Raw genomic sequence first — 56,463 nt, 5'->3', positions numbered from 1 at the left:
GGCCAGTATGCGATCGGCATCGAGCCGTCCACGAACCACGTCTTCGGCAAGCCCTTCGCCAGGGAACGCGGCGAACTGATCTGGCTCGAGCACGGCGACGAGCGGCGCTACGAGACGCGGTTCGCGGTGATCGACGGCGCCGCCGAGATCGCCGCCGCGCAGGCCCGCATCGCCGCGATCGCCGCACAGCCCGCCGACGACTATCCCGCCCCGACGGACGAGTGGAAGGCGATCGCGCGATGAACGTCACGGCGACCGCCGGCGCGGGCGAGGCCAGGGAGGCGCGCATGGACTTTACCGGAAAGACCGTTCTGCTGACCGGCGGTGCCGGCGGGCTCGGCATCGATACCGCGCTCGGATTTGCGGGCGCCGGTGCGAAGGTGATCGTCCTGGACATCCGCGACGACCGCGGCAGCGATCTCCTGTCGCGCGCAGCGGCACTGGGCAACGGCAGCGTGGTCTACGAGCATCTCGACCTGTCAGACCAGGCGGAACTGAAGCGCGGGCTCGACCGCATCGTCGCCGAGCACGGCGCCGTCGACATCCTGATCAACAACGCCGCGATCTACCCCGCCAAGCCGTTCGAGGACTTCACGCTCGAGGAACACCGCGCGGTGCAGGCGGTCAATGTCGACGCCCACGTCCAGTGCGCCATGTCGCTCCTGCCGGGGATGAGGCAGCGCGGCTGGGGCCGCATCATCAACGTGGCCAGCATCACCTTCTACGGCGGCTGGGACAAGCTGTTCCCCTACGTATCGTCGAAGGGCGCGCTGGTCGGCCTGACGCGGGCCTGGGCCCGCGAATTCGGCCAGTACGGCGTCACCGTCAACGCCGTCGCGCCGGGCGCCTTCCCCACCGATGCCGAGAAGATCCACCCGGACCCCGACGGCTACACGCGCTTCGTCCTCGACCACCAGGCGCTGAAGCGGCGCGGCAGTCCGCAAGACATCGCCAGCACGATGATGTTCCTCGCCTCCGACCACGCCTCGTTCATCACCGGCCAGACCATCAATGTCGACGGCGGATGGGTGATGAAGTGAACGGGCGCGGCAACCGGGGCCTGCATGGTTCGAGACGCGGGCGGGTGCCCGCTCCTCGCCATGAGGAACCCACTCTGAGTATGCGCCTCATCCTGAGGAGGCCGCGCCAGCGGCCGTCTCGAAGGATCGAGGCCAGTGTCGGCCCGCCGCGCGGGCGCTGAACTATCAACCGGGACAAGACAAATGGGAGTGCTTTCAGGCTACCGCGTACTGGACTGCTCGATCGCCATGGCCGGGCCGTTCGCGGCGCAGCGGCTCGGCGATCTTGGGGCCGACGTGATCAAGGTGGAGCCGGTGACCGGCGAGTGGCAGCGCCATACCGCCGCCGGCGGTGCGCGCGGCAACCGGATCAACGTGTCGTTTTTGTCGCTCAACCGCAACAAGCGAAGCCTCGCCGTCGACCTGAAGAGCGACGAGGGCAAGGAGATCCTGCGCGACCTCGTCTCGTCGGCAGACGTGTTCCTGCAGAACTACCGGCCGGGCGTCGCCGAACGGCTCGGCGTCGACTACGACACGCTGTCGCGGATCAACCCGAAGCTCGTCTACGTCTCCATGTCCGGCTACGGCGAGGACGGCCCCTACCGGGACCGGCCGGGGCAGGATCTCGTGCTGCAGGGCATGAGCGGAGCGATGCTGTCGGCGGGCCGCGAGGGCGAGCCGCCGAACGCGGCGGGCCAGTACCTGGTCGACGCGGTAACCGCCTATACCGCGTTCGAGGGCGTGCTGGCGGCGCTCCTGCACCGCGAGCGCACCGGCGAGGGCCAGCGCGTCGACGTAAACATGCTCGATGCGATCACGACGCTGCAGATGCAGGAACTGTCGGTGTTCACCGTCGCCGGCAAGCCGCAGACGCGCTCGGCCGAGCCGCATGCCCACGTCTACATCCGGTCCCCGTACGGGGCGTTCGCAACCAGCGACGGCTTCATCATCCTGGCGTTCCCGCCGCTGAAGCGGCTCGGCGAGGTGATCGGCGAGCCGTCGTTCCTGGAGATGAACGAGGAGGTCGACGGCTGGTCGCGGCGCGACGAGATCTTCGCGAAGACGCGCGAGAAGCTGAAGGACCGCACCAGCGCCGAATGGCTCGCCGCGTTCTCCGAGGCCGACATCTGGGCCGGCCCGGTCTACGGCTATGCCGATCTCGTCGACGATCCGCAGATCCGCCACAACGGCACTTTCGTCGAATACGAGCACCCGACCGAAGGCCGCGTGAAGACGCCGGGATTCCCGTTCCGGATGTCGAAGACGCCGGCGGAGGTCTACAAGGGCGCGCCCGTCACCGGCGAGGATACCAGGCAGATCCTCGCCGACATCGGCTACGGGGCCGACCGGATCGAGGACCTTCTCGAGCGCAAGGTGATCGCCGAGGAGCAGCCCTGATGGCGGTCCGCTACAAGGGGCTCACCTGGGACCATCCGCGCGGCTTCAACGCGCTGGCCGCCGCGGCGTCCCGGCTGGATCCGGCGCGCGAGGGGATCTCCATCGACTGGTCGAGCCACCCGCTGGAGGGCTTCGAGTCCCATCCGATCGCCGATCTCGCCGAGCGCTACGACCTGGTGGTGATCGACCATCCGCATCTCGGCGAGGCGCTGAACGGCGACTGCTTCCTGGCGCTCGAGGAGATGTTTTCCGCCGAGGAGATCGCGGCCTGGGGCGCGGCGACGATCGGGCAGTGCCTGTCGAGCTACTGCTACGCCGGCCGCCACTGGGCGCTGCCGCTCGATGCCGCCGCTCAGGTGACGGCCTATGTGCCCGATCTGCTGGACGGGCCGGTGCCGGCCGACTGGGCCGCGGTTGCGGACCTTGCCGGGCGCGCGCCCGTCGCCCTGTCGCTGGCCGGGCCGCACGCGCTGCTCAGCTTCATGAGCATCTGCGTGGCGCTTGGCGAGCCGCCGGCCTCGCGCGACCCCGGCGTGCTGGTGTCCTCCGGGACGGGACGAGCCGCGCTGGAGATATTGTCGCCCCTTGCGGCGTCCTCGCCGGACTGGACCAGGAACCTCAATCCGAAGGACCTGCTCGAAGCGATGGCCGGCGGCGAGCCGCTCGCGCTGGTGCCGCTCGTCTTCGGCTACGTGAATTATACAGTGCCCTCGCAGCCCGGTCGGTGCGCATTGCGGTTTGCCGACGCGCCGACGGCGGCGGGCGGGACTGCCCCCGGCTCGACGCTCGGCGGCACCGGGCTCGCGGTCAGCCGACGCGCCGTGGTGACACCTGGCCTGCTCGACCATCTGAGATGGCTGATGGCGCCGCAGACGCAGCGCGGCTTCATCCCGGACCACGAGGGCCAGCCGAGCAGCCGGGCGGCGTGGTCGGACGCAACCGTCAACGCCGCTTCCGGGAACTTCTATCGGGACACCGCTGCGACGCTCGAAGCCGCTTGGGTGCGGCCGCGCCACGACGGTTACATCGCCTTCCAGTCTGAGGCATCCGCGACCCTGCGCGACGCCATGACGAATGGAGTGCCGGCCGAGACGATCCTGTCGCGGCTGCAGGACCGTTATGCGCGGAGCCGGACGGGCCAACGTGCCGTCACGGCGCCAAAGGAAATTTACCGGAAGTCAGCCGAGCAGGTGGTGGGAGGTTAGTCGGATGAGCAACGTCACACTCGAAGTCGACGGTCATGTCGCGCTGATAACGCTCGACCGGGCCGACAAGCTGAACGCGATGACACCGGAGATGACCGACCAGCTCAGGACCCATGTCGCCGCCGTCAACGGCGACGACGCCGTCCGCGCCGTCGTGCTGACCGGCGCCGGCCGGAAGTCGTTTTGCGCCGGCAGCGACATTCGCGAACTCGACACCTATCCGACCGCCTGGTCGTTCCGCGGCCGTCCCGACTACTGCGACGCGGTGCGCGGCCTGACCAAGCCGTCGATCGCGGCGATCAACGGCTACGCGTTCGGCGGCGGCCTGGAGATGGCGATGTCCTGCGACATCCGCATCGCCTCGCCGAACGCCCGCTTCGCGGCGCCGGAAATCAAGCTCGGCTGGATCGGCGGCGGCGGCATGACGGCGCTGCTCGCCCATTCGATCGGCCCGAGCAACGCCGCACTGATGGTGATGACCGGCGACCCGGTCTCCGCCGAGCAGGGGCTCGCCTGGGGGCTGGTCAGCGAGATCGCCGAGGCCGACGCACTGGTGGCGCGCGCCCGCGAGATCGCCGCCACGATCGCGTCGCGGGCGCCGATCGCCGCGGAGACCGCCAAGCTGAACCTGAAGGCCGCCTTCGCCATGCCGCTGGAGAACGCCATCCAGTACGAGCGCGACCTGCAGACGGTGTGCTTTGCGACCGAGGACGCCGACGAGGGCCGGCGCGCCTTCAAGGAAAAGCGCGCGCCGTCGTTCCGGCGCCGCTAGCCGGCGCCGCCTGCATTCAATCACCGAGGGGAAGACACGCCGATGAGACACAGCACCGATCGTATCCTGACCACCCATGTGGGAAGCCTGCCGCGTCCGCATGACCTTCTGGATGTGCTGAAGGCACGTCTCGACGGGAAGGGCGTGGACGAGGCGGCGTTTCAGGAAAAGCTGAAGCAGTCGGTCGACGACATGGTGGGCCGGCAGGCAGAGGCCGGCATCGACATCGTCGCCGACGGCGAGATGTCGAAGCCTGGCCATGCCGTCTACATCAACGACCGGCTAGAGGGGTTCGAGCGTCGGCCGCACGTCAAGTCGGAAGTGTACCTGGAAGAGCGGGAAGCCTTCCCCGAGTACTACAAGGACTATTTCGAGCGCGCCATGCTGGGCGGCGCGATCGCGCCCGCGGCGCCGATGTTCTGCGTCGGGCCGATCCGCTACGTCGGCCAGGACGCGCTGCGGATCGATCTCGCCAATCTCCGCTCTGCGGTCGAGGCGCATGGCTGCGCGGAGGCGTTCATGCCGTCCGCCGCGGTGACCGGGGTCGGCTTCAACGACTACTACGCGACCGAGGAGGAATATGCCTTCGCCGTCGCCGATGCCCTGCACGAGGAGTACGCGGCGATTATCGAGGCCGGCTTCCTGCTGCAGGTCGACGATCCGTTCCTGCCGAACGTCTACATGGACAAGTCGCTGGACGAGACGGCGCGGATCGCCAAGGCGGCGATGTATGTCGACGCGATCAATCACAGCCTCAGGGGCATCCCCGAGGATCAGGTGCGCTTCCATACCTGCTACGGCATCAACCAGGGGCCGCGCATCCACGAGCCCGACCTGCCCGACATGATCGACCAGGTGCTGCGGGTGAACGCCGGCGCCTATTCCTTCGAGGCCGGGAACCCGCGCCACGAGCACGAATACCATCTGTGGGAGAACGTGAAGCTGCCGGACGGCAAGCTGATCATCCCGGGCGTGATCACGCACGCCACCAGCGTCGTCGAGCATCCGCAGCTTGTGGCGGAACGGATCGTGCGGTTCGCCGAGCGGGTCGGCCGGGAGAACGTGATCGCCAGCGCGGACTGCGGGTTCTCCTCGCAGGCCATGTACAGGACCGAGGTCGAGCCGCGCATCGTCTGGGCGAAGTTCCGCGCGCTGTGCGAGGGAGCCGGACTGGCCAGCAAGGCGCTTTGGAACTGACCGGGGCGAACTGATCGCCCTGACGCCCCTTCGTTCGATGCAGGCGAGTCCGTCGGGAGAGCCGCTGGCTCTTCCAGCACATACGCGGCGTCCGCCCCTGCGTCCTTGCCGGCGGAGGAATGCCCTGCCCTGTCAATAATACCATCGGCTGGTCGATCCGTACCGATCGACTAGTGCCCGATACGGGCTCGTTATCCACCCTGGCATCGATGTTCGCCTAGCAATGGGAAACCGGGCGGCGACGCTGGCGACGCGTGCAGGGCAAGGCGAAACAGGTTTCCGCCGAGGCCCGAGGGGTCACTGGATCCGCACACGGCGAGCGAGCCGACATCCGGCGAAGTGAGCCCGCAGCGCGTCGACGGCCACAGTTCTGCGCATCGTCCGCGCCTTCGAATGTCGGAGACCGCCATGGCAATTTCGCTCAACATCAACGGCAGTCGCAGGTCGGTCGAGGCAGGCGACGACGTCCCTCTGCTCTGGGTTCTGCGCGACGTGCTGGGCATGACCGGAACCAAGTTCGGCTGCGGCATCGCCCAGTGCGGCGCCTGCACCGTGCACATCGACGGCTCGCCGGTCCGGTCCTGCCTGCTGCCGGTCGGGGCGATCGGCGACAAGGCCGTCACCACGATCGAAGGCATCTCGGAAACACCCGAAGGCGCCCGGGTCCAGAAGGCGTGGCTCGACCTCGAGGTCGTCCAGTGCGGCTACTGTCAGTCCGGACAGATCATGTCGGCAGCGGCCCTGCTCGCCGTCACGCCCGACCCCGACGATGACGATATCGACGCGGCAATGTCGGGAAACATCTGCCGCTGCGGCACATACGTGCGGATCCGCGCCGCCATCAAGCAGGCGGCCTCGGACGGCAGGGCATAGGAGCCGGTACCATGCGCACGGATGTGAAGGGCATTTCCCGGCGCGGCCTCCTCACGGCGGGCATGGCCGGAGGCGTCCTGCTGGCGTTCCGGCTGCCGCTCGGCGCGCAAACGGCCGAACGTGCCCCGGACGAGAGCCCGGACCAGTTCGCGCCGAATGCCTTCATCCGCATCGACGGGGAAGGCCGGACCACGCTGGTGATGCCGCAGGTCGAGATGGGCCAGGGCGTCTACACCTCGATCGCGATGATCCTGGCCGAGGAACTCGACGCCGATTTCCGGCGGGTCGCGGTCGAGCACGCGCCTCCCGACGAAAGGCTCTACGCCAATCCGCTCCTCGGCGTGCAGGCGACCGGAAACTCCAACTCGATCCGCGCCTTCTGGACCCCGCTCCGCAAGGCGGGAGCGACCGCGCGCGCCATGCTCGTCCAGGCGGCTGCCGAGCGGTGGCAGGTCGATCCTGCCGGCTGCACCACGTTCGAGGGGGTGGTGACCCATGCCGCGTCAGGCCGGACCGCGACCTACGCGGAGCTGGCCGGTGCGGCGCGCGACCAGCCGGCGCCGGCGGACGCTCCGTTGAAGGATCCGCGGGACTTCACCCTCATCGGCACGTCGGCGAAGCGCCTCGATACGCCTGACAAGGTGGACGGCAGGGTCGTCTACGGCATCGACGTGCGACTGGACGGCATGAAGGTCGCCACGCTGGCGCAATGTCCGGTCTTCGGCGGCAGGGTCGCGGCCGTCGATGACAGCGCGGCAATGCAGGTTCCGGGCGTGCGGCAGGTGGTCGTCCTCGACGACCTGGTCGCCGTTGTCGGCGACCACATGTGGGCCGCCAAGCAGGGCCTCGAGGCACTCGACGTCACCTGGGACGAAGGCCCGCACGCCGACCTGAGTTCCGCCGACATCTGGACCGACCTGCGCGCGGCAAGCGAGACCGACGGCGTCGTCGCCAGATCGACCGGCGACATCGCCACGGGCCTCGGCACTGGCGAGCTGGTCGAGGCGGCCTACGAAATGCCGTTCCTCGCCCACGCGGCGATGGAGCCGCTCAACTGCACCGTCCGCCTGACCCCGGACTCCTGCGAGATATGGATCGGCACGCAGGTCGCTTCCCGCGTGCAGGCGTCCGTGGCCGAGACGCTCGGGATCCCCGACGGGAAGGTCACCGTCATCAACCACTACATCGGCGGCGGCTTCGGGCGACGCCTCGAGCCGGACATGGCTGTCGCCGCCGTCCGCATCGCGCAGAAGGTCGCCGCTCCGCTGAAGGTGATCTGGACGCGCGAGGAAGACACCAGGCACGACGTCTATCGGCCGGTATATCGGGACAAGATCGCCGCGACGCTGTCCGGCGGCTCGATCGCCGCCTGGAAATACCGGGTCGCCGGTGCGGCCGTGCTCGCGCGCTGGCTGCCGCCGGCCTTCCAGAACGGCATCGATATCGACGCGGTCGATAGTGCTGTCGACATGCCCTACGACATCCCGAACGTCCATGTGGAGTACGTTCGCGCCGAGCCGCCGGCGGTACCGACGGGATTCTGGCGCGGTGTTGGGCCGAACAACAACGTCTTCGCGATCGAGTGCTTCATCGACGAGCTGGCCCGCAAGGCGGGCACGGATCCCGTCGCGTTCCGCCGACGGATGCTCGAGAAGTCGCCGCGGATGCTCGGTGTCCTCGACCTCGCCGCCGGGAAGGCCGGCTGGGGCGACGCCCTGCCGCCGCGGGTCGGACGCGGCATCGCCCTGCAGCCGACCTTCGACACCTCGATCGCGACGGTTGTCGAGGCGGAGGTCGACGGCGACGGCGAGATCCAGTTGCGGCGCGTCACCGCCGCGGTCGACACCGGCATCGCGGTGAACCCCGATACGATCGTCGCCCAGATCGAAGGCGGGCTGATCTTCGGGCTGACTGCCGCGCTGTTCGGCGAGATCACCATCGAAAGGGGTCGGGTGCAGCAGTCGAACTTCAACGACTACCGGATGCTGCGCATCAACGAGACGCCGAGGATCGACGTACACCTCGTCAGGAGCGGCGAGTTTCCCGGCGGCATCGGCGAATGCGGGGTGATCGGGGGGCCGCCCGCCCTCCGCAATGCCATATACGCCGCCACCGGCGTCGCGCTGCGTCGCCTGCCGATCGACAGGAGCCTGATTGCCGGAGGGACACGGTCATGAAACGGTCGATGCGTCGCGCGGCAATCGCAGCGGTGGTGGTCGTGGCCGGCCTTGCCGCCGGCGGCCTGTGGTACCTGCGTGGACCGGGGCCGATGGCCTTCGCCTCCGGACAGAAGGTCGCACTGGCCGACTACGACGGCGCCGATCCCACCGGCGTGCCTGCGTCGCTTGCCGATGCGAGCCTGGTCGAGCGCGGCGCCTATCTGGCCCGCGCCGCCGACTGCATGGTCTGCCACACGGCGCCGGGCGGCCGCGACTACGCCGGCGGCCTGGCCTTCCGGCTGCCCTTCGGGACCCTCCGTTCGACGAACATAACGCCGGACGTCGACACCGGCATCGGCGCCTACAGCGACGCGCAGTTTCTCGATGCCGTGCAGCGCGGCGTCAGGCGGGACGGCGCGCGGCTGTATCCGGCCATGCCCTACACCTCCTACCGCTACATGAGCGATGCCGACGCCCTGGCGATCAAGGCCTATCTGTTCAGCCTGCCGCCGGTGCAGGCGACGGCGCCGCCGAACACGCTGGCCTTCCCGTTCGACCAGCGCTGGGGAATGATGTTCTGGTCGGCGCTGTTCAGCCCGGACACCGGCTTCGAACCCGACAGTGCCCGGACGCCGGAATGGAACCGCGGCGCCTATATCGCCGAGGCGCTGGCCCATTGCGGCGACTGCCACACCCCGCGCAACGTCGCCTTCGCGCTCGACAACCGCAGGAAGTACGGCGGCGCCCGCACGGCGGGATGGCAGGCCTACAACATCACCTCCGACCGGCAGACCGGTCTCGGCGGATGGAGCGACGGCGACATCGCCTCCTACCTTGCGACCGGCTATGCCGAGGGGCGCGGCACGGCGTCGGGTCCGATGGGCGAGGCCGTCGACCACAGCCTGAGCAAGCTGGCGCAGGAGGACATCGCCGCCCTCGTCACCTATCTGCGCTCGGTGCCGGCGATCCGCTCCACCGATCTGCCCGCATCGCTCGCTCCGCCGGCCCCCGCCTCGCACAGGGACGGCGTCGATCACGCCAATGCGCTTGGCCGGAAGGTCTTCGAAGGCGCCTGCGTCAGCTGCCACGGCTGGACCGGCGAGAGCTCGCTCTCGCCGTTCGCGACGCTGGTCGGCACCCGCGCCGTCAACGACCCGAGCGGCACCAACGTCGCCCAGGTGGTGATCTCCGGCACGGTCCGGCACACCCCGCCCGGCGTCATTTCGATGCCGGCCTTCGGCGATGCCTATTCGAACGACGAGATCGCCGCCGTCGCCAACTACGTCACGCAGCGCTTCGGCGGCGCCGCGGCGGGGCTGACCGAACAGGACGTCGCGGCTCTGCGAAACGAGACTGCGGACTGATCGAACGCGCGCCACCAGGCGGCCAGCAGGAAAGGGACAGGAACATGAAACGATCCGTAGCGGGCCTCGCCGCGGCCACGGCCCACTCGCTCGTCCTGAGCGTGATCCCGGCGGGCGCCGCACCGCTGAAGAACATCGTGCTGGTGCACGGCGCATGGGTCGACGCGTCGGGATGGAAGCCGGTCTACGACATCCTTGTGCGCGAAGGCTTCGACGTCACCCTGGTGCAGGAGCCGGAGACGTCCCATGCCGACGACGTCGCGGCGGCCAGGCGCAGCCTCGACATCCAGGACGGCCCGACGCTCCTGGTCGGGCACAGCTACGGCGGCTCGGTCATCACCGAGGCCGGTGCACACCCCAACGTCGCAGGCCTCGTCTACGTCGCCGCCCACGCGCCCGACGTCGGCGAGGACGAGGCGGGCCTCGGCGCGAAGTACCCGAGCACCCTCGCCCGGACCGCGGGCGCCATCAAGGTGACGCCGGACGGCTTCACCTATCTCTATCCGCCGGCGTTCCTGAAGCTGTTCGCCGTCGGCCTTCCCGACGAGCAGGCGACGTTCCAGGCGCGTTCGCAGGTGATGGCGAACAAGGAGATCTTCCGCTCTCCGATGACGGTTGCCGCGTGGCGCGACAAGCCGACCTGGGGAATCGTCGCCGGCGACGACCGGATAATCAGTCCGGATCTCGAGCGCTTCTACTACGAGCGCGCGCAGGCCGACTGGAGCGTCGTGCCCGGCGCCAGCCACTCCGTCTACCAGACCCACTGGGTCGAGGTGGCGGGAGTGATCGCCGCGGCGGCGCGGTGGTTCGGCGAGGATCCGCAGGCGAAGACCAAGGCCGACCAGATCCGGCAGCAGCAGGCCCGCAACGAATAGGCCGCCGGGCCGCAGCGCCGGCGCCGGGTTCCGCGGGACGGGTGCGACGCGCCGGCGTGCCGGCATCATACCAGGGTATGAAACGCCCATACCCGAACGTGCACCCCGGCACCCTGCGTAGAATGGCCCTTGCGGCTCCCTCGAACCTACTGTCTCCGGCAGGGGATCACGAGCCAGGCACAGTCGAAGACGCCCGCGGTTCCGCTGCCGGGAGTGTGCGCCGCTGGCCTGCTCCGGCGAACGCGGCTCGTGACACCGGTACCGAGATCGTGGAGGCGATGCCATGTCTGAAGCTGGAGCGAGATTGCACCCTGACCTGGGCTTCGGCCCGCGACCGGACGGGACGCCCGTTGCTGGCCCCGTTGCTGGCCCCGTTGCTGGCGTCGTGGCTGCCCCCGTGGCTGCGAATGTCCTGCCGGTGCGCCGGCCGGCCGAGCTGTTCGATCCGGAGAAGCCGGCGATCGTGCCGACGGCGCCCGGTCCGGAGACGGAGGCGACCGTTCCGGGAGATCCCGGCGGACGGGCGAAGAAGCACCGGCGCCCGTCTCTGCGTACCACTCTGATGATCGCCGGCATCCTGGCCGTCGCCGTCGGCTCCGGCGCGTTCTGGCTGCGCGGCGGCCGATACGCCGCCACCGACGATGCCTACGTTCAGGCCGCGAACGCAGTCGTCACGACCGACGTCTCCGGCCTCGTCCAGTCGGTCAACGTGCGCGAGGGCCAGCCGGTCAGAAAGGGCGACGTGCTGTTCCAGCTCGAGCTGCAGCAGTTCCAGTTCGCCCTCGACAATGCCACCGGCGCAATGAACGAAGTGGCGCTCGACGTCCAGTCGCTCAAGGAAGACTACAAGGTCCTCCTGGCCAACGTCGCGGCGCAGGAGGCGCAGGTGGCCCTGGACCAGGTCACGTTCGAACGCGCCGAAACGCTCGTCAAGGACGATTTCGTCTCGCGGGCCAACTACGACCAGACGCGATACACGCTGGAACTCGACAAGGAGAAGCTCGAGTCCCTCAGGAACCAGGCGCAGTCGCAGCTCGCTCGGCTCGACGGCGATCCCGAGATCGCGGTTGCGGACCATCCGCTCTACCGCCAGGCGAAGTCCGCGGTCGACGAGGCCCGGCGCGAGCTCGACCACGCATCGGTGCGCGCGCCGTTCGACGGCATCGTCACCCAGGTCGATTCGCTGCAGCCCGGCGACTACCTCGTCGCCCAGACCGCGGCGCTCACCGGCGCCGGCGCCATGGCCCTGGTCGCAACCGACCATGTCTGGGTCGACGCACAGATGAAGGAGACCGATCTCACCTATGTCAGTCCCGGCAATCCGGTGACGGTGACGATCGACACGTATCCGGGCCACCAATGGCACGGTGTCGTCGAGAGCATCAGCCCGGCAACCGGATCGGAGTTCTCCGTGCTGCCGGCCGAGAACACCAGCGGCAACTGGGTCAAGGTCGTCCAGCGGATCCCGGTGCGCATCACCATCGACACGCCGCAGGGAACACCGGTGCTGCGGGCGGGCATGAGCGCAAACGTCTCCATCGACACGGGTCATCGGCGCACGTTGCGCGACCTGTACTGACCGGCAGGTGACGCCATGCCCGCAACAACCGCATCGGCACCATCGGCCGCGACGGCCCGCGCCGTCATCATGGCCTGCGTCATGGTCGCGACCCTGATGCAGACCCTCGACACCACCATCGTCAACGTGGCGCTGCCCTACATCCAGGGATCGCTGGCGGCGTCGCCCGACCAGATCACGTGGACGCTGACGTCCTACATCGTGGCGGCGGCGATCATGACCCCGCCGATCGGCTGGCTGACGAACCGCTTCGGCCGCAAGAACGTCTTTCTCGTCTCGCTCGCCGGCTTCACCATCTGCTCCATGCTGTGCGGGGCCTCGCAGGGCCTCACCGAGATCGTCGTCTTCCGGGCGCTACAGGGCGTCTTCGGAGCCTCGCTGGTGCCGCTGTCGCAGTCGACCGTACTCGATATCTACCCGCCGGAGCAGCGCGGCGAAGCGATTTCCTACTGGGTGATGGGCGTCGTCGTCGGGCCGATCCTCGGCCCGACCCTCGGGGGTTACATCACCGAGCTGTATAGCTGGCGCTTCGTCTTCTACATCAACCTGCCGCTCGGCATCCTCGCCTTCATCGGCCTCTGGTTCTTCCTGCAGGACGGCGAACACCGCCGCGGCCTGCGGTTCGACTGGATCGGCTTCGGCGTGCTCGGGCTTGCGCTTGCCTCGCTGCAGCTGTTCCTCGATCGGGGCCAGCTCAAGGACTGGTTCGGATCGACGGAGATCATCGTCTATGCCGTGTTGTGCGGCCTCGGCTTCTACCTGTTCGTCGTTCACCTCTTCACGGCGCGGTCGCCGCTCATTCCGCCCCGGCTGTTTCGCGACGTGAACTTCGCCTCCGGGCTCGCCATGATCTTCGCGGTCGGGATGCTCATTCTCGCCACGGCGGCGCTGCTTGCTCCCTACCTGCAGATCCTGGCCGGACGATCGGTGATCGACACCGGCCTGCTGCTGGCACCGCGCGGCGCCGGCACGATGGCGGGCGTCCTGCTGGCCGGCCGGCTGTCGAATCGCGTCGATCCGCGGATGATGATGCTCGTCGGCATCCTGCTGATCGCCGCGACGCTCTGGCAGATGACCACCTGGACGCCGGACATCGATGCCCGCCAGTTCGCCTTGAATTCCATCATCCAGGGATTTGGCCTCGGAATTGTGTTCACGCCGCTGCAGGTGGTCGCCTTCGCGACGCTTCCGGCCGAACTCCGGACGGACGGCACGGCGCTGTTCAGCCTGCTGCGCAACATCGGCCTGGCGATCGGCGTGTCGGTCACCTCCGTCGTGCTGATCCAGGAGACGCAGATCGAGCACGCCCAGATCGGCGAACACGTCAATGCCTTCAACAGGAGCCTGCAGAGCGGCGGTGCCTATCTGTTCCTGAACCCGACCTCGGCGCCGGGCATCGCCGCGCTGAACGCCGAAGTCACCCGCCAGGCGGCGATCATCGCCTATGTCGACGACTTCAAGCTGCTTTTCATCGTCAGCCTCCTGATGCTGCCGTTGCTGGCGCTGATGCGGGTCTCGAAGAACGCCGCCGCCGGCCCCCCTGCGGTCGACTAGTCGCGGATGGAAGGGCGGTACCGGCCGATCGCGCCGGTGCCGCCGAGGGGCCGCGTTCCCACGCTTGCGGTCAGCGCCGGCTGCGGCCGGCGCGGCCGGATCAGAATGCGCTTTGCACCACCCCGCCGTCGACGCGCAACGCCGCCCCGGTCGTGGCGGAAGCAAGCGGGCTTGCCACGTAGGCGACGAGCGAGGCGACTTCCGCCGGGGCGGCAAACCGCCTGATCAGCGACGTCGGACGTGCGCTTTCGAAGAAGTCCTTCTCCGCCTCCTCGCGCGACTTGCCGTCGCTGATCTGCGCGAGCATCGTCTCCACCCCGCGCGACAGGGTCGGGCCGGGCAGGACGCTGTTCACGGTGATGCCGGTTCCCGCGCAGTCTTCCGCCAGGCCGCGGGCCACGGCGATCTGGGCGCTCTTCGTCATTCCGTAGTGGATCATCTCGACGGGGATCTGCAGGCCGCTCTCGCTGGATATGAAGATGATCCTGCCCCAATCGGCCCGCTGCATCGCCGGCAGCTAGAGACGGGCGAGCCGGACGCCGCTCAGGACATTGACCTCGAAGAAGCGCCGCCAGTCGGCATCGCTGATATCGAGGAAGGGCATCACTTCGAAGATGCCGAGATTGTTGACCAGTATCTCCACGTCCGGGTGTGCCCGCGCGAGTTCGCGTGCGACCTCCTCGTCGGCCAGGTCGCCGGCGAACCCGAGCACCTGCCCGCCGGTGTCCGACCGGATCTGTCCGGCGGCCTCCTCGACCGCCGCGGCGCTGCGGCCGTTGACGACGACGCGGGCGCCTTCCTGCGCCAGCCTTTCGGCGATGGCGCGACCAATGCCCGCCGTACTTCCGGTGACGAGGGCAAGCCTGCCCTGCAGTTGAAGATCCATGGTGCTTCCTTTGCGCTTGGAGAAAGTCGGGAACAGGATACCTACGGCAGTCTGCGCGGACGGAAAGTGCCCTTCAGCCTGGCGAGGAGCCTCGCGACGACAGGCCAGGCGGCCGCCGGGCCGCTGCCGCCGCAAGAGACCGCACGCCGCGGCTCCCGGCCGGCGCGACGAAGCCTGTCGATCTCGGCGACCACCGGCACCCGCACGTCCGCATTCTCGTTTGCGGCGGCACGCCAGGCCGCTTCGGCGAGCAGCCGGACCCGGCGGCGATCCGCAAGCGTGTCGCTCCCGGCCCCGCGGCCGGGCAGCGTGATGACGGCCCGGCCGATCTGTCTCCTGGTCATGAGGCGGCCTCAGTCGAAGTCCGTCGACAGGGAAACCGTCCTCCAGGCGTCGAATTCGGCCTTCAGGACTTCGAGGTTCTGCTGCGCCAGGGCGAACGCGTCGGAACCGAGCAGCAGGTGGGCCGGCGGCGATGCGGATTCGACCAGCGTCAGGATCGCCCGCGCAGCCTTCGCCGGATCGCCCGGCTGATGCCCGTTGTACGCCAGCCTCGCCTTGCGTTGCGCCTCGAAGACCTCGTCGTAGTCCGAGACGGTGCGCGCGGCCCGGGCCATCGAGCGGCCGGCCCAGTCCGTCCGGAACCCTCCGGGCTCGACGGCCGTGACCTTGATGCCGAGGCCCGCCACTTCCCCTCGCAAGGTTCCGGAATACCCCTCCAGCGCGAACTTGCTGGCATGGTAGGCGCCAAGCCCCGCCCTGGTGATCATGCCGCCGATCGAGGTGATGTTGATGATGTGTCCGGACCGGCGCTTGCGCATATGCGGGAGCACCGACTGGATCATCGCAATCGCCCCGAACACGTTCACGTCGAACTGATGGCGCTGGTCGGCCAGGGGCGTTTCCTCGATGGTCCCCTCCAGGCCGTAGCCTGCATTGTTCACGAGGACGTCGATCGGCCCGATCTCGCGCTCGATCCTGTCCACGAGCGGGCGCACCGCGTCGGTCTCCGTCACGTCCAGCAGGACGCCGAACGAACGCCCCGGGCTGAGTGCGTCGAACTCGGCTCGGCCGTCCTCGCTGCGGAGCGTTCCGGCCACGGTGTGGCCCCGCTCGAGGCATGCCGATGCGAGGGCCCGGCCAAGACCGGTGCTGACGCCGGTGACGAGAAATAGCCTCTTCATGCCTGGTGTTCCTTTCGCGCAAATTCCGGGAAATACGGCCGCGGCTTCCGCGCGAGCCGGCTAGGCGAGCCGCCGCTGGTAGGCGCTCGGGGTCGTACCGGCGGCCTTGCGAAAGGCCGCCGTGAAGGAGCTCGTCTCGCTGTAGCCGACCATCAGCCCGATATCGGTGACCGAATGGGTGCGCTGCTTCAGCAGGGCCTTGGCGTGGTCGATTCGCCGCTGCATGTGATAGCGGTGCGGCGGCAGTCCGAAGGACCGCTTGAAGGCGCGGCAGAAATGGTACTGGCTGAGCCGCGCGATCCCGGCCAGCGTCGACAACGGGATCTGTTCGTCCAGATGGGCGTCGACGTATTCGCGCACCGCGCGTTCCTGCCAGGCCGCGAGGCCGCCGCGGGCCGGCTGCCTGGCCAGCCTGAGGCCGCGGAAATGCGCCACCAGCTCGTGCACGAGGACCGTGGCCAACGCCTCCGAGTAGAGCTCCTGGATCCGGTCCTGCTCGTCGACGAGCGCCTTCAGCTTGAGGGCCGTGTCGAGCAGCGTCGGACGTTCGAAGAAGAGCTGCGGCGCCAGCGTCGTGGTGTCCATCCGGTGTCCGTGCCTGCGGCCCAGTCGGACGAGGTCGAAGTGGAAGAACAACAGGCGCGCCGGAGCGCGCAGATCGAGCGTTTCGCGGTAGCACGAGCCGGCCGGGACGAATGTCAGCTTCTGCGTGCAGGTGCGCAGGTCCGAGACGGGGCCGGATCCGATGCTCGAGGTCCCGGCCGCACGCTCGGTGCGTTCGTGGACGACCAGAAGATGATGGTCGCCCGAATATGCAAACTGCAGGAAGGCGCCGGTCTCGGCTTCGATCGATTCGGCGGCCATGCCGATCCACTTCCGGCGGTGGCGCAGGACATCGCCGGTGGAGTCGATCTCGACGCATGGCCCGTCGCTCGCCGGCACGACGGCCGCACCTGCCGTACGGTTACCGTATGGCCTGCCCGCAGGCGGGCTACCGGCCGCCGGCCATTCCGGCCGGGCCGCGAATCTGTCGAGGATGGCAGCGGGATTGGCTTGCGAGGCAGGGGCGTTGGTCAACATGCTTTTGCACCGTCCGGTTCGGGAGCCAGCGGGCGGAGGCCGGATGCGTGCGCGCTCTCGGCCGTCCGTGCGATGCAGCAAGCTTAGGAAGCCGGTGCCGCCGGGCTCCATCGAACGCAGGTAGGACGGGCTAGTGTGTTGGTCTCTTCCGCCCATACCTTCGTTTGGGCCGGGCGATCGAAGCGGCGGGTCGCGCCGCCGTCAGGACTCGGGGGAGTCCGCGGTCGGCGACAGCGCCGTTCTCAGGCAGTCGACAAGCGCATCGGCGTCGAACGGTTTGGTGAGCACGCAGATGGCGCCGAGCTGTTCGGCCCTGGCTTCGAGGTTCCTGTCGGGAAACGCCGTGACGAAGACGACCGGAATCCGGCGCCCGAGCTCCTGCAGCCGGCATTGCAGTTCGACGCCGCTCATTCCCGGCATCCTGACGTCGGTGACGAGGCAATCCGAATCGAGCGCCCGCGGCGACTCGAGCAGTTCCTCTGCGGAAGAGAACGCATGCGCTGAAAAGTCATGCAGTCTAAGCAGCTTCGTCGTGGCGATGCGCACGGCGTCGTCGTCATCGACGACCGAGACAATCGGTAGGTCACTCAGGGTACTGTTCCTTGGCGAATGCAGGCGGCCCGATCGGGGTCGGCGCCGGCCCTGTCCGGCCCGATGGCCGCAGCCCAACCTGAACCGCGATCCCTGCAGAATGTATTATACATAGGTTTGCACCTACCGCCCCCCCGAAACTCCGAGCGCTTCGGCCATCTTCACCAGCTCGGCGAGAGATCGCGCCTTCATCTTCTTCATCGCGTTGCCGCGATGGATCTTCACGGTGATCTCGCTGAGGCCCATCTCCCCGGCGACCTGCTTGTTCATCAGGCCGGTGGTCACGTAGGTCATGACCTCCCGCTCGCGCGGGCTGAGGGCATCGTAGCGGGCGCGCAGCTGCGCGTCGGCGAGGTCCCGTTGGCGCCGGGTCCGGTCGCTTTCGATGGCGGCCATGACCGCATCGAGCATGTCCTGGTCGCGAAACGGCTTGGACAGGAAATCGACCGCGCCGGCCTTCATCGCGCGAACCGTCATCGGGATGTCCCCGTGCCCGGTCATGAAGACGACCGGGATATGCCTCCCCGCCTCGGCCAGGTCGCGCTGGATGTCGAGGCCGCTCGAGCCGGGCAGCCTGACGTCCAGCACGAGGCAGGCCGGCACGTCGGGAAGCGTGCTTTCCAGCAGTTCCCTGGCCGAGCCGAACGCAAGCGCCGCCATTCCGACGGATCGGAACAGGCGCAGAAGCGCCTCGCGAAAATCGACGTCGTCCTCGACGACTATGACGACGCTGTCCTCCGACGTCATCCCACCTCTCCTGCCCGCCCGCGATACGGTATCGATGAGGGATTAGAGCACGGCACGCCGAGCGTGCGGAAGCGCCTACGGGGCGGGGCCCGTCCGTTTGCAGCGACCTCCTGCCTGCTTGCAGCAATTTCGGCCGGTTTGGCGCAAGCGAGGGCGAGAACGCACAGCCGCAACCAGGTAGCGTGCAGATCGATCGACGTGTCCAAACCACGGCACCGCGCCGCGGAGACCCCGTCGAGACGTCGAAGGTGCGATTTCCTTCCGGTCGCCTCACCGCGCCTCCCCCAGCGCCCCGCGACCGATGACGGCCGACCCCGGTTCCCCCCGCCGGGGTCGGCCGACACTGATGGGCCGGTGAACCGCGTGCCGCCGGCCCGCTTTTCCGTCGGCCCCTCACCGCTTCCGCTCCGTCCGCCGAACGCCGGGCTGCGTCGTCCCCGATCATACGGACGTAGGTATCGGCCAGCCCAACGTCCGATTGGATGGCGGCGGAGCGATCGCGATGATCGGCCTGCCAGTCCGGACGGGGCCTGCCCCGGGCGGCCGGCGACCTTTGACCGGGAACCGCAAGGGCTCCCGGCATCAGGAACGCAGCAAACGGGAGGTCGGGACATGCCGACGATCGAAGTCAACGACGGAACCATGATCTACTACAAGGACTGGGGATCCGGTCAGCCGGTGGTGTTCAGCCATGGCTGGCCGCTGAGCGCCGACGCATTCGAGGACCAGATGATGTTCCTGGCCTCGGCGGGCTATCGCTGCATCGCCCACGACCGGCGTGGCCACGGCCGCTCCGGGCAGCCGTGGAGCGGATACGACTACGACACGTTCGCCGACGATCTGGCGGCACTCATCGAAAGGCTCGACCTGAACGACGTCGTCCTGGTTTCCCATTCGATGGGCGGCGGCGAGATTGCCCGCTACATCGGCCGGCACGGCACCGCCCGCGTCGCAAAGGCGGTGCTGATCGCCGCGGTCCCGCCGCTCATGCTGCAGACCCCCTCCAATCCGCACGGAACGCCGATGAAGGCATTCGACGATATCCGCAACGCCCTGCTCGCCGACCGTTCGCAGTTCTGGAAGGATTGCGCCGTGCCGTTCTTCGGCGCCAACAGGCCGGGCGCGAAGGTATCCCAAGGCGTCCTCGAGTCCTTCTGGCTGCAGGGTTCCCTCGCCGGCATCAAGGGCACGTACGACTGCGTGCGGGCGTTCTCGGAAACCGATTTCACCGAGGACCTGAAGGCGTTCGACGTGCCCACCCTCATCCTGCACGGAGACGACGACCAGATCGTGCCGATCGCCGCGGCGGCCTACCGGTCCGCCGGGCTCGTCCCCGACGCCCAGCTCGTCGTCTACGAGGGCGGTCCGCACGGCATGTGCACGACGATGAAGGAGAAGGTCAACGAAGACCTGCTGTCGTTCATCCGGACCGGCAAGGCGAAGTCGGCCACGACCACGGCGCGGGCCGCCTGACCGACATCTGCGAAGCTCCAGCCGAGGCAAGCGGTCGCCGGCATGCCGCCCGCCGGTCGACGGCGACCGCACTCACGCAATTCGCGACATTCTGAAACATCCGGGAGAACTACGATGGACAAGGCGGTTGGCAAGACGCGGCAGAAGGCGCCGCTGCGCACCCCGAACCGGCTCGGCGACAACGCGACGCGGGACGTATCCGCAGCGCTAGCGACGCTGCTGGCCGACGTCTTCGCGCTGTACCTGAAGACGAAGAACTTCCACTGGCACATGTCGGGGCCGCATTTCCGGGACTACCACCTCTTGCTGGACGAACAGGGCGAGCAGCTCTTCGCCGCCACCGACGACATCGCCGAGAGGGCGCGCAAGCTCGGCGGCACCACCTTGCGCTCGATCGGCCATATCCATCGGCTCCAGCGCATCGCCGACAACGACGCCGAATACGTCACCGCCTCCGACATGCTTGCCGAACTGCGCGACGACAACATGCGGCTCGCATCCTACCTGCGCGAAACCCACGGGCTCTGCGACGAGCATGGCGACGTCGCCACCGCCAGCCTGATCGAGAACTGGATCGACGAGGCCGAGCGGAGGGTCTGGTTTCTGTACGAGGCGGGACGCCGGGATCTGAGCTGACCCGATCCGCAAGCGACTGGGGCGCCCCATGTCGACACCCGCGGACGGCGGGCGGAGAATACCGTCGCATGTCGCGGCGCCTGTCGTGTTCTTTGTCTCGGTGCTGCTCGGCTACGCCGTCGTCTCCACGGGCATTCACGTCATTGGCGGGAGCGACATGACGGCCGATCCGGTGGGTGGGCCGGCGGCGGGGTCGGCTCTGGCGTCGGCCAAACGATGAATCCGGATTTGCCGGTCGCGATACCGGATGAGTCTCCGTTGTCGCCGTTGCCGATTTGTCTATTTAAACTCGGGCCATCAGGCGGGATCTACGAACGCGGGAAGCCGGCAGTCCGCGTTCACAGCGGGGGCGTCATCGATTGCAGGACTCGATCTCCGGCCATCCGCGTGTTGCCATGAGCGTGGCGCTGGCGCTGACGATCGCGATCTTCGCCGTGGACACCTTCACCGGGCTCGGCATTGCGGTCGCGGTCTTCTATGCCCTCGTCGTCATGATCGCCGGCCGGATCATGGTCCGGCGGCAGGTCATTTTCGTCGCCGCGACATGCGTCTCGCTGACGATCTTCAGCTTTCTCGTCCAGCACGGCGACGTCGTCGGCCAGCCGCTGTTCAGGGCCTTCGCCAGTATTTCGGCGATCGCGGTGGCCACTGTGCTTGCGCTCGAGAACCAGAGTTCGGAACTGGAGCTGCGCAAGCGCGCGGAACTGCTCGACGTCAGCCATGACGCGATCTTCACGCGCGATCTCGAAGGCACCATCACCTACTGGAACGAGGGCGCCGCCGGACTCTACGGATGGGCGAGCGACGAGGCGGTCGGCCAGTCCTCGCACCGGCTGTTGCGCACGGCGTTTCCGCTCCCCCGGGAGGAGATCACCGGACTGGTCCTGGCAACCGGTCGCTGGGAGGGCGAACTCGTCCAGACGAAGCGTGACGGCAGCCGTGTCCACGTGGCGAGCCGCTGGAGCCTTCAGCGCGACGAGCGCGGCGCTCCCGCCGCGATCCTGGAAACCAACAACGACGTCACCGAGCGACGGGCGGCGGAAGAGAGGCTCCTGCGCGCGGAAAACGAGCTGCGCACCACGATAGACACGATACCCGCCCTCGTGGTCAGTTCGTGGCCGGACGGCAAGGTCGACTTCGTCAACGGCCGGTGGGCCGAGCAGGGCTTCTCCGAAGAGCACCTGTTCGGGGGGTCGGCGGAAGTGGTTCACCCAGACGACCTTCGGGGGATACTGGACCTGCAGCGGGCCTCCTTTGCCACCGGCGACCCCTACGAAGCCGAAGTGCGCCTGCGCAAGGCCGACGGGACCTTTCGCTGGCACCTGGTCCGCGCGGTGACGTTCCGCGACGAGACCGGAAAGGTCCTCAAGCGCTACGCGACCGCAACCGACATCGAGGACAGGCTGCGGGCGGAAGCAGCCCTGCGGCAGAGCGAAGCCTACCTGGCCGAGGCGCAGAGACTGAGCCGCACCGGCAGCTTCGGCCTCAAGCCGGGGGGCGGCCACATTCGCTGGTCGGACGAGATGTATCGCATCTTCGAGCTGGAGCCCGGCGTCGAGCCGACCAGGGACTGGATCGTGTCGCGGACCCATCCCGACGATCGCGCGCTGGTGACGCGCCTGATCGAGGAGATATCGGACGACACCAACTGGGATATCGAGCACCGGCTGGCCATGCCGGACGGGACAGTCAAGTACGTCAAGGTCGTCGCCCACGCCGTCGAGGACGAACGGGGCGACAAGGAGTTCGTCGGCGCTGTCATGGACGTCACGAGCACGCGGCACGCGGAGGAGCGGCTGCAGCGGCTGCAGGCCGAGCTCGCGCATGTGACGCGGGTCAGCACGCTCGGCGAACTGACCGCCTCGATCGCCCACGAGGTGAACCAGCCGCTCGCCGCGATCCTCACCAACGGCCAGGTCGGCCTGCGATGGCTGGATCGCGAGGAGCCCGATCTGGACGAGGTGCGCGCCGCCGTCGGGGACATCGTCAATGGCGCCAGGCGGGCCAGTGACGTCATCCAGCGCCTGCGCATGCTGTACCGCAAGTCGGACCCGCAGATGCGGCCGCTGGACGTGAACGGTGTGCTCGACGACACGCTCGCGCTCATGCGTCCGATCCTGCGGAGCCACGACCTCTCCGTCCGGGAGGACCTGGCGTCCTCGCTTCCCGAGGTATCTGGCGACCCGATCCAGCTGCAGCAGGTGATCGTCAACCTCATCGTCAACGGCATGGACGCCATCGACGGGGCCGGCGGCAGCCGCCGCGAGGTCGTCCTGCGATCGCGGCTCGATGGCGCCGGCGAGGTCGTCGTCGAGGTCGAGGATTCGGGAAGCGGGATAGCTCCCGGCGAGGAGGAGCGGATCTTCGAGGCATTCTTCACCACCAAGCCCGCCGGCATGGGCATGGGGCTCTCGATCTGCCGCTCGATCATGGAGCATCATGGCGGCCGGCTGTGGGTATCGGGAAGCGGCCCGGACGGAACCACGATGAGCATCGCCCTGCCGGTCGGCCCTCCCGCGGGTGACTGAGACGACCGCTGTTGCCGCTCAGACGAACTTCGGAATCGGGCCGAGTTGCGGCGTCACGCGTCCGTGCAGGGCGATGACCACCTCGTCGACATAGCACCACGCCCAGCCCTCCGGCGGGTCGTATCCCTCGATGACGGGATGGCCGGTTTCGTGGAAATGCTTCGTTGCATGCCGGTTCGGCGAACTGTCGCAGCAGCCGACGTGGCCGCAGGTCCGGCAGATGCGCAGGTGCACCCAGGGAGATGCGGTTTTCAGACACTCTTCGCAGCCGCGGGCGCTCGGCGTGACGTCCCGGATCGTGCCAATGTGGGCGCAGGTCTTCGGCATAGTCAGATCCTCTGCACTGCCGCAAGCGGCGTGACGGCCGATGCGTCGGCCAGGTACCCGTGCAGCGTCGCCACCACCTGGGCGCCTTCGCCGACGGCGGCCGCGACCCGCTTGACGGAGCCCGAACGGACGTCCCCGACGGCGAAGACGCCGCTGCGGCTCGTCTCGAGCGGCAGCCGGCCTGCGCCGGCCTCGGCGCCGGTCCGGACGAATCCCCTGTCGTCCAGGGCGATTCCCGAACGGGCCAGCCAGTGCGTGTTCGGATCGGCCCCCACGAACAGGAACACGTGCTGGATCTCGCGCCGCGTCTCGGTCCCTGACGGCCGGTGGCGCCAGCGCACCGTTTGAAGCAGTCCGTCGTGGCCCTCGAGTCCTGAAATCTCCGTTTCCGTCAGGACCTCGATATTGGGCTGTGCGGCGATGCGTTCGACCAGGTAGCGGGACATGCTGGCGGAAAGATTCGGCCCGCGAGCCAGCAGCCAGACCTTCCTCGCATGCCCGGCCAGGTAGACGGCGGCCTGCCCGGCCGAGTTGCCCGCTCCCACCAGGACCACCTCCTGCGAACTGCACAACCGGGCCTCGATCGGCGAGGCCCAGTAGTGAATCGACGCCGCCTCGAAGGCCTCGATGTCGTCGACGGCAAGGCGCCGGTACTGCGCTCCCGTCGCCAGGACCACCGATCGCGCCCGCACCCATTCCTCGCCCGCCAGTTCGATCAGGAACGAGCCGGTGCTGTCGCAATCCGCGGAGAGGCTGATGGCCTCGTCGGGGATGGCCATTTCGACGCCGAACTTCTCGGCCTGGTTGAACGCGCGCGCCATCAGGGCGATGCCGGAAATGCCGGTGGGAAAGCCGAGGTAGTTCTCGATCCGCGCGGAGGCGCCTGCCTGGCCTCCGAAGGCCCGGCATTCGAGGACCACGGCGGACAGGCCTTCCGATCCCGCATAGACGGCCGCGGCAAGCCCGGCAGGGCCGGCGCCGATGATGGCGACGTCGTACACCCGGCTGCAGTCGATCGGACGCACCAGGCCGATGCAGCGCGACAGTTCGAGCTCGCTGGGATTGCGCAGCATCTGCCCGTCCGGGCAGGCGACGATTGGCAGGTCCTCGGTGCCGACGTGGAACCGTTCGATCAGGCACCGGGCGCCGGCGTCCCGATCGGGGTCGAGCAGCTGGTAGGGATGGCCGTTGCGGGCGAGGAACCCCTCGAGTCGCAACACGTCGCCGTCGCCGGAGACCCCGACGATCACCGGCCCCGACCCGCCGCTCTCGAGCAAGCCCACCCGGCGCAGGATCAGCGCCCGCATGATCCGCTCGCCGAGATCGGCTTCCGCGATCATCAGGTCGCGCAGCCGCTGCGTGGGGATCAGCAGAGCCCGGACCGGCGTGCGGGCGAGTCCGTCGACCAGCGAGGGACGCCCGGACAGGGTGGCGAGCTCGCCCTGGAACGAGCCGGCGCCGTGGACGATGATCGGAGGACGCTCCGGAAGGTTCGGCTCGAGCATTTCCACTTCGCCCTCGAGAATGACGAACATGCCCGTGCTCGGCCTGCCGGCCCGGGTGACGTAGTCGCCCGCCTCGAACGAAACCGGTTCGCCGAACCGCTCGATGCGGGCGATCTCGGAAGCCTCGAGCTGCGGGAACATCTGTTCGCCGCGCGTCGCGGCAACCGGGCGCCGATCGGCTGCCATCGTGCAGATCCTCCGCGTTGAGCGCCACGACCGCCCTCGGGCCGGCGCCTCGATCTCTCGGATTTGTCCGGCTTTGGCTGCGTGATGACCAGCCATACCTAGGTATGGTCCCGCCGCTTCCGCCCGGGCCGGCAACCGGAGGTATGGATGGGGCATCGCGGCCGGCCGGCCATGCCGTGGCGGCAATCCGCAGGCCTCCAGACGGCTGGAACGCTCTACTTGGCCGAGAACCGGACGAGGCCGTCGTCGTCGACGTGGCGCGACACCCGCCCCTCGAACACCAGCCGGTTGAGATGGGCGAGCGCCTCGCCCATCGCGAAATTGATCTGGTGGCCGTCGAGCGCGCGGTTGAACAGGGAGTCGAGCAGGTCGGCCGCCGGCACCGCGTCCCGGCCCAGCAGCTCGAGCACCCTGTCGAGCCGTTCGGCGTGGTGGTGCTTCAGCTCCGCGATGCGCGCCCTGGCGTTCCGGAACGGCTCCCGGTGCGAGGGGAGCACGAACGTCTCGGGCGTCAGCGCCGCCTCGAGGCGATCGAGGGACCGCAGATAGTCGCCGAGCGGGTCGGCGAGCGGTTCCCACGGCCAGACGCTGACGTTCGTCGTGATCTTGGGCAGGATCTGGTCGCCGGCGATCAGGATGTCGTCGGCCTCGCAATAGAGCATCGCAAGGTCCGGCGAATGGCCCTGGCCGGTCATCACCAGCCACGACCGGCCGCCGATCTCCGTCCTGGTGCCGGGGCGAAGCCGCTCGTAGGACTGCGGCAGCCGCACGCCGGTATCGTAGAGAACCGTCTCGGTCCGGTAGCGTTCGAGCATCTCCGGCGACAGGCCGTTGCTCCCGTAGAACCGGGCCCGCAACTCGAAATCGTCCGTATACAGCGACCGCAGCGCGAGGTTCGCGGCCATCCATTCCAGCTGCGTCATCTGCGGCACGAGGTTCCACCGCTCGCAGATGAACGCGCAGTTGCCGGCATGGTCGGGATGGAAATGGGTGACGATCAGCCGCGACACCGGCCGGCCGCCCAGCCGATCCTGCCACGCCGCCTCCAGCAGGTCGCGGGTCTCGGCATCGCCCCAGCCGCAGTCGATCATGGTGAACCCGTCGCCGTCCTCGAGCAGCCAGAGGTTCACCTGGCGCAGGCTCCGGAACGGCACCGGCACGTTGAGGCGGTGGATGCCCGGCGCGACCTCGTGCAGGCCGGGTCCGACCGATGGCGGTGCGGCCGTGTTCACGGGCAAGCGCTCCCGGGACCGGACCCGGCGCGCGCGGCCCGGCCCGGCAGGCAACCGCATTGCGGGGAAGGCTGGAATGGCATTGGGAGGTCTCCGACGGCAGGGGCGGCACACTTATAGCCGCATCGACTGGAAACGCACATTCCCAGCGCACCGCGAGCACGTCTACCCTCGCACGGGATCAAAGCGTTGTAAAATAGCTACTTGAAGAAGCTATTCCGGCGGGCTTAGACTGCAGGTGCGGGAGGCGCCCGGCAGGACGCCCGGGACGGAAGGTGTTGCGACGTGATCGAAGCGGGAGACTTGAGGCGGGCCTTGGGCAGGTTTCCCACCGGCGTGGCGATCGTCACGGCGGCGGCCGGCGGCGAGCCGGCCGGGATGACGGTCAATTCCTTCTCCTCTGTATCGCTGGATCCGCCCCTGCTTCAGTTCAGCATCGACCGGAAGGCGCGCAGCCTCGATATCTGGAAGGCCACGCAGCATTTCGCGGTGCACATCCTCGCCGAGGACCAGATCGACCTGTCGAACCGGTTCGCCAGGTCGCTGGCCGACAAGTGGACGGACACCAAGGTCGCCGGCGGCCTGGGCGGCGCGCCTGTCCTGGAAGCGTGCCTGTGCGTCTTCGAATGCGCCAAGTGGGCCGAGTACGACGGCGGCGACCACCTGATCTTCCTCGGCCGGGTCGAGCGGCTGACCCACGACGACGACGCGCGCACGCCGCTGGTCTTCCACCGCGGCAACTATCGCAGGCTCGCCGAGAAGACCGGCAGCCTGGACTTCGCCGAGGATGCGCTGCTCCTGCATGGCTGGTAAGTAGACGACCGAACCGAACGGGACTCCGGAGACCATGGCGATAAACAAGGAACACAAGGAATTTCATGCCGTCGATTTCAGCAGCGGCTGGGAGACGCCTCCCGGTTATCCGGCGGGGATCGAGCAGAAGATCCTGTCGGGCGGCCTCGACGAGACGGCAAAGCGCGGCACCCGCAGCAGGCTGCTCAGGTTCCAGCCCGGCGTCTTCACGACCGCGCCGTTCGTGCACGACTACTGGGAGGAGGTCTATCTCGTCTCCGGCGACCTGACCGTCGGCAACGACGAGAACGGCGAGGGCGGCGAGGCCTTCCAGCCGAACACCTACGCCTGCCGGCCGCCCGGCGCCTACCACGGTCCCTTCAAGTCCGAGGGCGGCTGCATCCTCTTCGAAATCCACACCTACGACCCGGTCTGATGGCCGGCATCGCGCCCGAACCGGTATCGGCGCTGGCGCAGCGACTGCGCCAGGGGTCGACCACCTCCGAAGCGCTCGCCGAGGCGGCCATCGCCGCGATCGAAGACCCCTCGGGCGAGGGATCGCGCGTCTTCATCGAGGTCGACGCGGACAGGATCCGGGCGCAGGCCCGCGCAAGCGACCTGCTGCGCGCGCATGGTGCCTTGCCGCCGTCGCCGCTGGCGGGCCTGCCGGTCAGCATCAAGGACCTCTTCGACGTCGCCGGCGAGGTGACCAAGGCGGGCTCGGTGGTGCTTGCCGACCAGCCTCCGGCGAGGTTCGACGCACCGGCGATCGCCCGGCTGCGGGCCGCCGGCGCGGTGCTCGCCGGCCGCACCAACATGACCGAGTTCGCCTATTCCGGCGTCGGCCTCAATCCGCATTACGGCACGCCCGCCAACCCCTGGGACCGTGCCGCCGGCCGCATCCCCGGCGGCTCATCGTCGGGCGCGGCCGTCTCCGTCACAGACGCCATGGCGGCAGTCGCGATCGGCACCGATACCGGCGGCTCGTGCCGCATTCCCGCTGCGCTGTGCGGCCTGGTCGGGCTGAAGCCGACCGCCTCGCGGATCCCGCTGGAGGGTTGCTATCCGCTGGCGCCGAGCCTCGATTCGATCGGGGCGCTCGGCCGCAGCGTAGACTGCGTCGCGACCACGGCCGCCGTCATGGCCGGCGAACGGCCGCAGCCGGTGGTCCCGGTCGAGCCGGCGCAGCTGCGCATCGCCGTGCCTCGGACCTACGTTCTCGATGGAATGGACGCCGAGGTCGGCCGCAGCTTCGAGACGGCGCTGTCGCGCCTGTCGGAGGCCGGAGCGACCCTGGTCGAGGTCGTGCTGGACGACCTCGGCAAGCTTCCGGAGCTCTCCGCCGGCGGCGGCATCGTCGGCGCGGAAGCGGCCCCGATCCACGCCGACACCGTCGCCCGCGCCGGCGACCGCTATGATCCGCGCGTGCTGGCCCGCATCGAGTTCGCGCAGAAGCTGACCTCCGCGGATCACCGGAGGCTGCTGCGGCGCCGGGCGGAACTGATCGACGCGATCGCCGGCGAGTGCTTCGGCTTCGACGCGCTCGCCATGCCGACGGTGCCGATCGTCGCGCCGCTGTTTTCGGAGTTCGATGACGACGAGCGGTTCGGCGAGCTGAACCGGCTGCTGCTGCGCAACCCGACCGTGTTCAACCTGCTCGACGGCTGCGCCATCTCGCTGCCCTGCCACGAGCCGGGCGCGGCGCCGGTCGGCCTCATGCTCGGATCGTTCGGCGGCCGCGACGCGGAGCTGATGCGTGTCGCCGCCACGGCCGCGCCGATCGTCGGCCCCTCATTCGGATGAGGGAAACTCGACGCTCCGGTAGGCGTGGGTGATCGATCGGCCGAGCACCGGGTCGCTGAGTGACATCTCGAATGACGCGCTCTTGCGGACGCCGCCGCGCGCCGGCGGCGTGCCGCACAGCATCGCGGTACGCTCGCCGAACGAGCCGCCCTCGGCCCTGTTGCGCTCGATCAGGTCGCCGGGCGACAGCATCGCGCTCAGCGGCCCTTCCTGATAGAGCGTCCTCGTGCCGTTTTCCTCGATCCAGGATTGCAGGACGAGCTGGTCCCAGTGCGGCGCCACGTCGTCGAACAGCCACAGCGCCGGGGCGCAGGGCTTGTCGCACATCTGCTTCGAGACGGTGATGTCGTAGGCCTCGACGCCGCGGTCGGTGTGGTCGGAGGCAAGCCCCACCCACAGCCGGTCGCCGTCCCGGATGACCAGGACCTCGGCCTCGCCGCTGCTCTCGCCGGCCAGCACCTCGATCTCGGGGGCGGTGGTCAGCCGGCTGGCGGATGCACGGTAGAACACCGGCGCCTTGTCGGGGCGCTTTATGCCGAGCTCCTCGAGCTCGGCCATGTGCGCCTCCATCTTCTCGCGGTCGCGTCCGGTCCATCCCGCGATGATCAGCCGGTCGATCGCGATCGTGCGCTTGCTGGCGCCGTCGGCAATCGTCTCGCAGTCGAATTCGAGGTGAGCCATGGGTCCTGCCGGTCCTTGATCGGTTCAGAGCTGGTTGGTCGGCGTCGTCTCTCCGGCCGGGCCTTCGTAGCCGGACATCAGGCCCTCGATCATGGCATCTCCGCGCTCCCAGTCATACGTGCGGAAGCTGTGGCCGCGGGTGACGAACTGCGCGCCGGCGTAGAACATCTCGTACTGCGTGTGCCGCGAGGCGAATTCCGACCCGACCGCATCCCACGCCACCTTGAGGAACTTCACGCGCTCCTCCGGAGAGGCGGCGGGCGATCGCTGCGTCGTGCGGATGATCCGCTGCAGGTCCGGGTCGGCGAAGTCGGCGATCGAGGACGGCAGCATGATGAACGCGCCGCCGGCCAGCTCGCGCAGCTTGCGGATGATCTGCGGATAGAGCTCCTGGGTCAGCACCTGGGCGCCGTAGACGTGGTGGCGGTTGGGGACGTAGTAGTCGCCGTACGACGACCCCTCCGCCTCCATGCCCGCCAGCATCGCGTCGACCATGCCGGCCTGCGCGGCCAGGTGGCCGAGCTGCTCGCGCACCGACGGGATCGCCATGGTGCCGATCATCTCGGCGGTCTTGCGGGCGAGCGCCACCAGGAACCGCAGCTTTACCGACAGGCGGATCTGCGCCTGGTAGTTCTGGTAGATGTGCCCCGGCGTGTCGTGGAACTGGGCCCGGCACATGTCGACGTCCCGGTGAACGAAGACGCGGTCCCACGGCACCTTGACGTCCTCGAAATACATCAGCGCATCGTTTTCGTCGAAGCGCGACGACAGCGGATTGTCGAAAACGGAGACGGCGTTGGCCTCGTACGACTTGCGCGACAGCACCCTCAGGCCGGGTGCGTTCATCGGCACGGCGCATGAGAACGCCAGGTCCTCCTCGCCGGGCTTCAGCGGCTGCAGGTTGGCGACGAACACCTCGTTGGCCATGATCGAACTGGTGCCGAGCATCTTGGCGCCGCGGATGGTGATGCCGGTCGAATCCTCGTCGACGATCCGTGCGACCAGTTCGTCCGCCTGTTCGCCCCAGTCCTTCGAGCGGTCGGCCTGCGGGTTTATGATCACGTAGGTCAGGAACAGGTCGTTGCTCGAGGCGTAGTCGTAGTAGTCGGCGAATGCCCTGGCGCGCGCCTCGTCGTACCGGCGGAACACGTCGAGCCCCATGATCTGGCCGGTGATCGCCGAGGCGAGATGATCGGGCGAGCGTCCCAGGAAGCCGAACGACACCTCGGCCCAGGCCTGCAGCGCCTTGCGGCGATGGACCAGCTCCTTGTAGTCGCGCGGCATCTGCCAGCCGCGGTTGATCCGCCGGTTGCTGCCGTTCGGCGCGAACGTCATCAGCTCGAGGTTTTCCCGCTGCGCCTGGAAGTCGTACAGGGCGCCGGCGGAGGCGACGGACCGGCGGAAGGCGGGATGCTCGGTGACGTCTCCGGCCAGCTGGCCGTCGATGTAGACGGTTCGTCCGTCCTTGAGGGACTGGATATGGTCCTGTCCGGTCTTAACGTCGGTCATCCTGGATCCTCCTCGTGGGGTCGGTCGCAAGGCGCAGCCGCAGTGATGCTTCTTGAGGCAACGTCGTTGGCAATTACCTAACTATAGAAGCTTTTCAGCATTGCCAATACCTGTTATGAATTTCGCTCTGTCGTCTCCAGAAGGCAGGCGGCAGCAACGATTCGGGCGGTCGGTTCACCTGTGGTCCGTGCCGCCGAGCAGGGGAAAATTCGACATGACACAGTCTATTCTGAAGGGTATCGCCGTCGGCGCGCTGGCTCTCGCCGCAGTGGCCGCGGCGGCGCCGTCGGCCATGGCGCAGGACGGCAAGCAGATCCGTATCGGCGCGATCGTGCCGAGCAGCGGTCCGTTCGCCGAGTGGGGGCGCACCAACACCGTCACGCTGAAGATGCTGGAGGACAAGGTCAACGCCGCCGGCGGCGTCAACGGCGCCAAGCTCGAGATCGTCATCTACGACGACGCCACGAAGCCCGCCCAGGCCGCCAACTCGCTGCGCAAGCTCGCCGGCGACGACAACGTCCTGGCCGTCGCCGGACCGCTCACCAGCAGTGCCTGCGAGGTCACCTTCCCGGTCGCCAACCAGATGGAAATCGTGGCCATGTCGCAGGCCTCCTCCAAGCCCGGCGTGGCGGCCAACAACCGGCCGTGGGCCTTCCGCAACACCGTCGACGAGGCGATCCTCGCCGAGGAGTCGGTTCCCTATCTCGTCGACACCTTCGACGTGAAGGACGTCGCGGTGATCTACGACGCCAAGGACGCCGTCTCGACGGCGATCGCCACCAAGATCATGCCGGGCATCCTGAAGGAGCACGGCGTCGAGGTGCTGAACGACGGCGACTTCCTGTCCTTCAACACCGGCGAACTCGACGTCAGCGCGCAGGTGACCAAGATCATCTCCCTCGACCCCGACGCCGTGGTGATCGGCGCCGACTATTCCGAGGCGATCACGGTCATCCGCGAGATGCGCCGGCAGGGCTTCGTCAAGCCGGTGATCGGCGGCACGCCGCTGATCTCCTCGGCAATCCTGCACGCCGCGCCCGATATCCCGATCATCGCGCCGGCGACCTTCTATGCCTCAATGGACGAGCCGCGCGCCAAGGAGTTCGTCGCCGAGCTGCAGCCGCTGCTGAAGGAGACCTCCGGCCTGCCCGAGTCGATCGAGCCGAGCATGTACGACGCCAACATCTACGAGAACGTCAGCATGTTCATCGAGGCCGTCGAGAAGGCCGGCGTGACCGGCAATCCCGACGACCTTGCCGCCGACCGCACCAAGATCCGCGACTACATCACCAACCTGAAGGGCTTCGAGGGCCTCGGCGGTCCGATCTCGTTCAACAAGGACGGTGACGCCGAGAAGGCCTTCTTCATCGTCCGCGGGGAAGGCGAGAAGTGGACCACGGTGGTGCACGGCTGCAGTTCCCAGGGCGGCGACTGCTAGTATACCTCCCGCAAGCACGGGGCGCGGCAGCCGCCGCGTCCCGCCCCTCACCCTTGGCAGCCCGGTCGCACCGGTGGAGACCGCATGCTTTTGCAGCAGCTAATCAACGGCCTGACGCTCGGCGCCGTCTATACGCTGATTGCCCTGTCCTTCTCCCTCGTCATGGGCATCCTCGGCATCCTCAACATCGCCATCGCGGAACTGTTCATGCTGGCCGGCTTCATCGGCATCACGGCGCTGATGGCCGGATTGCCGTTCCCGCTGGCCCTGGCGGCGGGCATCGCCGGCGCGACCGTGGCGTCCGTCGTCATCAAGTTCGTCGCCTACGACCCGGTGCGCTCGTCCCCGGTGATCACGCCGCTGCTGACCACGCTCGGCTGCTCGATCATCATCCAGAACGTCGTGGTCAACTACTGGGGTTCCAATCCGCTGCAGCTTCCCTTCGAGTTCCTCGGCGAGCGGCTGCGCTACGGGCCGATCAGCATCGGCAGCATGCAGATCCTCGTGATGGCGACCTCGGTGGCCTCGGTCGCCGTGCTCGGCTTCATGATCCAGCGCACGCGGATCGGCCGCGGCCTGCGCGCCGCCGCCGAGAACCGCGACGTCGCGCGGCTGCTGGGCGTCTCCGCAGAGCGGCTGACGATCGTGGCGTTCGCCCTATCGGGCGTGCTGGCCGGCATCGCCGGCGTCCTGATCGGCATGCACTATGCCGCGATCACGCCCTATGTCGGGGTCGAGACCGGGCTGAAGGCCATCGCCGTCATGGTGGTCGGCGGCGTCACCCGCATCTGGGGCGCGCTCCTGGCCGGGCCGCTGATCGGCATCATCGAGGTGATGACCATCGCCCACGGCGGCTCGCAGATACGCGACCTCGTGGTCTACGGCCTGATGATCCTGATCCTGCTGATCCGGCCGCAGGGCCTGCTCGGCGGACGGTCGAGCGATACGGGCCAGCGCGTCTGATGTCGACCTATTTCGCAGGCCTCCTGGCCGATATCGGCATCCTCACGCTCGGCGCGCTGAGCGTCTACATCATCCTGTCGACCGGGCAGCTGTCGCTCGGCAATGCCGGGTTCATGGGCATCGGTGCCTATTCCGCATCGTGGCTGACGGTGGAAGCCGGCGTGCCGATGACGCTTGCCGTCGTCATCGCGGCGGCCGTGTCCGGGGTCGTCGGCGTCATCGTCGGGTTTCCCGCGCTGCGGCTGAAGGGTATCTATCTCGCCATGGCGACGCTCGGCTTCGGCGAGATGGTGCGAAGTTTCTTCCTCAATTTCGGGCCGACCGGCGGCGCCGCCGGCTATCACGGCATGCAGATCATCTCGGTCGGCTACATCTGGGCCTGGACCGGCGGCCTGGTCGTGCTGGTGATGGTGCTGGAGCGGTCCCGTCTCTGGCTCGGCCTGCGCGCCGTCCATGACGACGAGACCGCCGCCGAGCTGATCGGCCTCGACGCGGTTGCCCTCAAGGTCGGCGCCTTCGGCTTCGGCGCGGCGATGGCCGGCATCTCCGGCGCGCTGTTCGCCCACCACCACCTCTACATCGAGCCCTCGAACTTCGGCTTCCAGCACTCGATCGAGCTCGTCCTGGCCGTCATCCTCGGCGGCTCGACGATCGCGCCCGGCAGCATCTTCGGGGCCGGGCTCCTGATCCTGCTGCCCGAGTATCTGCGGTTCCTGGCGGACTGGCGGCTGGCGGCGTTCGGGACGCTGCTGATCGTCATCCTGATCGTGCGCCGGCAGGGCATCCTCGACCGGCAGCTCTACCGGCTGATCGGCTTCGGGAGGGCGTCATGACCGGCGAGACCCTGCTGTCGCTCGACCGGGCCACCAAGCGCTTCGGCGGCATCACCGCGCTGGACGGGCTGTCCTTCAACGTCACCCAGGGCGAGATCGTCGGCGTCATCGGGCCCAACGGCGCCGGCAAGACGACCCTGTTCAACGTCATCACCGGCGCCTACACGCTGACCTCGGGCACGATCTCCTACCGCGGCCAGTCGATCGGCGGGCTGCGCCCCCACCGGATTGCCGGCATGGGGATCGCCCGGACCTTCCAGAACATCCGGCTGTTCGCCTCGATGACCGTCTGGGAGCATCTGCTGGTCGCCCAGCCGCGCGGCAACGGCTGGAGCCACCTGCTTCCCGCCGCCATGGGCGACAAGGCGGCGCGCCGGCGCGCCGAGGAGGTGCTGACCTTCTTCGGGCTGGAGGATCTGCGCAACCGCGACGCCGCCACCCTGCCCTACGGCCTGCAGCGCCGCGTCGAGATGGCCCGGGCGCTGACCGCCGGGCCGAGGCTGCTGCTGCTCGACGAGCCGGTGGCCGGCATGAACGCCGACGAGGCGGAGGAGCTCAAGAGCCTGCTGGTGGCGCTGCGCGACCAGATGGGCCTGACCATCCTGCTGATCGAGCACGACATGTCGTTCGTGATGACGCTGTGCGAGTACCTGTTCGTCCTCGACTTCGGCAGCAAGATCGGCGAGGGCACACCGACCGTCGTGCGCCGCGACCCCAAGGTGCTCAGCGCCTATCTGGGAGACGACGAATGATCCTCCAGGTGCGCGACATGAAGGTCCGGTACGGCGCCATCCACGCGCTGCACGGCATCGATCTCGAGATCGCCCCCAACGAGGTGGTCGCGCTGATCGGGGCCAACGGCGCCGGCAAGTCGTCGGCCGTCAAGGCGATCGCCGGCCTGCTGCCGTATTCCGGCGAGGTCGTCTACGACGGCGCCCCGCTCCGGCCGGCCGGCGCCGAGCGCAACGTGCGCAAGGGGCTGGTCCTGGTTCCCGAAGGCCGCGGCATCCTCGGCGGCATGAGCGTCGAGGAGAACCTGCTGATGGGCATCTACAGCCGGCCCGACCAGAAGGCGGCGCAGGCCGATGTCGAGGCGATGATGGAGCGGTTCCCGATCCTCGGCGAGCGTCGCCACGGCAAGGCCAGCCTGCTGTCGGGCGGCGAGCAGCAGATGCTGGCGATCGCCCGCGCCCTGCTGGCGCGTCCGCGCCTCCTGCTGCTCGACGAGCCGTCGCTGGGCCTTGCGCCGAAGATGACGAGTTTCGTCTTCGATCTCATCGGGTCGCTGCGCCGCGACGGCCTGTCGGTGCTGCTGGTGGAGCAGAAGGCCCGCCAGGCGCTGAAGATATCCGATCGCGCCTATCTGCTCGAAACCGGACGGATCGTCGCGTCCGGTTCGGCCGAAAGTCTTGCCAACGATGATGTAGTCTCCGAAACCTTCCTGGGCGGCCGCGTCCAGGCGGGCAGCGAGAACACGCAGCATCGGTGAGGAAAGACCAGGAATGCAGACCAGAGCGAACACGCGCGCCGGCGCGACTGCCGCGACCAGGACGCCAACCCACCGGAGTGAGAAGAAGATTCCACTGACAACCTCGCGCGAGGAGCTGCTGATCGACGGCAGCGACCGCGCCTTCCGGGAGCTGGTGCACGACCTGTTCGGCTTTCTCGCCCGCCACGAGGAGATCCGGGCGGGCCACGCCGACGTGATCGGGCTCGGCGGCGTCGAATACACCGTTCTGATCTCGATCGCCCACCTCTCGGTTCTGGGCGACGTCAACGTCAAGACGGTGGCCGACCACCTGCATCTGTCCGGCGCCTTCATCACCTCCGTGACGCGGCGCCTGGTCGGACGCGGGCTCGTCCACAAGGAGGTCGACCCGACCGACCGCCGGCGGGTGACCCTGCGCGTCTCAGACGAGGGCTACGCCCTGCTCGAGGACCTCGCGCCGGTCCAGCGGCAGATCAACGACGTCGAGTTCTCCTGCCTGTCGCGCAAGGACTTCGACACGCTGCGCCGCATCGTCAAGAAGCTGATCGACAGCGGCGACGAGGCGATCGCGCTGCAGCACTACCTCCAGACCCGCACCAGATAGCTCAATCCGCCGAGGACGACCATGGAACTCAAGACGCGCCGCCAGTACACCATCATCGAGGACAGGGACGAGGATTTCGGCCGCCGCGCCGACACGCCGATCCGCAAGGCGGCGGTGATCGCGGTCATCGGGAACCCCTATGTCGGCCGCTACGTCGACGACCTGACGCCGATGATCCAGGCGAGCGCCGATCTCGGCCGGCTGATGGCGCGCCGCGTCGTCGCCGCGATGGGCGACGTCGAGGTCCAGAGCTACGGCAAGGGCGGCCTCGTCGGCATCGGCGGCGAGCAGGAGCACGCCAATGCCGTGCTGACCACCGAGTTCGCCAACCCGATCCGCGACGCGCTCGGCGGCGGCAAGGCATGGATCTCGTCGATGACCAAGGTGACCGCGCCCGGCACCACCGTCGACATCCCGATGAACCACAAGGACGACGTCTACGTCCGCTCGCACTACGACGGCATGACCATCACGCTGCCCGACACTCCGATGCCCGACGAGATCGCGGTGATCATCTGCGTCGCCAGCCGCGGCCGCCTCAACGCCCGGGTCGGCGGCCTCACCCACGAAGAGGTCCAGGCGCGCGGCTGAGCCGGCGGACGCAAGGGAGCAACCGATGCGCACGGCCATCGTCAATATCGGCGCCATCCTCACCGGCGACCTTACCGCCCCGACCGCATCCGGCGACGCGATCCTCATGGACGGCGGGCTGATCGCCAGCGTCGGCACCGTCTCCGACCGGGACCTGCAGTCCTGCGACGTCGTCATCGACGCGGCAGGGGCGATCGTGGCCCCCGGCCTGATCGATTCGCACGTCCATATCACCTTCGGCGACTACACGCCGCGGCAGCGCACCGTCGGCTTCCTGGAAAGCTACGTGCACGGCGGCACCACGACGGCGATCACCGCCTCGGAGGTCCATACGCCCGGACGGCCGAAGGACCCCGAGGGCGTCAAGGCGCTGGCCATCGCCGCCCTGAAGTGCTTCCAGGACTTCCGCCCCGGCGGCATGCGCGTCCATGCCGGCTCGGTCATCCTCGAGCCGGGGCTGTCGGAGGGGGATTTCGCCGAGCTGAGGGCGAAGGGCGTCTGGCTCGCCAAGGCCGGCTTCGGCGCCTTCGACGATCCGATCGAGTACGCGCCCTACGTGCAGATGGCCAACCGACACGGCATGGTCACCACCATGCACACCGGCGGCTCGTCGATTCCCGGATCGTCCGGCATCTGGGCCGAGCACGTGCTCGCCGCCAATCCGACCGTCTCGTTCCACGTCAACGGCGGCCCGGTGGCGATACCCGACGAGGACTTCCCGCGCCTCGTCGGGGAGTCCGACGTCGCCATGCAGGTCTGCACGGCCGGCAACCTGCGCACCACCTTGCTCGTCGCCGACCTGCTTGCGGAGGCCGGCCGGCTCGACCGGCTGCTGATTGCCACCGACACGCCGACCGGCAGCGGCATCATGCCGCTCGGGATGCTCTACACCATGACCCATCTGTGCTCGCTCTGCGGCATGGCGCCCGAGATCGCGGTCGCTGCGGCGGCCGGCAACAATGCCCGGGTCTACGGCCTGAACAGCGGCATCCTGGAAGCCGGGCGCGACGCCGACGTGATCGTCCTGGACGCCTGCGCCGGCGGCTCGAAGAACGACGCGCGCAGCGCCATATCGAACGGCGACATCCCGGCGGTCGCCGCCGTGGTCACCGCCGGCGTCCCGCGCTTCGTCGGCCGCAGCCGCAACACCCCGGCGCCGATCAAGGCGGTCAAGGTGGCGGAAAGCCGGGTCGTTCAGGACTTCTCCGGCTGAGGCTCCCCCGGCCGGCTTCCGCGAGCCCGGCCTCCGCGGGCCCGGCCTTTTCCGAGACCGGCCCGTCCGAGACTGGCCTATCCGAGACTGGCCCGCCCGACCCATTCCACCGGCAGCACGATCCGCTCCGGCTCGCCGTCCGGCTCGGCGATGCGGCGCAGCAGCAGTTCCACGGCCGCCCGGCCGAGCCTGCGGTAGGGCTGGCGCACGGTCGACAGGGGCGGATGCACGAACTCCGCCCAGGGAATGTCGTCGAAGCCGACGATGGCGACGTCGTCCGGCAGCGCCCGCCCGGCGGCGGCAAGCAGCTGCGCGGTGCGGATCGCCACCTGGTCGTTGGCGCCGACGATGCAGTCGACCGCCGTCCCGAGGATCTTCGCCTGCGCCTCCTCGGCCAGGTCGAGCGAGAAGTCCGTCGGCACGTCCCAGACGATCCGCACCCCGTCCCCCAGTCCCTCAAGCAGCCCGCGATGGCGTTCGCGGGCGCTGTGGTGGGCGCTTGGCCCGCGCAGGATCCCGACTGTGCCGTGGCCCGCCCGCCGGACCCGCTCGCCGATCATCCGGCCGCCGGCGCGGTGGTCGCTGGTGATGCCGTCGAGGCCCGCCACCGGCCGGTCGACGGTGACGACCGGAGCGAGCGGCGCCGGTTCGGGCTTCGTTTCGGCGACCGGAATCCAGATGATGCCGTCGACCCGATACTCGCCGACCAGCTCGAAGGCGGCCTTTTCCTCAGCCGGATCGTTGTGGCAGTCGACGATGATCAGCCCGTAGCCGCGTTCGCGCGCCGTGCGTTCGACGGTCTGCACGACGGCGGGAAAGAACGGGTTGGTCAGGTCCGGCGCGATCAGGCCTATCGTGGCGCTGCGTCCGGTCTTCAGGCTGCGCGCGAACCGGCTCGGCGAATAGCCGAGCTCTCGCGCCACGCTCTCGACCAGCTCGCGCGTCTGCGGGCTGACCGGCTTGGTCCGGTTCAGGACGTTGGAAACGGTGGCGGTGGAGACGCGCGCCCGCCGGGCGATCTGCGAGATCGTCGTCACTATGCTTCGCCCGCCTTCGCCACCACGTTTCCCCGCTTCCGGTCCGGATCGCCACTTGACGGACAATACCGTCGCCCTGACAATGGTTAAACGTTTAACCCATGACGTCAGGCCGGTACAGGGGGTGCCGGCCGTTCAACCCTGAGGGAGGGACCATGAACCGTTACCTGACCGCCGCGAGTGCCGCTCTCGCGGCCTTCGCCTTCACCGCCGCGCCCGCCATGGCCGACACCATCCGCGTCCTCAACTGGCAGGGATACGGCACCGACGAGGACTGGGCGCTCGAAGCCTTCGAGGAACGCACCGGCCACACGGTCGAGCACGAGTATTTCAACTCCGAGCAGGAGATGCTCACCAAGCTGCGCACCAATCCCGGCGTATACGACGTCGTGCTGATCAACTCCGCCTACACGCCGCAGGCGGCGGCGGAGAACCTGATCCAGCCGATCGACATGTCGAAGATCCCGAACGCCGCCGACCTGACGCCGGAAATGCGCAACAATCCCAACCTCGTCGTCGACGGCAAGACCTACGGCGTCGCCTGGGTCTGGGGCGCGACCTCCTTTGCCATCAACACCGGCAAGTTCGACGAGACGCCCGAGTCCATCGAGGTGCTCTGGTCGGAGGACCTCGCCGGCCGCGTCGGCTGGCGCGACGACGCCGTCGAGGCCGTCCAGATGTCGGCGATCGCGCTCGGCCAGGACATCAACAACCCCTCCGACCTCGACGCCATCCGCGACAAGCTGCGCGCCCTGAAGCCGCAGATCCGCACCTTCTGGACCTCGGAGAACGACTGGAACCAGTTCATGTCGGCCGGCGAGTTCGACGCCGCCGTCTACTGGAGCGGTTCGGCGGCGCGGTCGGCCAACAACTTCGGCCTGCCGGTTGAGTTCGTCGTCCCGAAGGAAGGCGCCATCGGCTGGCTCGACGGGCTGTCGATCCCGACCGACGCGCCGAACCTGGATGCCGCCTACGAGTTCATCAACTGGATGATCGATCCCGAGTTCTACGTGAAGTGGGACACCGACGTCGGCGCCCCGGCATCGGCCAACGGCAAGGCGATGGGCGAACTGCCCGAGGACGCCTTCAACCGCAAGGTGCTCGGCAATCCTGAGGTCGCCTCGAGGCTCGAGTTCATGGGCCCGATTTCCGACGAGATGCGCGAGAAGATGCTGGAGCTCTGGCAGGAAACCAAGACCTACTTCCAGAACTGACCGGAGACCGTCGAGCTGACGCAGCGCCGACCTGACGGGGTATCGCCAGATGGCAGCGGGCACAGCGGCACTCGGTGGCGCGGCGCGGACGCGATCGTCCGCCCGCGCCATCGCCGTGCTCACCGGACCGGCCTATCTGTGGCTGACGGTGACCGTGCTGCTGCCGCTGATGGCGATGCTCTACTTCAGCTTCCTGACCGAGGCCCCGATCGCCGGACGGGTCGGCGAGCTGACGCTTGAACAGTACCGCACCTTCGTCGAGCGCGGCTTCTACACGACGCTGATCCTGCGCTCGCTGAAGCTCGGCGTCACCGTCGCCTTCCTCTGCTTCCTGATCGGCTTTCCCTGCGCCTACATCCTGGCCAAGACCGTCAAGGGCCGGTGGCGCGAGGCGCTGTTCCTGCTGGTCATCATCCCGTTCTGGAGCAACGCGCTGGTCAGGGTGTTCTCCTGGACGATGGTGCTGCGCGGCAACGGCCTGCTCGAGCGCGCCATCGACTGGGTCGTCCCCGGCGCCGGCTCGCTCGGCCTGATGTTCACCTACACGGCCGTCGTCATTGGCCTCGTCCACTCCTATCTCCCGTACATGATCCTGACCTGCTACATCTCGCTCCAGGCGATCGACGACGACCTGATCGAGGCGGCCCGTTCGCTCGGGGCCGGCCGGCTGACGATCCTCCGGCGCCTGATCCTGCCGCTGGCCCTGCCCGGCATCGTCGCCGGCGCGGTTCTGATCTTCGTGCCGGTCATCGGCTCTTTCATGGAGCCGCGCATCCTCGGCGGCCGCCAGGGCACCTTCATCGGCACCATCATCGAGGACCAGTTCACCGCGGTCTTCAACTGGCCGCTCGGCGCCGCCCTGTCCTTCATCCTGCTCGCCTGCGTGCTGGTCATCTTCGCGCTGTTCGCGCCGATCCTGAAGAGGGCCGCGTGATGGCGACGGCAAGCCGCATCTATCTCGGACTGGTGCTCGTCTTCCTCTACGCGCCGATCGCGGTGATGGCCGTGATGTCGTTCAACGACTCGCAGTTCTACGCGCTGCCGATAAAGTGGTCGCTGCGCTGGTACGCCGATCTCGCCGGCAACCAGCGGCTGATCGATGCCGGCATGAACAGCATCCTCGTCGCCGTCATCACCACCGTCATCGCCGGCGTGCTCGGCACGGCGGCGGCGATCGCCTTCTTCCGCTACACGTTCCGCGGCAAGCGGCTGCTGCAGGGCCTGCTGTTTCCGCCGATCGCCATCCCCTGGCTGATCACCGGCACGGCGATGCTGCTGTTCTTCTTCTGGACCGGCATCGGCCGCGGCCTGCACGCCATGGTGCTCGGCCACGTGGCGCTGGCGCTGCCTTACGTGATCATCGTCGTCGGCGCACGGCTGCAGGCCTTCGATCCGGATCTGGAGGCGGCGGCGCGGTCGCTCGGCGCCAATCCCTGGCAGGTCGTCCGCTACGTGACGCTGCCGTTCCTGGCGCCTGGGGTCATCGCCGCGGCGCTGTTCGCCTTCGCGGTCTCCTTCGACCAGTTCGTCATTTCCTACTTCCTCGCCGTGCCCGGCGTCTCGACGCTGCCCGTCGAGATCTATACCTCGATCCGCAAGGGCTTCACGCCGGAGATCAACGCCATCTCGACCATCGTCATCGTCGCCTCCATGACCCTGCTGGTCGGCGTCTCCCGATTCTACCGCTTCGGGGGCGACCGCTGATGGCCTCCGTCTCGGTCCGCTCCGTCTCCAAGCTGTTCGGCAGCTTCCGGGCGCTCGACGACGTCTCGATCGAGTTCGACGACGGCGGCTTCTACGGCCTGCTCGGCCCGTCCGGCAGCGGCAAGACCACGCTGCTCAGGCTGATCGCCGGCTTCGAGTATCCCGACGCCGGGGCGATCACCATCGGCGGCGAATCCGTCGAGCGCCGGCCCGCCGAGAAGCGCGACGTCGGCATGATGTTCCAGAGCTACGCCCTGTTTCCCAACATGAACGTGTTCGCCAACGTCGCCTTCGGCCTGACGGTCCGCGGCGTCCCCTCCGGCGAGATCCGCACGCGGGTCGGCGAGGCGCTCGAACTGGTCAAGCTCGCCGGGCTGGAGAAGCGGCGCACGCATGAACTGTCCGGCGGCCAGCGGCAGCGCGTCGCGCTGGCCCGCGCCATCGTCATCCGGCCGCGCGTGCTGCTGCTCGACGAGCCGCTGTCGGCCCTCGACAAGGCGCTCAGGACCGGCATGCAGATCGAGCTGAAGCGCATCCAGCGCGAGATCGGCATCACCACCATCTTCGTCACCCACGACCAGGAGGAGGCACTGACGCTCAGCGACCGCATCGGCGTGCTGCGCGACGGCAGGCTGATCCAGGAGGGTGCCCCGCGCGACATCTACGAGCGGCCGCGCACCGCCTTCGCCGCGACCTTCCTCGGCGACGCCAACCTGTTCGAGGGCACCGTGGAGGGCGACGCGATCCGCCTCGACGACGGGCCGCCGGTGCGCACGGACGACCCCCTGCCCGCCGGCGGAACGCGGGTGACGATTGCGGTGCGCCCGGAACGGATGACGGTATCCGCCGGCTCCCCGGCCGCCGGCGGCGCCCGCAACGAGATCGGCGCGAGGGTGGACGAGGCGATCTTCGCCGGCAACAGCCTCACCTATATGCTGACGCACGGGGCGCGGTCGGTCCGGGTGTTCGCCCAGAACACCGGCGCCGAGCCGGTCGCGGCCGGCGCGCCGGTGCGGGTTTCCTGGAACCCCGCCGACACGATCGTGGTGGACGCATGAGCAGGCTCCGGTTCGGACCCGTTCCCGCCGACGCCCTGGTGATCTGCGTCGACATGCAGCGCGTCTTCATCGAGCCCGGCCACTGGCACTGCCCGCAGGCCGTCGAGATCCTGCCGAACGTTGCGCGTCTCGTCACCGCACGGCCGCAGCAGAGCCTGTTCACCCGGTTCATCTCCGCCCACACGCCGGAGGACGCGGTCGGGGCGTGGCGGCGCTACTACCACCACTGGCGGGACGTGACGCTCAGCCGTCTCGGCCGCGCGCCCTACGAGCTGCATCCCGGCCTCGCCGCCGTCGCGCAGCCGGGCAACGTCTTCGACAAGTCCACCTACGACGCCTTCGACACCCCCGAGTTCGCCGCCGCGGTTGCCGATCGCGCGCCCGGCGCGCTCGTCATGTGCGGCCTCGAGACCGAGGTCTGCGTTCTGGCGACGGTGATGTCCGCGGTCGATCTCGGCTATCGCGTGGTGCTCGCCCGCGACGCGCTGACGAGCGGCGACCCGAACACCCACGACGCCTGCCTGCAGCTCCTCGACTCCCGGTTCAACCTGCAGGTCGAGCTCGCCGACACCGACGAGATCCTCGAAAGGTGGGACACGCCATGACCGCCGCCGGCTGGGGAACCTGGTCGGCCGACCGTCCCGTCGAGCTGGTCCATCTCGGCAGCGGCCTGACGCTGACGCCGGTGCTCTATTCGGCGCGGGCCAACGCCGTCTCCCGGATCGGCATGGGCCCCGGCCTGGTCCTCGGCGAGCGGCCGATCGGCGGCGGCGGCGCAGCCTTCACGACCCGCCACGAGGACACCGACATCGACTGGCGCTACCGATTCGAGGATGCGGACCGATTGGAGATCGACTGGTCGACGCGGTCGAACGGCGAATGGGGCCTGCGCTTCTGGGTCGCGCTGTGCGTCTCCGGCGGCGGTTTCGACCTCGTCTACGACGACCGCACCGGCGCGCTCGCCGCAAGCGACGGCACGCGCTCCTTCGACATCGTCCCGGCGAAGAAGCCGCTGCTCGTCACCGTCCACGACGATCTCGACGCGCTGGAGGCCGAGTTCCGCGAGCACGGCTACTTCTACCTCGCCTCGCGCGGCCGCGAAGGCCGCTTCGTCGCGCTGCGCTTCAACCTCGAGGAGGGCCCGGCGATGCGCATCGTCGTTGCGCCGTCCTCGGGCGAACCGCCCGTCCGCCCGGCCCTGCCGGACGGGCCGATCGCGATCGTGCCGCAGCGGCCCGGTGACGACGCCGGCCGGCCGCTCGCCGCCGTCCACGACGTGATGGCCTGGAACCACGTCTTCGACCGCATCAACGGGCGCCCCTACACGGTGCTGACTCGGTTCTGGAACACCGCCAAGTTCGGCGGCTTCGGCGTCTGGATGAACGACATCGTCTACAACGCCTGGCTCTGGAGCCTGTTCGACGGCACCGCCGCCCGCGACAACCTCGAGGCAGTGTTCGCCTGGCAGACGGAGGACGGCAACTTCCCCTGCCTGATCACCGGCAACGACCGCTGGCTCGACCGCTCGCAGCCGCCGATCGTCTCCTTCGCCGTCTGGTCGATCGCCGCCCGGCTGGGCGACCGCGGCCTGCTCGAACGGGCATGGCCGGCGCTGAAGCGGAACCACGACTGGTGGTGGCGGCGGCGCTCGGCGGGCGATCTCGGCCTCGTCGTCTACGGCACCAGCCTCGATGCCGGCGACGGCCTCTACAAGGGCACCAAGCTCGCCGCCAAGGACGAGTCGTCGATGGACAACATGGCGGTCCACGATCCCGCCCCGTTCGACGAGGAGACCGGCCTGCTGATGTCCTACGACGTGGCGCTTAACAGCATGCTGGCGCTCGACGCGGAATGCCTGGCGCTGATCGCCGACGGCCTCGGCCTGGACTCCGACGCCGCTGACCTGCGCGCGAGCGGCACGGCCCACCGCGAGGCGATCCAAACCCATCTCTGGGACGACACGCGCGGCGTCTTCGCCAACCGGCTGGTCGACAGCGGTTTCGTCGAGCCGCTGGCGCCGACCTCGTTCTATCCGATGGCCGCCGGCGCGGCGACGCCGGAACAGGTCGACAGCCTGGTCGACAACTACCTGCTGGCGCCCGACAGGTTCGGCGGCGTGCCGGGCCTGCCCTCGGCCACCCGCGATGATCCAGCCTACCGCGACAACGTCTACTGGCGCGGCCGGATCTGGGCTCCTCTCAACTTCTGGACCTGGATCGGCCTCCTGCGGGCCGGCCGGGAGGCGGAGGCGGACGCGCTGTGCGCCATGGGCTGGCGGCTGTTCGACGCCGGCTGGCGCGAGCGGCAGTGCGGCGAGAACTACAATGCCGAGACCGGCGCCATCCTCGACCAGGCCGACACCGACCCGTTCTACTCCTGGGGCGCTCTGCTGGCGGCGATGCCGGTCGCCGCCGCGGTCAACCTGACGCCCTGGCACGGTCTCGGCCTCGCCCGTCCGGACGGCAGCGGGCCGATGGGACCGGTCCGCTCGCCGCTCGGCGAGATCACGCTCGAAGCCCCCGGCGACGTGCTCCGCGTCGGCGACGCCGCCGGCGCGCTGGTCGAGACCACGCTTCCGCGCCTGCGCCACGTGACCTGGAGCGACGGCTGCTTCCGGGCCGAACTGCCGGCGGGCGGCGCCGCCTGGCTTCGCCTGCCCCGCGGCGCGGGCGATGCGACGCTGGACGGCGTCCCGCTCGAGTCCGACGACGGCCGCATCGCGCTGCCGCCCCGTCCTGCGCCCGCAACGCTGCTCGTCGCCGGGGCGCGCCGCGCATGACCGGTCCCCGCCACATCGTCATCGACTGCGACCCCGGCATCGACGATGCCGCCGCCATCCTGATGGCGCTGGCGGACCCGCGGCTCGACGTCCTGGCGCTCACCTGCGTGCACGGCAACAAGCCCCTCGACGTCACCACCGCCAATGCGCTGCGCATCCTCGACCTGGCCGGCCGACCGGACGTCCCGGTCTATGCCGGGGCCGACCGGCCGCTTCTGATACCGGCTGCGGCGGATGGCGACTATTACGGCAGCGACGGCCTCGGCGACACCGGCCTGCCGCAGCCGACGCGCGGTCCCGCCGCGGCGCACGCGGTCGACGCGCTTCTGGAAACGGTGGCGACCGCGCCGCCGGCCTCCATCTGGCTCTGCGCCATAGGCCCCCTCACCAACGTCGCGCTCGCCATGCGGATGGACCCCGGATTCGCCTCCCGGCTCGGCGGCCTGGTGGTGATGGGCGGCAACGTCGCGCCCGGCGCCCCGGCGGAGTTCAACATCGCGACCGACCCGGCTGCCGCGGAGATCGTGTTTTCAAGCGAAGCCGCGCTGACGCTGACCCCCTACGACGTCACGCGGGTCCGCCATGCGTCTTCTCCGACACTGGACGCGCTTGCCGCCTCGGCCTCGCATCCGGCGCAGGCGGTGGCGGCGATGCAACGCAGCCGCTCGCCCGCCGGCTCGGCGCTCCACGACGCCTTTGCGCTCGCCACCCTGACCGCGCCCGACCTGTTCGCCTTCGCCGAAGGATCGGTCCGTGTCGACTGGCGCGACCCGGACCGGCAGGGGGTGACGCATTTCACCGCCCGGGCCGGCGGCCGGCATCGCGTCGTCAGGGACGTCGACGCCGCCGGCTTCGAGCGGCTTCTGGTGGCCTCGCTCACCGCCCTGACCTGACATGCCGCGCGTCCTCGTCTTCGGGTCGATCAACCTCGACATCATCACGCCGGTGCCGCGCCTGCCGGTCTCCGGCGAGACCGTGCTCGGCGGCGACGCCCTGATCTCGGCCGGCGGCAAGGGCGCCAACCAGGCGCACGCCGCCAGGCTGGCCGGCGTCGAGGTGACGATGATCGGCAGGGTCGGCGACGACGACCTGGCCGCGCCTGCGCTGGCACTGCTGACGGCCGCCGGCGTCGACCTCTCCGGTGTCGGCGTCTCCTCGCGCGCCACCGGCTGCGCGACGATCTGGACGGGGCCGGAGGGCTCCAGCACGATCGTCGTGTCGCCCGGCGCCAATGCCGACCTGCGCAGCGACGACGTCCCCGACGCCCTGCTCGAACCCGGCGTGATCCTGGTCATGCAGCAGGAGGTGCCGCTGCAGGAGAACGCCCGCCTCATCGAGCGCGCCCGGGCACGCGGCGTCGCCGTCATCCTCAACGCGGCGCCTGCCGCGGTGCCGGACCGGCATGTGCTGGAAGGCGTCGACTATCTGGTGGTGAACGAGATCGAGCTGGCGACGATCGCTGCGGCCCTGGACCTGTCCGGTTCGGGAGCCGACTTGTGCGGCCCTCTCGCCAGCCTCCTCGCCAGCACCGTCGTCGCCACCTTCGGCGCCGGGGGCACCGTGATGGCGATGGGGAAGGAGACCGTGGCGATCCCGGCCACGCCGGTCGACGTGGTCGACACGACCGGCGCCGGCGACACCTTCGTCGGTGTCTTCGCCGCAGGTCTGTTGCGCGGCGTCGATGCGGTCGCGGCCCTGCACCAGGCGAGCGCCGCGGCGGCGCTGTGCTGCACCCGTCGCGGCGCGCAGGCCGCCCAGCCGGTGCTCGCGGAGTATTCCGCCGGGAAGTGAGCCCTACTGCAGCGACGCGCCGGACATCAGCGCGGCCGCGAGCTCGGTGCGGTTCTGCGCGCCGTAGCGCCGGCACAGCTTCGCCACGTGCTCCTTCACCGTCTGGTCGGATATGCCCATCTCGCGGGCGATCGTCTTGTTGGTCTGGCCCTTGCAGACCAGGTTGGCGACCTGGGCCGAGCGCGGCGGCAGCGTGCTGGTCGGCAGATGCGTCGCCCGCAAGTGGGCATTCTGCAGCGCCGGTAGGCAGAACGGTCCCGATGGGTCTCCGGCCGTCTCGTGCTCGAGCCGGCCGCTGTGCACCAGGCTCTCCAGGGCCAGCGAGCAGGCCCGGCACAACAGCTCCATCTGCTTCTTCACCAGCGGCGAATAGGGCAGGTCCTCCTCCGGCGTCGCCGTGTAGAACACCCCGGCGACTGCGTCGTCGAGGCGCAACGGCCCGCACATGTTGTGGCTGAAGCCCCACGAGTGCAGCAGGTCGTAGGAGACGCTGCCGCGCCAGTACTGCCGTCCGTACAGCGAGATGCCGTCGAGGATGCCGCCGCCGTTCATGATGCTGTCGACGAAGGGATCGGCCTTGCCGAGCCCCCGCGCGTAGTCTTCCAGGAAGCCCTCGGGCGCGTGGCGGCTGTAGATGAGGCGCGGCTGGTCGGAGTTGAGCAGGTAGAGGCCAATGGTCGGTGAACCGCTCAGCCAGCCGATGGCGCGCTGGCAGGCGGTCCCCAGCGCTGCGACACTGCGGCTCTCGGCGATCGAGATGATGCTGTCGGCCAGCATGCCGTCGGTGGTGGTCATGTGATCGTGAACCCGCGGCATGTCCCCCTCCCGAGTTCGAGAACCGTAAGTCGACGCTCGTATCGGGCGCATACGTGTCCCCCGTCGCGCCCCGCCTTCGTCAGGATTGAAGGTCACGCCGCAACTGCCGTCCGGTCAAGCCGAAAATGCGGGCAACCGGCCGATGAATGCACTTCCTGCAGCCTACCGAAATCTATCCGCATGTCCGGCAGCCCCATACCCCCCCATGCGGGGGGATTGTACGCGTCGCGGTCCGGCGGAAGCATTCCGTCATAAAACCGACTGGAAGGCGCGACGGCAACTGCTGCGGGCGCGCCCGCCGGCAAGAGGACAACACGGACGAATTTCACCCTGACGGCCCGCGCATGCCGCGCGGCGACGGCTGAAGGCGTGCCCCCGTCGATACCCTCCTGTCGATCCAGCCGGTGACGGCCCTCGCCGCCGACCCGCTGCGCGGCAACCGGCCGGAACGATGAAACGGATCAACGTCTGGAGGATGAATTCCGATGAACCTGTCCCTGGCCCCCGCCAATAGCGACACGACCCCCACCGTCGCCGACTTCCACGCCCGCCTGGACGAATTGCTGCCGCTCGTCGAGGAGCGCGCCGCCGCGGCCGAGGAACAGGGCTACATGACCGACGACGTGGTCGAGGCGCTGCGCAAGGCCGGCATCTACACGATGCTGTTCCCCAGGGACGTCGGCGGACCGGAGCTGTCGCCGTTCGACGCCATGACGGTGATCGAGCGCCTGTCCTACACCCACGCCTCGGCCGGCTGGTGCGCCATCGCCAACAACATGGAAGGCACCACGATGGCCATCTACATCGAGGACGAAGGCCTCGACGAGGTGTTCAAGAACGGCCACGACATCACCATCGCCGGCAACGGCGTGCCGCGCGGCTTCGCCCGGCCCGTCGACGGCGGCTACATGATCAAGGGCCGGTGGGCCTACGGCAGCTCGATCCAGCATGCCGAATGGATCCATACCGGCTGCTTCATCACCGACGACGCCGGCAACATGGTGTTCGGGCCGAACGGCCAGCCGAAGATCGTCATCTGCCACCATCCCCGCGACACGATCGAACTGCTCGGCAACTGGGACGTGCTCGGCCTGCGGGCGACCGGCAGCTTCGACTACACCATCAAGGATGCCGAGGAGCTGTTCGTTCCGACCTACAAGACCTACGACTTCGACATCGGCGCGCCGCGGCGCGGCGGGCCGGCCGGTGCGCTGGGGCTTGCCGGCTACAGCGCCTGGGCGCACACCAGCTGGGCGATCGGCACCGGCCGCCGCATGCTTGACGAGCTGGTCAAGGTCATCGTCAACCGCACCGACGCCTTCGGCAGGTCGGCCGACAGCGCCAGCTTCAAGTTCCAGTTCGCCCAGAACGAGGCGAAGTTCCGCGCCGCCCGGGCGCTCGCCTACGAGACGTGGAAGAGCGTCTCCGACACCTGCGCGGCCGGCGAGATGCCCTCGCAGGAGCAGATGACGATGGTGAAGCTGACGCTTCGCCACGTTCACGACGTCATCTCCGAGACCGGCACCTTCGCCCACCGGGCTGCCCGCGGCGCCTCGCTGCACAACACGCCCATGCAGCGCTTCTACCGCGACATCCACTCGGGCACGCAGCACATCCTGATGGCCGACCAGATCGTCGAGGAGTGCGGCCGGGCGCTGCTCGGCCTGCCGGATCCGAACGCCCAGTGGACCGTCTTCGGCGTCGCCGGCTGACGGCGGCCCCGATGACCGACAAGCGCGTCATCGGCTTCTGCGGCGCGAGCTGGCGTCCGTCCAAGTCGCGCACCCTGGTCGAGGCGGTGGCCGCCGAACTCGCCGCGCGGCACGGGATCGGGGCCGAGATCCTCGATCTCGTCGACGCGGGACCGGGGCTCGCCGCCTTCACCCGCGACGGTCTCAGCCGCGAGGCGCTGCGGGTCGTCGAGGCGATCGAGGGCGCCGACGCGCTGGTGATCGGCAGCCCGGTCTTCCAGGGCTCCTATCCCGGCCTGTTCAAGCACGTCTTCGACCTGGTCCGGCCGAACGCGCTCAAGAACCGCCCGGTGCTGCTGACCGCGTGCGGCGGCGGCCTGCGCCACTCGCTGGTCGTCGAACACCAGCTTCGTCCGCTGTTCGGCTTCTTCGAGGCCTGCACAGTGTCGACGGCGGTCTATGCCGGATCGGCGGAGTTCGTCGACGGCAGGCTGGAGCCGGCCGCCGTCCATGCCCGCATCGCCGACGCCGTCGACCAGTTCGCCGCCCACCTCAAGCTCCAGACCGCCGAAGCGGCGTAGGTCGCCGCCTCCGCAGGCAAGGTCGGCGGCACAAAGTCGGCGGCACAAACCAGAGGAAACTCCAGACGATGACTGAAGCAGCGAAAGCCCCGGTCGACATGACCGGGTTCGAGCGCACCGAGTACGACATCAACGGCGTCAGGACGGTGGTCCTCACCGTCGGCAGCGGGCCGGAGCTGGTGTTCCTGCACGGCACCGGAACGTTCACCGGCTTCGACGTCGCCTACGACTGGGCGAAGTCGCACAGGGTGATCATCCCCTACCACCCGGGCTTCGGCGACTCCGGCGACGGCGAGCACCTGGCGCTGATGGACGACTACGTCCTGCACTACATGGACCTGTTCGACGCGCTCGGCCTCGACACGTTCGATCTCGCCGGCTTCTCGCTCGGCGCCTGGATCGCCGCCGAATTCGCCATCCGCCAGCCCGCGCGCGTGCGGCGACTGGTGCTCGTCGGGCCGGCCGGCCTCGTCGACGACGAGGCGCCGTCGCCCGACCTGTTCCAGATCGCCCCGCCCGAGCTGCCCTCCTACCTCGCCCACGACCCGGCCGCGGCGCTGAAGTACTTCCCCCCGGCGCCCGACCCGGACTTCGACGCGCGCCTCGGCCGCGAGGTCGGCTCGCTGGCGAAGCTGCTCAACGGCAACCCGCAGGGCAACCCGAAGCTCGCCGCCTGGGTGCACCGGCTGACCATGCCGACGCTGCTCGTGTGGGGCGCCGAGGACCGGCTGCGGCCGGCCGCCCAGAGCAAGGCCTGGCTCGAGCGGCTGCCGGCCGGGCGCCTCGAACTGGTGCCGGACACCGGCCACCTCGTCTTCGAGGAGACGCCCGCCGCCGGCCGCATCGTCACCGACTTCCTGGCCGCCTGAACCGGCCGAAACCCGAAAGCGAGAGGAACCGCACATCATGATCGAAATGCCTGCCGGCATCACCGGCTCGGAAGACGCATACGACGACGCCGTCTGGGAAATCCTCGGGCAGACATACACCCTGAAACAGGCCTCCGAGGCGTCGATGGCCTGGCACGCCAGGTTTCCGGCCGGCACCTTCGTGCCGCCGCACGTCCACCCGACCCAGGACGAGTTCATCTACGTGCTCAGCGGCCGCTACGACCTGTGGCTCGACGGCAAGGAATCCGTCGCCACCGCCGGCGATCTCGTCCGCATGCCGATGGGCATCCCGCACGGCATCTTCAACAAGTCCGACGCGGACGCCACCAGCCTGTTCTGGGTCGCCCCGACCCGGTCGCTGAAGGAACTGTTCGCGCGCATCCACAACGTGCCCGATCCCGCGGAGGTGATCCGCATCGCCGCCGAGCACGAGGTCGACTTCCTGCCGCCGCCGCAATGACCGCGGCGCTTCGGGGCAACACGGGACTCCAGTAGCAAGAGGGGACTGACAATGAACTGGGAAAGCCTTTCCGCGCCCGACCAGGCGCGCGTCAAGCGCTGGCAGATCGGCATGCTGGTGCTCGCCATCGTCTGCGAGATATTCCTGGCCGCCGACTGGTACGCCTTCGCGGCGGTCATTTCGTTCGTTTCGCAGGATCTCGGCCTCGACCCCCAGCAGGCCGGCCTGGCGCAGGGCATCTTCGCCCTGACCTACGGCCTCGGCATGGTGCTGTGGTCGCCGGTCAGCCGCAACATGTCGGCGCGCACGATGCTGCTGATCGGCCTCGCCGGCACCGGCTTCGGCATGGTTCTCCAGGTGTTCGTGCAGAACTACACCCAGCTGCTGCTGCTGCGGCTTGCCATCGGCTTCTTCGACGCGGCGATCTTCATCGGCAACATGAAGCTGATCTTCGACTGGTTCCCGCAGCGCCGCCGCGGCTCCGTCATCGGCATGATCCTGGCCGCCTACAGCCTCGCCATCACGCTCGACTTCGCGCTCGGCATCCCGCTGACCATCGCCGTGGGCTGGCGCACCTTCTTCGCCGTGCTGGCGGTCGGCACGCTGATCGTCGCGGTGATCGACGCCGTCGCGGTGCGGGCCGGCCCCGCCGGCATCGGCTACGCCGGCTTCAAGTGGGAGGACGAGCCCGACGTCGCCCACCTGCCACTTCGCGACATCTTCAAGTCGAAGTGGGTGATCGTCGGCGGGCTCGGCATCGCCGCCTGCACGTTCGCCATCGCCGGAACGGCGACCTGGGTCGTGCCCTCCTTCATCGCCATACAGAACATGCCGGTGGAATCGGCGGCCCTGATCGGCACCCTGATGGGCCTCTCGCAGGTGGTCTTCCTGATCATCGGCGGCTACATGGCCGACAGCATGGGCAAGGCGTTCATGATCAAGCTGACCGCCTTCCTGGCGCTGCTGGTCGCCGTCATGTTCGTGTCGAGCACGATCTACCCGCTGCCGTTCGGCATGCTGGTGCTCTACGCCGCGCTCAGCGGCCTGGCGGTGCTGGGCGGCGGCGCGATCTTCGCGCTGCTGTCGGACAAGTACCACGACTCGCTGGCCCCGGCCGCGGTCGGCTACGCCGAGGTGTTCGGGCTGCTGTCGAGCTTCGTCGCGCCCTGGCTGATGGGGGCGATCATCAACACCTCGAGCGGCTTCACGGGCGCCTTCGTCGCCTTCGCCGTCATCGAGGGGCTGTTCTTCGTGGTGCTGGTCTTCCTCGCCCGCGAGACCATTGCGCACAGACCGGCCGCCCAGCCGGCCGAGTAGCCGTCAGGCGCTCCGGCGGTCCTGCCGCCGGGGCGCCTTCAGTCTTCCAGCACGATGGAATGCGCGGCGTTCCAGGACAGCCAGACCTCGGTGCCCGGGGGATGGAGAACCGCCTCGCGGTTCTGCTCGAAGACGACGAGTTCGACGCCGCCGGCACTGACGCCGTAGGTGATCGAGGCGCCCAGGTAGATTTGCCGCGCGATCGTTCCCCTGATGCAGTTCACCGGCGTGGCGCCGCCAAAGTCCGGCCGCGCCCCGAGGTGGATCGAGAACTTCTCCGGCCGCACCGTGACCGTGACCGATCCCGAGGACCGCGGGCCGGCGGGCAGCGGGTCGAGCGTCGCGATAGTCTGGCCGTCGGCCAGCGCGATGCGGCCGACCGCCCCCTCCTGCGCCGACGGGACGCCGGTCAGGAAGTTGGTCGCCCCCAGGAACTCGGCGGCGAAGGCGGTGCGCGGCCGCTCGTAGATCCGGTCCGGCGCCCCTGACTGCACCACCTCGCCCTCCCGGAAGATCGCGATCCGGTCGGACAGGGTCAGCGCCTCCTCCTGGTCGTGCGTCACCAGGATCGTGGTGATGCCGACCTCCTGCTGGATCTGGCGCAGTTCGACCTGCATCTGCTGGCGCAGCGCCTTGTCGAGCGCCCCGAGCGGCTCGTCGAGCAGCAGCACCCGCGGCCGCGACACCAGCGCCCGGGCCAGCGCCACCCGTTGCTGCTGTCCCCCCGAAAGCTGGTCGGGCCGCCGGCCGCCATAGCCGGTGAGCTGGACCAGCCGCAGCATTGCCTCGACCCGTTCGGCCGTCTCCGCCTTGCCGTGCCGCCTCACCGACAGCGCGAAGGCGATGTTCTCGAAGACCGACATGTGGGGAAACAGCGCGTAGTTCTGGAACACCATGCCGATGTCCCGGCGGTGGGTGGGTATGCGGCTGACGTCCTCGTCGTCGATCAGGATCCGGCCGGCATCGGGATGGACGAAGCCGGCGATCGACCGCAGCAGGGTCGTCTTGCCGCTGCCGCTGGGCCCGAGCAGGCCGAAGAACTCGCCGTTCTCAAGCGACAGCGAGACGTTGTCGAGGGCGGTGACGTCTCCGTAGCGCTTCGAAACGCCGCTGATCTCGACATGTCCCATCAGCGGCCTCCGAACCGGTAGAATCTGGAAACGAGCAGCAACAGCGCCATCGACAGGACGATGATCAGCGTCGATATCGCATTGATCTCCGGCGTGAAGCCCTTGCGGATCGACGCGTAGATCTCGACCGGCAGCGTGGTGACGCCGGGCGGCGACAGGAAATACGACGTCACGAACTGGTCGAAGGAGATGCCGAAGGCGAACAGGGCCGCGGCCGCGACGCCGGGCGCGATCACCGGCAGGGTGACCCGGAAGAAGGTCTGCAGCGGCGTCGCCCCGAGCGTCGCGGCGGCTTCCTCCAGGTCGACGCCGAAGCTCTGCAGCCGGGCGCCGACGACGATGACGACGTAGGGCAGCGACAGCGCGACGTGGGCGAGCAGCATCGCGTGCAGGCCGCGGCCGATGCCGGTGTAGTAGAAGAAGATCAGCATCGACGTGGCCAGGATGAGCCAGGGAACCGCCATGGGCGGCACCAGCAGCACCTGCAGGAAGGCGTGGCCGCGCACCTTGTAGCGCGCGAAGGCCAGGGCGGCCATCGTGCCGATGACCGTTGCCACCACGGTGTTGACGGCGGCGAGCAGCATCGAGTTGCGCCCCGCACGCCACAGCACCTCGTTGCCGGCCAGTTGCTCGAACCAGATCAGGCTGAAGCGGAACGGCAGCTCGTAGTTGCTGGATTCGTTGAAGGCCATCGCCATCATGATCACGATCGGCAGGTAGATGAAGACCAGCAGCGCCGCCAGGTAGCCGTAGCCGAACGCCGAGATTCGCGGTGCCGCCGGCATCACGTCAGCCTCAGCCGGTGGCGCAGCAGCGGGTAGGTGGCCGCGAAGATGAGAATGACGATGGTCAGCAGGATGAAGGAGAGCGCGGCCCCGAGCGGCCAGTTGAACACTTCGGTGAACTGGTCCTCGATGACCGTGCCCAGCATGATGCTCTGGCGTCCGCCGAGGATCCGCGGCTCCATGAAGGCGCCGACCACCGGCACGAAGATCAGCACGACGCCGACGAACAGGCCCGGCAGGCTGAGCGGCAGGATGATGCGCCGGAAGATCGTCAGATTGGAGGCGCCGAGCACCCGCCCCGCCTCGATCAGGGAACTGTCGATCGCCTGGAGCGAAATGTAGCAGGTCAGGATCATGTAGGGCACGAACGAGTGGACCAGCCCGACCACGATCGCCGGGTAGGTGTAGAGGATGCCGATCGACGGCGCGCCCGGCAGCACCGCGTGGATCGCCTGGTCGACGATGCCGTTGGAACGCAGCACCATCGTCCACGCGAAGATCCGGATCAGGGCATTGCTCCAGAACGGCAGCACGATCAGCAGCAGGATCGCCTCGCGCCAGCGGCCCCTGACGGTGCGGGCCAGCAGCAGCGCGGCCGGATAGCCGATCACCACGCAGGCGGCCGTGACGTGGAATCCGAGCATGATCGAACGCCACGTCAGGAAGTGATAGAAGTCCTTCTCGAAATATGTCGCGTAGTTGGCCAGGGTGAGGGTCGCCTCGACCTTGCCGTACGGCATCTTCGAGAGAAAGCTGAAGTAGAGCATGATGGCGAGCGGCAGCAGGACCGTGATGCCGAGCCAGAAATAGGTGGGCGCCGTCAACCAGTAGCCGGCGAGCCGCGTCTTCGATGATGCCAATGCAACTGTCCCGGACTGAGGGGACGAAGCCGTGCCGGCTTCGTCCCGCGGCATGGTCTGTCGG

The 56,463-nt window shown here is 68.7% G+C and carries 55 protein-coding genes and 1 pseudogene (1 of these 56 only partly in view); 40 read left to right on the top strand and 16 right to left on the bottom strand.

Annotation, left to right across the window (positions count from 1 at the left end; all coding sequences use genetic code 11):
* From V3328_RS04295 to V3328_RS04240, 12 genes are all read left to right on the top strand, one after another.
* A protein-coding gene (locus tag V3328_RS04295) for an aldose 1-epimerase family protein (protein ID WP_340328426.1) crosses the window boundary here: on the top strand, positions 1-243 show its 3' end. It extends 942 nt beyond the left edge of the window; 243 of the gene's 1,185 nt are visible here — the last part of the coding sequence; the start codon falls outside the window, past its left edge; the stop codon is at positions 241-243.
* Entirely contained in the window at positions 240-1,040 is an 801-nt protein-coding gene (locus tag V3328_RS04290) for an SDR family NAD(P)-dependent oxidoreductase (protein WP_340328425.1), read from the top strand. The genes V3328_RS04295 and V3328_RS04290 overlap by 4 nt, the downstream gene beginning before the upstream one ends.
* A gap of 183 nt (positions 1,041-1,223) precedes the next feature.
* A complete protein-coding gene (locus tag V3328_RS04285; protein ID WP_340328424.1) occupies positions 1,224-2,417 on the top strand; it encodes a CaiB/BaiF CoA transferase family protein in 1,194 nt (397 codons plus the stop codon).
* Positions 2,417-3,622 (top strand): carbohydrate ABC transporter substrate-binding protein, encoded by a 1,206-nt coding sequence (locus V3328_RS04280; RefSeq protein ID WP_340328423.1) that lies wholly within the window; start codon positions 2,417-2,419, stop codon positions 3,620-3,622. The genes V3328_RS04285 and V3328_RS04280 overlap by 1 nt, the downstream gene beginning before the upstream one ends.
* Before the next feature lie 4 nt (positions 3,623-3,626).
* Entirely contained in the window at positions 3,627-4,394 is a 768-nt protein-coding gene (locus V3328_RS04275) for an enoyl-CoA hydratase/isomerase family protein (protein WP_340328422.1), read from the top strand.
* A gap of 42 nt (positions 4,395-4,436) precedes the next feature.
* On the top strand, positions 4,437-5,591 hold the full coding sequence (locus V3328_RS04270) for a cobalamin-independent methionine synthase II family protein (RefSeq protein ID WP_340328421.1): 1,155 nt from the start codon (positions 4,437-4,439) through the stop codon (positions 5,589-5,591).
* Between the two features lie 408 nt (positions 5,592-5,999).
* On the top strand, positions 6,000-6,464 hold the full coding sequence (locus V3328_RS04265) for a (2Fe-2S)-binding protein (protein WP_340328420.1): 465 nt from the start codon (positions 6,000-6,002) through the stop codon (positions 6,462-6,464).
* A gap of 11 nt (positions 6,465-6,475) precedes the next feature.
* Positions 6,476-8,641, top strand: coding sequence for a xanthine dehydrogenase family protein molybdopterin-binding subunit (locus V3328_RS04260; RefSeq protein WP_340328419.1), 2,166 nt, complete (start codon positions 6,476-6,478; stop codon positions 8,639-8,641).
* Entirely contained in the window at positions 8,638-9,987 is a 1,350-nt protein-coding gene (locus tag V3328_RS04255) for a c-type cytochrome (RefSeq protein ID WP_340328418.1), read from the top strand. Before V3328_RS04260 ends, V3328_RS04255 begins: the two co-directional genes overlap by 4 nt.
* Positions 9,988-10,031: 44 nt before the next feature.
* Positions 10,032-10,862, top strand: a complete 831-nt coding sequence (locus tag V3328_RS04250) for an alpha/beta hydrolase (RefSeq protein WP_340328417.1) — start codon at positions 10,032-10,034, stop codon at positions 10,860-10,862.
* 397 nt (positions 10,863-11,259) lie between these two features.
* Complete coding sequence (locus V3328_RS04245; protein ID WP_340328416.1) at positions 11,260-12,441, top strand: HlyD family secretion protein; 1,182 nt, start codon at positions 11,260-11,262, stop codon at positions 12,439-12,441.
* Positions 12,442-12,456: 15 nt separating this feature from the next.
* Positions 12,457-13,995 (top strand): DHA2 family efflux MFS transporter permease subunit, encoded by a 1,539-nt coding sequence (locus tag V3328_RS04240; protein ID WP_340328415.1) that lies wholly within the window; start codon positions 12,457-12,459, stop codon positions 13,993-13,995.
* Positions 13,996-14,095: 100 nt separating this feature from the next.
* Here the strand turns inward: V3328_RS04240 and V3328_RS04235 are convergent.
* From V3328_RS04235 to V3328_RS04210, 6 genes and pseudogenes are all read right to left on the bottom strand, one after another.
* A pseudogene (locus V3328_RS04235) lies at positions 14,096-14,881 on the bottom strand (SDR family NAD(P)-dependent oxidoreductase).
* Positions 14,882-14,922: 41 nt separating this feature from the next.
* Positions 14,923-15,225 (bottom strand): hypothetical protein, encoded by a 303-nt coding sequence (locus V3328_RS04230; protein ID WP_340328414.1) that lies wholly within the window; start codon positions 15,223-15,225, stop codon positions 14,923-14,925.
* A 9-nt stretch (positions 15,226-15,234) separates the two neighbouring features.
* Positions 15,235-16,065: an oxidoreductase gene (locus V3328_RS04225; protein ID WP_340328413.1), complete on the bottom strand. Its 831-nt coding sequence runs from the start codon at positions 16,063-16,065 to the stop codon at positions 15,235-15,237.
* A 60-nt stretch (positions 16,066-16,125) separates the two neighbouring features.
* Positions 16,126-17,007, bottom strand: coding sequence for a helix-turn-helix domain-containing protein (locus V3328_RS04220; protein ID WP_340328412.1), 882 nt, complete (start codon positions 17,005-17,007; stop codon positions 16,126-16,128).
* A gap of 339 nt (positions 17,008-17,346) precedes the next feature.
* Positions 17,347-17,721, bottom strand: a complete 375-nt coding sequence (locus tag V3328_RS04215; protein WP_340328879.1) for a response regulator transcription factor — start codon at positions 17,719-17,721, stop codon at positions 17,347-17,349.
* 138 nt (positions 17,722-17,859) lie between these two features.
* Positions 17,860-18,483, bottom strand: a complete 624-nt coding sequence (locus V3328_RS04210) for a response regulator transcription factor (protein ID WP_340328411.1) — start codon at positions 18,481-18,483, stop codon at positions 17,860-17,862.
* Positions 18,484-19,095: 612 nt separating this feature from the next.
* On the opposite strand from V3328_RS04210, the gene V3328_RS04205 reads away from it, so the two are divergent.
* The 4 genes from V3328_RS04205 (at position 19,096) to V3328_RS04190 (ending at position 23,120) form a co-directional block, all read left to right on the top strand.
* Positions 19,096-19,956, top strand: coding sequence for an alpha/beta fold hydrolase (locus V3328_RS04205; RefSeq protein WP_340328410.1), 861 nt, complete (start codon positions 19,096-19,098; stop codon positions 19,954-19,956).
* Positions 19,957-20,070: 114 nt separating this feature from the next.
* Positions 20,071-20,592 carry a Dps family protein gene (locus V3328_RS04200; RefSeq protein ID WP_340328409.1) on the top strand — a complete coding sequence of 174 codons (522 nt, stop codon included), beginning with the start codon at positions 20,071-20,073 and terminating at the stop codon, positions 20,590-20,592.
* Positions 20,593-20,620: 28 nt separating this feature from the next.
* Positions 20,621-20,812 carry a hypothetical protein gene (locus tag V3328_RS04195; protein ID WP_340328408.1) on the top strand — a complete coding sequence of 64 codons (192 nt, stop codon included), beginning with the start codon at positions 20,621-20,623 and terminating at the stop codon, positions 20,810-20,812.
* Positions 20,813-20,987: 175 nt separating this feature from the next.
* Entirely contained in the window at positions 20,988-23,120 is a 2,133-nt protein-coding gene (locus V3328_RS04190) for a PAS domain-containing sensor histidine kinase (protein WP_340328407.1), read from the top strand.
* Between the two features lie 18 nt (positions 23,121-23,138).
* On the opposite strand, the gene V3328_RS04185 is transcribed toward V3328_RS04190, so the two are convergent.
* From V3328_RS04185 to V3328_RS04175, 3 genes are all read right to left on the bottom strand, one after another.
* A complete protein-coding gene (locus V3328_RS04185; protein WP_340328406.1) occupies positions 23,139-23,447 on the bottom strand; it encodes a UBP-type zinc finger domain-containing protein in 309 nt (102 codons plus the stop codon).
* Positions 23,448-23,449: 2 nt separating this feature from the next.
* Positions 23,450-25,138, bottom strand: a complete 1,689-nt coding sequence (locus V3328_RS04180) for an FAD-dependent oxidoreductase (RefSeq protein WP_340328405.1) — start codon at positions 25,136-25,138, stop codon at positions 23,450-23,452.
* Between the two features lie 215 nt (positions 25,139-25,353).
* Positions 25,354-26,370, bottom strand: a complete 1,017-nt coding sequence (locus V3328_RS04175) for an MBL fold metallo-hydrolase (RefSeq protein WP_340328404.1) — start codon at positions 26,368-26,370, stop codon at positions 25,354-25,356.
* 285 nt (positions 26,371-26,655) lie between these two features.
* Between V3328_RS04175 and V3328_RS04170 the strand changes: the two genes are divergently transcribed.
* Genes V3328_RS04170 through V3328_RS04160 form a run of 3 tightly spaced genes read left to right on the top strand, consistent with a single transcriptional unit; the run spans position 26,656 to position 28,965 of the window.
* A complete protein-coding gene (locus V3328_RS04170) occupies positions 26,656-27,183 on the top strand; it encodes a flavin reductase family protein (protein WP_340328403.1) in 528 nt (175 codons plus the stop codon).
* A gap of 34 nt (positions 27,184-27,217) precedes the next feature.
* A complete protein-coding gene (locus V3328_RS04165) occupies positions 27,218-27,598 on the top strand; it encodes a cupin domain-containing protein (protein ID WP_340328402.1) in 381 nt (126 codons plus the stop codon).
* On the top strand, positions 27,598-28,965 hold the full coding sequence (locus V3328_RS04160; protein ID WP_340328401.1) for an amidase: 1,368 nt from the start codon (positions 27,598-27,600) through the stop codon (positions 28,963-28,965). The genes V3328_RS04165 and V3328_RS04160 overlap by 1 nt, the downstream gene beginning before the upstream one ends.
* On the opposite strand, the gene V3328_RS04155 is transcribed toward V3328_RS04160, so the two are convergent.
* Both V3328_RS04155 and V3328_RS04150 read right to left on the bottom strand, forming a co-directional pair.
* Positions 28,954-29,646, bottom strand: coding sequence for a DUF2848 domain-containing protein (locus V3328_RS04155; RefSeq protein WP_340328400.1), 693 nt, complete (start codon positions 29,644-29,646; stop codon positions 28,954-28,956). The genes V3328_RS04160 and V3328_RS04155 overlap by 12 nt on opposite strands.
* A 24-nt stretch (positions 29,647-29,670) precedes the next feature.
* Positions 29,671-31,155: a 4-hydroxyphenylacetate 3-hydroxylase family protein gene (locus V3328_RS04150; protein WP_340328399.1), complete on the bottom strand. Its 1,485-nt coding sequence runs from the start codon at positions 31,153-31,155 to the stop codon at positions 29,671-29,673.
* A 214-nt stretch (positions 31,156-31,369) separates the two neighbouring features.
* Here V3328_RS04150 and V3328_RS04145 point away from each other — a divergent pair, with 214 nt between their 5' ends.
* From V3328_RS04145 to V3328_RS04110, 8 genes are all read left to right on the top strand, one after another.
* The gene (locus V3328_RS04145; protein ID WP_340328398.1) at positions 31,370-32,593 is read left to right on the top strand and encodes an ABC transporter substrate-binding protein; all 1,224 of its coding nucleotides are present in this window, start codon (positions 31,370-31,372) and stop codon (positions 32,591-32,593) included.
* An 84-nt stretch (positions 32,594-32,677) separates the two neighbouring features.
* Positions 32,678-33,556 carry a branched-chain amino acid ABC transporter permease gene (locus tag V3328_RS04140; protein ID WP_340328397.1) on the top strand — a complete coding sequence of 293 codons (879 nt, stop codon included), beginning with the start codon at positions 32,678-32,680 and terminating at the stop codon, positions 33,554-33,556.
* Positions 33,556-34,389 (top strand): branched-chain amino acid ABC transporter permease, encoded by an 834-nt coding sequence (locus tag V3328_RS04135; protein ID WP_340328396.1) that lies wholly within the window; start codon positions 33,556-33,558, stop codon positions 34,387-34,389. The genes V3328_RS04140 and V3328_RS04135 overlap by 1 nt, the downstream gene beginning before the upstream one ends.
* Complete coding sequence (locus tag V3328_RS04130) at positions 34,386-35,141, top strand: ABC transporter ATP-binding protein (protein ID WP_340328395.1); 756 nt, start codon at positions 34,386-34,388, stop codon at positions 35,139-35,141. Before V3328_RS04135 ends, V3328_RS04130 begins: the two co-directional genes overlap by 4 nt.
* Entirely contained in the window at positions 35,138-35,878 is a 741-nt protein-coding gene (locus V3328_RS04125; RefSeq protein ID WP_340328394.1) for an ABC transporter ATP-binding protein, read from the top strand. Before V3328_RS04130 ends, V3328_RS04125 begins: the two co-directional genes overlap by 4 nt.
* Before the next feature lie 13 nt (positions 35,879-35,891).
* Positions 35,892-36,482 (top strand): MarR family winged helix-turn-helix transcriptional regulator, encoded by a 591-nt coding sequence (locus V3328_RS04120; protein ID WP_340328393.1) that lies wholly within the window; start codon positions 35,892-35,894, stop codon positions 36,480-36,482.
* A 21-nt stretch (positions 36,483-36,503) separates the two neighbouring features.
* On the top strand, positions 36,504-37,073 hold the full coding sequence (locus V3328_RS04115) for an amino acid synthesis family protein (RefSeq protein WP_340328392.1): 570 nt from the start codon (positions 36,504-36,506) through the stop codon (positions 37,071-37,073).
* Positions 37,074-37,098: 25 nt separating this feature from the next.
* Complete coding sequence (locus V3328_RS04110; protein ID WP_340328391.1) at positions 37,099-38,286, top strand: amidohydrolase family protein; 1,188 nt, start codon at positions 37,099-37,101, stop codon at positions 38,284-38,286.
* A gap of 77 nt (positions 38,287-38,363) precedes the next feature.
* On the opposite strand, the gene V3328_RS04105 is transcribed toward V3328_RS04110, so the two are convergent.
* Positions 38,364-39,323 (bottom strand): LacI family DNA-binding transcriptional regulator, encoded by a 960-nt coding sequence (locus tag V3328_RS04105; protein ID WP_340328390.1) that lies wholly within the window; start codon positions 39,321-39,323, stop codon positions 38,364-38,366.
* A gap of 155 nt (positions 39,324-39,478) precedes the next feature.
* Here V3328_RS04105 and V3328_RS04100 point away from each other — a divergent pair, with 155 nt between their 5' ends.
* The 8 genes from V3328_RS04100 to V3328_RS04065 are packed head-to-tail and all read left to right on the top strand — an operon-like array spanning position 39,479 to position 47,869.
* Positions 39,479-40,537, top strand: coding sequence for an ABC transporter substrate-binding protein (locus tag V3328_RS04100; RefSeq protein ID WP_340328389.1), 1,059 nt, complete (start codon positions 39,479-39,481; stop codon positions 40,535-40,537).
* A 49-nt stretch (positions 40,538-40,586) separates the two neighbouring features.
* Complete coding sequence (locus V3328_RS04095; RefSeq protein ID WP_340328388.1) at positions 40,587-41,471, top strand: ABC transporter permease; 885 nt, start codon at positions 40,587-40,589, stop codon at positions 41,469-41,471.
* A complete protein-coding gene (locus V3328_RS04090; RefSeq protein ID WP_340328387.1) occupies positions 41,471-42,241 on the top strand; it encodes an ABC transporter permease in 771 nt (256 codons plus the stop codon). Before V3328_RS04095 ends, V3328_RS04090 begins: the two co-directional genes overlap by 1 nt.
* On the top strand, positions 42,241-43,299 hold the full coding sequence (locus V3328_RS04085) for an ABC transporter ATP-binding protein (protein ID WP_340328386.1): 1,059 nt from the start codon (positions 42,241-42,243) through the stop codon (positions 43,297-43,299). Before V3328_RS04090 ends, V3328_RS04085 begins: the two co-directional genes overlap by 1 nt.
* The gene (locus V3328_RS04080) at positions 43,296-43,904 is read left to right on the top strand and encodes a cysteine hydrolase family protein (protein WP_340328385.1); all 609 of its coding nucleotides are present in this window, start codon (positions 43,296-43,298) and stop codon (positions 43,902-43,904) included. The genes V3328_RS04085 and V3328_RS04080 overlap by 4 nt, the downstream gene beginning before the upstream one ends.
* Entirely contained in the window at positions 43,901-46,078 is a 2,178-nt protein-coding gene (locus V3328_RS04075; RefSeq protein WP_340328384.1) for an MGH1-like glycoside hydrolase domain-containing protein, read from the top strand. Before V3328_RS04080 ends, V3328_RS04075 begins: the two co-directional genes overlap by 4 nt.
* Positions 46,075-46,971, top strand: a complete 897-nt coding sequence (locus V3328_RS04070) for a nucleoside hydrolase (protein WP_340328383.1) — start codon at positions 46,075-46,077, stop codon at positions 46,969-46,971. Before V3328_RS04075 ends, V3328_RS04070 begins: the two co-directional genes overlap by 4 nt.
* 1 nt (position 46,972) lies before the next feature.
* The gene (locus V3328_RS04065) at positions 46,973-47,869 is read left to right on the top strand and encodes a ribokinase (RefSeq protein WP_340328382.1); all 897 of its coding nucleotides are present in this window, start codon (positions 46,973-46,975) and stop codon (positions 47,867-47,869) included.
* A gap of 3 nt (positions 47,870-47,872) precedes the next feature.
* Here the strand turns inward: V3328_RS04065 and V3328_RS04060 are convergent, their stop codons facing one another.
* Entirely contained in the window at positions 47,873-48,685 is an 813-nt protein-coding gene (locus tag V3328_RS04060; protein WP_340328381.1) for a LuxR C-terminal-related transcriptional regulator, read from the bottom strand.
* A 485-nt stretch (positions 48,686-49,170) separates the two neighbouring features.
* Here V3328_RS04060 and V3328_RS04055 point away from each other — a divergent pair, with 485 nt between their 5' ends.
* From V3328_RS04055 to V3328_RS04035, 5 genes are all read left to right on the top strand, one after another.
* Positions 49,171-50,397, top strand: coding sequence for an acyl-CoA dehydrogenase family protein (locus V3328_RS04055; protein ID WP_340328380.1), 1,227 nt, complete (start codon positions 49,171-49,173; stop codon positions 50,395-50,397).
* 11 nt (positions 50,398-50,408) lie between these two features.
* Positions 50,409-50,957, top strand: a complete 549-nt coding sequence (locus V3328_RS04050; protein ID WP_340328379.1) for an NAD(P)H-dependent oxidoreductase — start codon at positions 50,409-50,411, stop codon at positions 50,955-50,957.
* Between the two features lie 68 nt (positions 50,958-51,025).
* Positions 51,026-51,826 carry an alpha/beta fold hydrolase gene (locus V3328_RS04045; RefSeq protein ID WP_340328378.1) on the top strand — a complete coding sequence of 267 codons (801 nt, stop codon included), beginning with the start codon at positions 51,026-51,028 and terminating at the stop codon, positions 51,824-51,826.
* A 37-nt stretch (positions 51,827-51,863) separates the two neighbouring features.
* On the top strand, positions 51,864-52,307 hold the full coding sequence (locus V3328_RS04040) for a cupin domain-containing protein (protein ID WP_340328377.1): 444 nt from the start codon (positions 51,864-51,866) through the stop codon (positions 52,305-52,307).
* A gap of 51 nt (positions 52,308-52,358) precedes the next feature.
* The gene (locus V3328_RS04035) at positions 52,359-53,624 is read left to right on the top strand and encodes an MFS transporter (protein WP_340328376.1); all 1,266 of its coding nucleotides are present in this window, start codon (positions 52,359-52,361) and stop codon (positions 53,622-53,624) included.
* A gap of 38 nt (positions 53,625-53,662) precedes the next feature.
* Here the strand turns inward: V3328_RS04035 and V3328_RS04030 are convergent, their stop codons facing one another.
* The 3 genes from V3328_RS04030 to V3328_RS04020 are packed head-to-tail and all read right to left on the bottom strand — an operon-like array spanning position 53,663 to position 56,399.
* Positions 53,663-54,754, bottom strand: a complete 1,092-nt coding sequence (locus V3328_RS04030; protein WP_340328375.1) for an ABC transporter ATP-binding protein — start codon at positions 54,752-54,754, stop codon at positions 53,663-53,665.
* Positions 54,754-55,521, bottom strand: coding sequence for an ABC transporter permease (locus V3328_RS04025; protein WP_378759003.1), 768 nt, complete (start codon positions 55,519-55,521; stop codon positions 54,754-54,756). The genes V3328_RS04030 and V3328_RS04025 overlap by 1 nt, the downstream gene beginning before the upstream one ends.
* A 17-nt stretch (positions 55,522-55,538) precedes the next feature.
* Positions 55,539-56,399 (bottom strand): ABC transporter permease, encoded by an 861-nt coding sequence (locus V3328_RS04020; protein ID WP_340328373.1) that lies wholly within the window; start codon positions 56,397-56,399, stop codon positions 55,539-55,541.
* Positions 56,400-56,463 lie beyond the last annotated feature (64 nt).

Origin of the sequence: Microbaculum marinum, assembly GCF_037855135.1 — a bacterium.
Taxonomy (GTDB): Bacteria; Pseudomonadota; Alphaproteobacteria; order Rhizobiales; family Tepidamorphaceae; genus Microbaculum; species Microbaculum marinum.
This window is presented reverse-complemented; position numbering and strand designations above follow the sequence as displayed.

Excerpts from the sequence above, each read along its gene's own strand:
- V3328_RS04065 (WP_340328382.1), top strand. The coding sequence starts at position 46,973 with ATGCCGCGCGTCCTCGTCTTCGGGTCGATCAACCTCGACATCATCACG.
- V3328_RS04075 (WP_340328384.1), top strand. The coding sequence starts at position 43,901 with ATGACCGCCGCCGGCTGGGGAACCTGGTCGGCCGACCGTCCCGTCGAG.
- V3328_RS04200 (WP_340328409.1), top strand. The coding sequence starts at position 20,071 with ATGGACAAGGCGGTTGGCAAGACGCGGCAGAAGGCGCCGCTGCGCACC.
- V3328_RS04035 (WP_340328376.1), top strand. The coding sequence starts at position 52,359 with ATGAACTGGGAAAGCCTTTCCGCGCCCGACCAGGCGCGCGTCAAGCGC.
- V3328_RS04050 (WP_340328379.1), top strand. The coding sequence starts at position 50,409 with ATGACCGACAAGCGCGTCATCGGCTTCTGCGGCGCGAGCTGGCGTCCG.
- V3328_RS04285 (WP_340328424.1), top strand. The coding sequence starts at position 1,224 with ATGGGAGTGCTTTCAGGCTACCGCGTACTGGACTGCTCGATCGCCATG.
- V3328_RS04125 (WP_340328394.1), top strand. The coding sequence starts at position 35,138 with ATGATCCTCCAGGTGCGCGACATGAAGGTCCGGTACGGCGCCATCCAC.
- V3328_RS04145 (WP_340328398.1), top strand. The coding sequence starts at position 31,370 with ATGACACAGTCTATTCTGAAGGGTATCGCCGTCGGCGCGCTGGCTCTC.
- V3328_RS04095 (WP_340328388.1), top strand. The coding sequence starts at position 40,587 with ATGGCAGCGGGCACAGCGGCACTCGGTGGCGCGGCGCGGACGCGATCG.
- V3328_RS04080 (WP_340328385.1), top strand. The coding sequence starts at position 43,296 with ATGAGCAGGCTCCGGTTCGGACCCGTTCCCGCCGACGCCCTGGTGATC.
- V3328_RS04055 (WP_340328380.1), top strand. The coding sequence starts at position 49,171 with ATGAACCTGTCCCTGGCCCCCGCCAATAGCGACACGACCCCCACCGTC.
- V3328_RS04110 (WP_340328391.1), top strand. The coding sequence starts at position 37,099 with ATGCGCACGGCCATCGTCAATATCGGCGCCATCCTCACCGGCGACCTT.
- V3328_RS04225 (WP_340328413.1), bottom strand. The coding sequence starts at position 16,065 with ATGAAGAGGCTATTTCTCGTCACCGGCGTCAGCACCGGTCTTGGCCGG.
- V3328_RS04260 (WP_340328419.1), top strand. The coding sequence starts at position 6,476 with ATGCGCACGGATGTGAAGGGCATTTCCCGGCGCGGCCTCCTCACGGCG.
- V3328_RS04030 (WP_340328375.1), bottom strand. The coding sequence starts at position 54,754 with ATGGGACATGTCGAGATCAGCGGCGTTTCGAAGCGCTACGGAGACGTC.
- V3328_RS04130 (WP_340328395.1), top strand. The coding sequence starts at position 34,386 with ATGACCGGCGAGACCCTGCTGTCGCTCGACCGGGCCACCAAGCGCTTC.
- V3328_RS04160 (WP_340328401.1), top strand. The coding sequence starts at position 27,598 with ATGGCCGGCATCGCGCCCGAACCGGTATCGGCGCTGGCGCAGCGACTG.
- V3328_RS04240 (WP_340328415.1), top strand. The coding sequence starts at position 12,457 with ATGCCCGCAACAACCGCATCGGCACCATCGGCCGCGACGGCCCGCGCC.
- V3328_RS04165 (WP_340328402.1), top strand. The coding sequence starts at position 27,218 with ATGGCGATAAACAAGGAACACAAGGAATTTCATGCCGTCGATTTCAGC.
- V3328_RS04205 (WP_340328410.1), top strand. The coding sequence starts at position 19,096 with ATGCCGACGATCGAAGTCAACGACGGAACCATGATCTACTACAAGGAC.
- V3328_RS04070 (WP_340328383.1), top strand. The coding sequence starts at position 46,075 with ATGACCGGTCCCCGCCACATCGTCATCGACTGCGACCCCGGCATCGAC.
- V3328_RS04230 (WP_340328414.1), bottom strand. The coding sequence starts at position 15,225 with ATGACCAGGAGACAGATCGGCCGGGCCGTCATCACGCTGCCCGGCCGC.
- V3328_RS04280 (WP_340328423.1), top strand. The coding sequence starts at position 2,417 with ATGGCGGTCCGCTACAAGGGGCTCACCTGGGACCATCCGCGCGGCTTC.
- V3328_RS04275 (WP_340328422.1), top strand. The coding sequence starts at position 3,627 with ATGAGCAACGTCACACTCGAAGTCGACGGTCATGTCGCGCTGATAACG.
- V3328_RS04135 (WP_340328396.1), top strand. The coding sequence starts at position 33,556 with ATGTCGACCTATTTCGCAGGCCTCCTGGCCGATATCGGCATCCTCACG.
- V3328_RS04120 (WP_340328393.1), top strand. The coding sequence starts at position 35,892 with ATGCAGACCAGAGCGAACACGCGCGCCGGCGCGACTGCCGCGACCAGG.
- V3328_RS04155 (WP_340328400.1), bottom strand. The coding sequence starts at position 29,646 with ATGGCTCACCTCGAATTCGACTGCGAGACGATTGCCGACGGCGCCAGC.
- V3328_RS04140 (WP_340328397.1), top strand. The coding sequence starts at position 32,678 with ATGCTTTTGCAGCAGCTAATCAACGGCCTGACGCTCGGCGCCGTCTAT.
- V3328_RS04040 (WP_340328377.1), top strand. The coding sequence starts at position 51,864 with ATGATCGAAATGCCTGCCGGCATCACCGGCTCGGAAGACGCATACGAC.
- V3328_RS04290 (WP_340328425.1), top strand. The coding sequence starts at position 240 with ATGAACGTCACGGCGACCGCCGGCGCGGGCGAGGCCAGGGAGGCGCGC.
- V3328_RS04210 (WP_340328411.1), bottom strand. The coding sequence starts at position 18,483 with ATGACGTCGGAGGACAGCGTCGTCATAGTCGTCGAGGACGACGTCGAT.
- V3328_RS04150 (WP_340328399.1), bottom strand. The coding sequence starts at position 31,155 with ATGACCGACGTTAAGACCGGACAGGACCATATCCAGTCCCTCAAGGAC.
- V3328_RS04060 (WP_340328381.1), bottom strand. The coding sequence starts at position 48,685 with ATGCCGCGGGTTCACGATCACATGACCACCACCGACGGCATGCTGGCC.
- V3328_RS04255 (WP_340328418.1), top strand. The coding sequence starts at position 8,638 with ATGAAACGGTCGATGCGTCGCGCGGCAATCGCAGCGGTGGTGGTCGTG.
- V3328_RS04045 (WP_340328378.1), top strand. The coding sequence starts at position 51,026 with ATGACTGAAGCAGCGAAAGCCCCGGTCGACATGACCGGGTTCGAGCGC.
- V3328_RS04100 (WP_340328389.1), top strand. The coding sequence starts at position 39,479 with ATGAACCGTTACCTGACCGCCGCGAGTGCCGCTCTCGCGGCCTTCGCC.
- V3328_RS04185 (WP_340328406.1), bottom strand. The coding sequence starts at position 23,447 with ATGCCGAAGACCTGCGCCCACATTGGCACGATCCGGGACGTCACGCCG.
- V3328_RS04085 (WP_340328386.1), top strand. The coding sequence starts at position 42,241 with ATGGCCTCCGTCTCGGTCCGCTCCGTCTCCAAGCTGTTCGGCAGCTTC.
- V3328_RS04190 (WP_340328407.1), top strand. The coding sequence starts at position 20,988 with ATGAGCGTGGCGCTGGCGCTGACGATCGCGATCTTCGCCGTGGACACC.
- V3328_RS04115 (WP_340328392.1), top strand. The coding sequence starts at position 36,504 with ATGGAACTCAAGACGCGCCGCCAGTACACCATCATCGAGGACAGGGAC.
- V3328_RS04270 (WP_340328421.1), top strand. The coding sequence starts at position 4,437 with ATGAGACACAGCACCGATCGTATCCTGACCACCCATGTGGGAAGCCTG.
- V3328_RS04250 (WP_340328417.1), top strand. The coding sequence starts at position 10,032 with ATGAAACGATCCGTAGCGGGCCTCGCCGCGGCCACGGCCCACTCGCTC.
- V3328_RS04180 (WP_340328405.1), bottom strand. The coding sequence starts at position 25,138 with ATGGCAGCCGATCGGCGCCCGGTTGCCGCGACGCGCGGCGAACAGATG.
- V3328_RS04265 (WP_340328420.1), top strand. The coding sequence starts at position 6,000 with ATGGCAATTTCGCTCAACATCAACGGCAGTCGCAGGTCGGTCGAGGCA.
- V3328_RS04195 (WP_340328408.1), top strand. The coding sequence starts at position 20,621 with ATGTCGACACCCGCGGACGGCGGGCGGAGAATACCGTCGCATGTCGCG.
- V3328_RS04090 (WP_340328387.1), top strand. The coding sequence starts at position 41,471 with ATGGCGACGGCAAGCCGCATCTATCTCGGACTGGTGCTCGTCTTCCTC.